Here is a 57,671-nt window from a genome sequence, read left to right on the forward strand (position 1 = left end):
TCACTAGGAGTCCTCTTATGCTCAAGCAAGCAACTCCAAAACTATTTTTCTCACTGCTGCTACTGTACTAGTTAGTCACGCAAAGTGCTGTATATCCAGAGTTTTTCTAAAAAGTCATCTAAAGCAGGCAACAAATGGACTCAATTTTTTATGATGCGCTTAAATAACATTAACTTGTTACAAAGACAGATAATTAGTCACAACGACACTAATTATCTATCAACGACGACAAATAATTAGTCACTGTACAAGAATGGACGTAACTGGATTCGAACCAGTGACCTCTACGATGTCAACGTAGCGCTCTAACCAACTGAGCTATACGTCCTTAACCACACGATTATAAATAATAGCATATACTTCTTGAATCGAGCAAGAAAAATACAAAAAGACCCAAATCAGGCGAAGTTTATTATCAAACAGAATTCAACAGTCAGTAGCCAGAATGGGCTAAACCCCCATTCTGAATTCTTTTTCAAGTGACCCTAGTGTACGATCGATAAGGTGATTCGGTTCTGGTGGGGAGCATCTACCAGAGGTAACGGGAAAGTTCGGTGCAAATCCGGCGCTTGGGAGCAACTGTGAACAAATTTGAGATGTAATCTAAAATTCCAAATTGAGTGAGTCAGGATGCCCGCCGAAATAGATTTAACAGTTCCACATCTCTGCGAGGTACAGATGACTACTACTGTAAATATTTCCCCAACGAATCCCTTGGGTGTTGCTGACCATACTTTATTTGTTTGCAAAACTTGTGCTAGCGTTTGGCAAGAGGGAAAACGCTTAGGTGAAAGTGGTGGTCAAAAACTTCTAAACCAACTTCAGCAGCTTGCACAAGATTGGAACTTACGAGATGAATTCCAAATTCAAGAAGTTGAATGCATGAGTGCTTGCAATCGTTCTTGTGTAGTTGCCTTTACTGCCAAAGGTAAATTAACATATTTGTTTGGCGATTTAGCCGTTGATGGTAGTGCATCTGCGGTACTAGAATGCGCTAGTCAATACTATGTCAAGGCAGATGGTTTACTGCCTTGGTCAGAACGCCCAGAAGCGCTGAAAAAGGGCATTTTGGCAAAGATTCCACCTTTATCTCAATGATGCGCCTTTTAATTCTGGGTGGAACGGGAGATGCCGCAGAACTAGCTGCTAAAGTGGCGACTATTCAAGGCTTAGAAGCAATCACGTCTCTAGCTGGTCGTACCCGTGAACCTTCAATTCCGTTGGGCGATTTCCGGGTTGGAGGCTTTGGTGGTGTGGCGGGATTGGCTAGCTATTTGCGTCAAATGCAAATCGACTTGTTAATTGATGCAACTCATCCTTTCGCGAGTCAGATTTCCTTCAATGCAGCAGATGCTGCAACTGAAGTCGGAATAGCCCATCTAATGTTAATTCGCCCGCCTTGGGAAAAAGAAAGTGGCGATCGCTGGATTGAAGTTGAGAGCGTTGAAGCCGCCGCCACATCTCTGCAAAACCAGGGACAGCGAGTATTTTTGACAGTTGGGAGGCAAGAACTAGCCGCCTTTGCTCACCTAGGGAAAATTTGGTTTCTGATGCGGATGATTGACCCTCCCATTGATGATGCTTTAGTACCCGCAGGAAGGATATTGTGCGATCGCGGGCCCTTTACCCTCAATAATGAAAGGCAAATCCTGATTGATAATAATATTGATACCATCGTGAGCAAAAATAGCGGTGGCTATGCAACAAAGCCCAAAATTGTTGCAGCGCGAGAACTGGGTGTGAAGGTTGTTATGGTAAAGCGTCCAGCTATACCGCCAGGGGAACAAGTTCCTGATGTTGATGGTGTTTTGGCATGGCTATTTGACAAGTTGCACGATTAGTCCAATCAGGCAAAAGCTTCGATCGGGAATTTTCTTTAGTCAACTTTAAGATAAACTGTGGCGTTGAAAAAAGTCCCAAATGGTCTGACTGGCATTCAAGCCAAGTTTAGCATTGAATTTATTTAGGTTCGGATCGGTTGAAGCACCACCAGGCCAAAAATGTCCCCCATCTACTACAGCTAACTGTAAGACCTCTGAGTTGCCACTACAATTTGAGTACTGAGTAGTTTTGACTTTTGAGCTTTTGCTAGAGTTTGTGTCAGAAAGCAGTGGCGATGCGGTGGGTGAAATACATCGATCGTGCGATCGCCAAAAGCTTACCATGTCTGAAATAGAAACAAGCGCTCCTCGTTGAGTGTGGTCATCACCTTCATAAAGAACATCTCGATCGTTTGTACCGTTAACGATCATCATTGAGATCGGAGTCTGAGGTTGGCAATTAGGTTTGAGCCGAACTGGAAGAGAGCCAGCTACTGATGCAAAAGCGGCTATTTTATCAGATAGCTTACATGCTAAAGCTTGGGTAAGTATTCCGCCTCTAGAAAAACCAGTGGCATAGATTTTATGACTATCAATATTTATTTCTTGCTTCAGATGATCGATTAAAGCACTGACGAATAAAACATCATCTATCTTTCCTTGAGAATTACCTCTAAGGCTCCATTTTTGATTAATTCCATCTGGATAAACAACAATAAATCCTTTTTGCTCTGCTAAATTATTAAAGCGCGTAACATCACTAATCGAATGACCACTACCAGCATCTCCATGAAATACTAAAACTAATGGCATTGGGTGGTTTGGATCGTAAGATTTTGGAGTGTAAAAATAGTAAGTGCGTAATCTTCCTTGATTATCTATCTGTCCATAATTATCACCACTCAATATTTTGGGTTGAGAGGTATCTATTTCATCCGCTTTGATTGAATTGCAGCCTGTTACTAAACTAATTACAAGCAAGAAAGTAATAATTTTCTTAAAGTATTGACAGCTATGATATATATTCATATTTGTTTAATAATTCGATAAGAATAGTTTTACTATAATTAGTGTATTTTGTCTATTATCTGAAGTAGGATAAAATTAAAACTAACACTCTTTCTAAAGTGTTAGTTTTAATCATGCTAATCAGCTAAAAGTAATCAAACTTATGCCGATTATTTGTGAGGCTGCATCGAACAATGTAATTTTACCCCAAGTTTGACCAAGGGGAGTTTAGTGCAGCTTCTTAGAGAATTGGTATTTTTGCAAGAAGTCGATTACAACATCACTACTAAATGCAGCAGATATATTAAACTCTTACGTAGTGAGCAGGAACCCAACGACGGCCGGATCTTGTTCTTTCCCAATGACCAGGAATTAACTTTTTGTGAACAACATAACGCCTAGCCACATTATGTCTCTGAACACCAGGTCTGACAATGATCTCTGCTGCCGATGCCTGTGATGGCAAGGAACCAATTATAAGTGGTAAAGCAAGTAAAGTACCAACAAAAATCCGCTTCATTATTTAATCTCCTATCAATTATTTTTGTTTACTTGACTACAACATTCCTAAATGATTTATGTTCTACCTTTTATCTAGACAAACAATATTTGAATATCCCTTTTTAATCAGGATTTTTCCATTAAGAAAAGTGATCCTCAATTCGGAGGGAATCTTATTTGTCTTACAACTCAATTAAGATTGATGTGTCACTTTGAGTTTAAAACACTAAATAGAAACATAAATGGTAATAAAGTCATAATTTAAGCATGACTAAAGTCATACTTACGTAATAGGCAATTTCTAAATTAGGATTTTGGAAAGTCTCAAATAACAGCAGAGTGACGTAAAAGTGCTACCTTTACCAACTTCATTGCCCCATGATCTTATTTCTTCCAAGGCAATTTAGTTCCCATTTCAGTCAATGCAGAAAAGATGAGATAGAGGACAAGTAATCCAGCACCCATCAAGAAAGCCAGTAAATCGTTATCCATAAATACTATTTGCTAAAATTTCGCTAATCATAGCGAAATCAACTAATCTTGAGCATTTTTTTGAGTCTGCAATCTTCGGTCTTCTGGATGCAAAGTGTACCACCCATACCAGTGACGAACTGCTAGCCAAACGGCTGAAAGTAAACCCGCTAGGCTAAGGGTGAGGCCGCTGTAGGGTACTAATAATCCAAAGACGGGTAATACTGCTCCAGCAATAGTGCAGATAATTGCAGCCAGAGAAGCACTGCGACTGGCTCCCAATCCCCATGTCAAAATTAGTAAGATGATGGAAATTAAAGTCCAAGCCAACTGAGCATTGATGACACGAGCCAGATAGGTCAAAATCAATAGACAAGCAAAGAAAATACTAGCAGCGATCGCCACATTTTTGAAACTCATTGGCAGTGACAAATATAACAACAATATCCACCACAAAAATATTGCTGGTGCTAGTAATAAAAGACGCGGAATTACCCCCGTATTCCGAATCGGTTCGGTGTTGGTAAACACTCCAAATGGATTTTTGACTGAAACATTCTCGTCAAATTTCCAAGTAAATTGCGTACTGCTTCCGTCAGATTTAATCTCATCAGGTTTAATACCACTGGCAAAATTAGCGGGAGCAAAGTTAGCAATTGCTGTAAGGCGGAAGTTAGATAAAATCTGTCCCCCTGCACTATAAACCCAGCGAGGCCCACCTCTAGCCTGATAGGTGACTCGAAAGGTGGTTTCCTCTCCTGGTTGCAGCCGGAAGGGAAAACCATAGTCTTCTGGATTGATTTGTTGTAATCTAGTCCCGTCACGCTCGATTCTGTAGCTCTTCAGCAGTATGTAGCCGTTGGGTGGTGGTGCTTCAAAGAAAAAATTATTAATATCCTTGAGTTGGTTAATTACTTTATAATCGGCAGTATAATCTGCCGAATAAATTGAGCTACGACCTGGAACATCTACACTTTGGTCAAGCTTGACTTGAATTTGCGAACCAGCCAACGTCAAGAAGCGGTTAATCTCTCGTGTCTCATTTACCTTAACTATTTTGCCACCGACTTGAGTGTTATATGAGTATGGCTCCTGGATAGTGTAGCGGACTTGGGGCGCAAGTTGTTCGAGCTTTTCACCTGCAACACTTTCAGTCACTTGAGCTACCCTTGCTTGTTCCCAGTAGTGGTAGCGATTGCTCAAAGTTGAACAGAGAAAAAATCCTGGTATTAACAGAACTAATACTAGAGTTAAATGCTGTAATCCTCGCAACAGTTGGGAATAACCAACAGCCCATTCGCCAATGAATATAAGTTGTTCTGGCTGATTGCGACGCAGCGAAAAACTTATTAGTGCGATCGCAATTCCTAAAGCTACGATCAAAAATACTAATAACAGTGAAGCTTTGAGCGCCTGGGTTCCAAATTGAACAAGCTCAATCGGATGCGTCAAATCGGGTAATCCGGGAATACCTTGAGCAGTAGATAACATTGGCTGATTTTTGCAGAATTTGGACAACCAGACCGATAAAATAACTTAAAAGTTTCTGAACAATAGTTTGATTTAATACGCAGACAGCCCGAGCAAGTGCTGCTAAATTGCTTGGCTACAACTGAGAAATTACGCAATCCCACTTGGCTGTTATCAATTCCTGAAAATTAGCTAAGAATTATTGAGTAGTCTTCCTTTATATCTCAAAATGTAGCAAGCCACTGGTCGCATCAGCGTGTAGGATTGAAAAATATTAATTTTCCGACTTTTGCTGATGAATAATGCATTCGGTAGCTGGCAAGAATGGCTAACAGTATTCGCCTATCTAGGTTTCACCGTCTTTATTATCTGGCGCGTATTTACTGCCGAGAAGAATTAAAAAAGCTACATATCATCTCACCAGGATCTTTTTGCTCAAAGGGCAAAATAGTCCCATTATCTTGAACCTTAACTCGTTCACGACAATTGTAAACCTCAGTCGGTCTTTTTACCCCATCGACACTAACGGTTGCTCTATATTGCCAGTAATTTTTAGCACTTCGGTTTATGCTGATAATGCAAATCTGGTGGTGTTGGTGTAGTCTGTCGTCAACCTCGTAATTGCGGCATACAGATGCAAAAGCCGGATATGTCACGGATAAATTAAGTATTAAAAGCGATATTAGTACTACTGATTTTACCCCGATCATAAAAAATTATTTAAGAAAAATTAGGGACTCACATAAAAATAAAATACCAGTTAGACACTTTAGTATTTAGCAGAAAAAAAGTCTCAAACTTGATTGTGTTCATGTACCATACGCTAATACCAATTCGTAATACCCTGCGGGAAGCCGCACTTCGTGCGTCTACGTAATTGAGAAAGTCAGATTACATCTGGCTGGGTTTCCACCATTTGTATCTGTAGTCTTATTTTGGAGAATTGATATAAATAACAATATTTGTAAAAAAAGCCAGTCTTAAGGACGATAAAATTGCGACCAAAAACAAATTTTGACCAATCTGAGATTGCACGCTGTTGTGCGGCAGTGCTGCTTTTCGGTCAAGTGTGGCTACATTTACTCCAGGGAAAAACTTACTACCGCAAAATTCTGCAACATCTAGTGACTGCTGGGCCCGGTTCTATCTCTCCAGTTCTCCTTGTTAGCGGTTTTGCAGGAATGATTTTTACTATTCAGACAGCGAGAGAATTAGTCCGATTTGGGGCTGAAAATGCTGTGGGAGGTGCTTTTGCCTTAGCTTTTTGTAGAGAATTGGCTCCAATTTTAACCGCTAGTATTATGGCGGGACAAGTCGGTTCTGCTTTTGCAGCAGAAATAGGTGCAATGCGGGTAACAGAGCAAATCGATGCACTTTATATGCTGAAAACCGATCCAATTGATTATCTAGTACTTCCTAGAGTAATTGCTTGTAGTTTGATGGTGCCTCTGATGACGATTTTGGCTTTAGTAACTGGTATCTTCGGCGGAATTTTTGCTGCATTCCAGTTTTACAAAATTGTTCCTGAAACATTTTTAGAATCAGTCAGAAATTTTTTACAACCATCAGATTTATTTATTATTTTGCTAAAAGGGTTTATTTTTGGAGTGCTGGTTGCTGTGATTGGTTGTAGTTGGGGTTTAACTACTAAGGGTGGAGCTAAGGAAGTAGGAGAATCGGCAACAAAAGCAGTTGTTACTAGTTGGGTATCCATTTTTGTCATGGATTTTTTCCTTTCTTTATTGCTATTTGAACAGCCTGCATTTTAAATCTAAGTAAGTATAAAAAAGGATTCCCAACCTCGTGAAAAAGTTGGGAATCTTAAGTATAAATAAATATTTAGGTAAGCAATTTTTAGTTGTTAAATGTTGGCGCAGCCCGCCGTAGGCATCACGAGCTTTTTTGGGTATACTTCATCATATTAGCGGAATTTGGGAATATATTAACTTGTAGATTAGCGCACCCAAAGCTAAACCTATCAATGAAAAGATAGATGTAGTCAAAAAGGCTAACCCTTGCCTAAGACCTGCTTTTTGAAAGTCTATTCTGACTAATATAGTTGCTGAAATGATGAGTAAAGTATCAAGAAATACCCCAAACCAGGCAATCATTATAAAAAATAAGAACGCTGCTAAAACGGCAACGCCGAAAGACCTAACATTTGATTTAAGCAAAGTATTGAGGTAATATGTCATTTTCGGCCAAGGAGTGGTCAACGTCACTATTAAAAGCAAAATACCAACCACAGTTTGCACCCACACAAATAGAGGCGCGTGTGTTTCAGATATTACCCAACCCAAGGTACTGTAACTAAGCAGTACTAGTGCCAGGGACACCCAAGGAACTCTTTTCAAAATTGACATGGGTTAATATTCCTAGTACAAGGTCTCTGAACTTACTTGGCTTAACAGTTGAAAGGCAACGGGAAAAAAGGCTCTTTGAGTTGTAATGAGTTTTTTCACGCAATCAAATACGAGTCCTATCGAAGGCAAATTATTATAACTATTGACTAATAGCTAAACAATCATTTTCTGCCCACCAAGCGTAGATAGGTGTATCGCGGTCTGGTAAAGCACCAAAAGTATTAGGTTGCAATACATTTATGCTAATACCATTTGTTAATTCCACAACATAATTAACGTGTGTGCCCAAATACATAACATTCACAAGCCTTCCTTCAAAAGAGTTAGCTGGCAAATTAGGTGGATAAAGGGAAAGCTGTATTTTTTCTGGGCGCACACTCACTACTACTCCTTGTGATAACTGAGATGGCGTATCTTCAGTGCGGCTAATGATAATTGAGAGTCCTGTTTTTGTTGAAATTTTAATATTAGAGGAATCTACCGCGACAATTTCACCACTGAATAAATTAGTATCGCCAATAAAATCAGCAACAAAAGATGTCTGGGGATGTTCGTAAATTTGACTAGGAGTGCCAACTTGTTCAATTTTGCCTTGGTTCATGACAGCAATGCGATCGCTCAAAGATAATGCTTCTTGTTGGTCATGTGTCACCATCACAAAGGTTACTCCTAAGTCTTTGTGTAAATTTGATAACTCAACCTGCATTTCTTTACGGAGTTTTAAATCTAACGCCCCTAAAGGTTCATCCAGTAGGACAACGGTGGGACGGTTGACTAAGGCCCTTGCTAAGGCGACTCGCTGCTGTTGTCCACCAGAAAGTTGACTAGGAAAACGCGATCGCAAACTTTCCATTTTCACTCTTCTTAAAGCTTCTTGAACTCTAATTTCAATTTCTGATTTGGGGATTTTTTTTAGCCGCAGTCCAAAGGCGATGTTATCCCAGACATTCAGGTGGTTGAATAGAGCGTAACTTTGAAATACAGTATTGACGGGTCGGCGGTAAGGCGGCACATTAGTCATAGACTGACCCTGAATCAATACTTTGCCAGCATCAGCGATTTCAAAGCCAGCAATTAAGCGCAGTGTTGTTGTTTTCCCACAACCGGAGGGGCCTAAAATACTAAAAAATTCTCCCTGTCTGACATCCAAATCTATTCCATGTACTGCTGGTTCTTGGTTAAAAAACTTGAACACATTACGCAGTTCAACATCAAGTGGCTGAAAAGTTGTTATCCCCCTCTGATTCTGGATGAAAATTTGAGCCATAATCCTTAGTAGAATGCCGTGATCTTACGTAATTTTGTCAGTAGTCTATTGGGCAGACTAGATTTGACACTTTGGTTTATTGTATCCGCCAAAAACAATTGTTCAAGAATATACTCGCCCGATTCTTTCATACCCATGACTGGGGATGAGTTTAGGGTAATTGTGTACAAATAATACCGCTCTTATAATCATTCTTTGTCTTATGTCTTTATTCCCATCAATTGGCAGCAAAAAAGATACACGTACAGTTGGACATGGTTTGCAATCAATATTTTTAATCGTATTTACCCTATTAATGATCGCTGGCATTGGGTCGCGTTTGGCATATTTGCAAATTGTTGAAGGGCCAAAACTCCGGGAAAGAGCCGAAGCGAACCGAATTCGGATGATTCTTAAACAACCAGAACGGGGAAATATTTTTGACCGCAACGGCAAACTTTTAGCCAGTACTCGCTATCCTAGCTCTGTATATTTGTGGCCGATGGCACATACTAAGCCTTCTTGGTCTGTAGTCGGCCCGCGTCTAGCGCAAATTCTCAACATTTCGCAAGATGAGATGGAAAAGAAATTAGAACAAGCAGGTGCTAATTCTTCTTCACTCATCCGAGTCGCCCGCGATCTCAATGAAGCAGAAATTACGGCACTAAAGGAGTATAAAAATGAACTCCCAGAAGTGGAAATTAATACAGATTCTGTCCGTTATTATCCTCACGGTAAAGAATTGGCGCACGTATTAGGTTATACGCGAGAGTTGACCGCCGACCAGTTAAAGGACAAGAAACAGGAAGGCTATCGACTAGGAGATGTCATCGGTCAGATGGGGGTGGAAAAAGCTTATGAGAAAGTGTTACGAGGCGAATGGGGCGGTCAGCAAGTGGAAGTAGATGGTGCAGGTAGACCAATCAGGGTTTTGGGCGAAAAACAGGCAAAAGCTGGTAATGATTTGCACTTGACCATAGATTTGGATGTGCAGAAGGCAGCAGAAAAAGCTTTGGGAAATCAACGAGGTGCGATCGTAGCACTAGACCCAAACAACGGTGCTGTTTTAGCATTGGTATCTTACCCCACCTTTGACCCGAATATTTTCTCCAAACAAAAACTCTCCCAGAAAGATTGGGAAAGCTTGCAAGGTAAAGATCATCCCTTAGTCAATCGGGCTTTGAGTGCTTTTCCACCCGCCAGTACATTCAAAATTGTGACTACAACAGCCGGACTCGAATCAGGTGAATTTTCTCCTGGCTCAATATTACAAACCTTTGGTTCCCTTACCGTTGGTGGGGTGACTTTTGGTGAGTGGAACCACGCCGGATTCGGGCCATTAGGATTTCCTAGAGCGCTAGCTATGAGTAGTGACACTTTCTTCTATCAAGTTGGTAGAAAAGTCGGTGGCCCAACTTTAATCAAATGGAGCCGCAAATATGGATTTGGTCAAAGAACTGGCATTGAATTTCCTAACGAAGAATCAATAGGCTTGGTTCCAGATGAAATATGGAAGCAGAAAGTTTTGAGGACACCTTGGACTGTAGGCGACACCATTAATATGTCAATTGGTCAAGGCGCTTTACAAGTGACACCGCTACAATCGGCGATTATGTTTTCTGTCCCTGCTAATGGCGGGTATCGAGTTCAGCCGCATTTGCTTAAAGACAACGAAGAAGCAAAAAATTGGCGAGAATCTTTAAACATGAAGCCAGAAACTATTAAAGTTCTCCGCGATGGACTGCGGAGGGTGGTGAGTGAGGGGACTGGCAAACACTTGGATGTGCCTACAATTGCCCCAGCCTCTGGAAAAAGTGGCACTGCTGAAGCTGGTGCCGGTCGCCCAAATCATACTTGGTTTGGTGCTTATGCCCCAAGTAATAAGCCGGAAATAGCAGTTGTGGCCTTTGGTGAAAACTCCGGCGAACATGGCGGTACTATTTGTGGGCCGATGGTTTTACAAGTGCTAGAAGCTTATTTTCAGCATAAGTATCCAGGTAAGTATAAAAAACCTCAGCCCGATCCATCAGAAGCTAAAACTCAGAATTCAGGACATGGCACTGGAGACTAGTAGCGCTTTGCGTAATTCGTAATGACGCTCTCTACGAGACGCTAAAAGCGAATAATGACTCGCTAACGTAATCCGTAATTTGTAATTACTATTGCATAAGGGTTTTAGACCTATGGGATCAATTGAAAATAATTAATCACTGCCGATTAGTTTGTGGTTAAATACTTGCTAAGAATTTAGCAGAGTTGTTTGCAGATAATCTTAATTTTGAAATCTTCTTTGTCTTATGGCTATATTGAAACCATCTCTACTTGGTGGAAAAAAAAATACACGTACAGTTGGACAGAGTTTCCAGCCAATATTTTTAATTATATTTACTCTATTGATGATGACGGGAATCAGCGCTCGTTTGGCATATTTGCAAATTACTGAAGGAACGAACCACCGAAAACGAGCCGAGTCAAATCGAATTCGGATGATTCCCAAACAACCAGAACGGGGCAATATTTTTGACCGCAATGGTAAACTTTTAGCTAGTACTCGCTATCCTCGTTCTATATATTTATGGCCGATGGCACATACAAAGCCTGCGTGGTCAGTCGTGGGGGCGCGTCTATCTGAAATTCTGGAAGTTTCTCAAGAAGAGATGGAAAAGAAATTAGAAGAAGCAGGCGCTAACTCTTCTTCACTGATCCGAATTGCCCGCGACTTGAATGAAGCGCAAATTACGGCATTGAAGGAGTATCAAACCGAACTTAAAGACGTAGAAATTCATACAGAAGCCGTTCGCTACTACCCCCACGGCAAGGAATTAGCACATGTATTGGGGTATACACGAGAACTGACTGCCAACCAGTTAAAAGAAAAGAAGCAGGAAGGCTACCGATTAGGTGATGTGATTGGTCAAATGGGAGTTGAAAAAGCTTATGAGAAAACTCTGCGGGGCGAATGGGGTGGTCAGCAGGTAGAAGTGGATGGTGCAGGTCGGCCGCTTAGGGTTTTAGGTGAGAAGCAGGCGAAAGCTGGTAAAGATTTGCACTTGACCATAGATTTAAATATGCAAAAGACAGCAAAAAAAGCTTTGAGCGATCGCGATGGTGCGATCGTGGCCCTTGACCCAAAGAGTGGTGCGGTTTTAGCAATGGTGTCTCACCCCACCTTTGACCCCAATCTTTTCTCGAAGCAGAAACTCACCCAAAAAGATTGGAAAATTGTGCAAGGTGCAGATCATCCCTTAGTAAATCGCGCCCTCAGCGCCTTTCCACCCGCTAGCACTTTCAAAATTGTCACCACCACAGCCGGTCTAGAATCGGGTAAATTTTCTCCTAGCACAGTCTTGCAAACCTACGGTTCCTTAAGTTTTGGCGGGACTCGATTTGGTGAATGGAATCACGCCGGATTCGGGCCGTTGGGTTTTGTCGGGGCATTACAGTGGAGTAGTGATACCTTCTTCTATCAAATTGGTCGCGGAGTCGGCGGCCCAACTTTAATTGAATGGACTCGCAAATATGGATTTGGTAAAAAAACCGGATTTGAGTTTGCCAACGAAGAAGCAACAGGTTTAGTACCAGATGAAGCATGGAAGCAGAAAGCTTGGAAAATACCTTGGACTGTAGGCGACAGTATTAATATGTCAATTGGTCAAGGTGCTTTACAAACAACACCTCTGCAAGTCGCCGTCATGTTTGCCGTACCCGCTAATGGTGGCTACCGAATCCAGCCGCATTTGCTTAAAGACAACGAAGAAGCAAAAAGCTGGCGAGAATCTTTAAATATAAAACCAACAACCATAAGTATTCTCCGTCAGGGACTGCGGAAAGTAGTAGCTGAAGGGACTGGCAAAGTTTTGAAGCAGCCAACAGTTCCTCCAGTCGCTGGTAAGAGTGGTACTGCTGAAGCCTGGAAAGGTCGTGTTAAGCAAAATCACGCTTGGTTTGGTGCTTATGCACCTGCTGAACAACCAGAAATTGCGATCGTGGCTTTTGCTGAACATTCTGGTGGTGGTGGTGGGAGCATTGCTGCGCCAATGATTTTACAAATTATGGAAGAATATTTTCAGCGCAAGTATCCAGGTAAGTATCAGAAACCAGCGCCTAAGAAAGCATGAAATTGGGGAATGGGGAATTTATTATTCTCTTCTCTACCTCATTTGTGATTGAAGACTTGTTGCTTTGGGAAGAAATACAACCATTCAGAAGTAGTAAAACCGGAGACACTTCGCTGAGATTTACGTTTATAGAGAGATGTATGGCCGTTTATAATTCGCTACAACTTTAGAGAGGCTCTAGAAGATGGTGTCAATTCATGGCAGACCAACCCCAACAAGAAATAGTAGTGAATAAATCAACTAATTCACCCGAAGAAACTTCAGAAATAAAAATCCAGGCTCAATCATCAGTAGAAAATGAACCGTCTGTATTAGAGTCTTTTGTTACAACTGTTGCTCAGACTGGCAAAGCAGTTTTAGACACAGCAATAGAAGTGGGAGAAGCAACAGCAAAACAAACACATAAATTCATTGAGGAAACAACTAAAACCAGTGGTCAGGTGGTGGATAGCCTCAGCGAAAACTGGTTGATTAGAAAACTCTCTGGAGTGTTTAATCTAAATTGGCTGATTGCTGATAATAACCTTGTTGATTTGGAAAAAGCAGAAGCGGAGGTAAACAAGCTTAAGAAAAACTATCCTAATGAATTACCTAGCCAGATTGCTCACCGAATCATGGTGGAAAAAGCGACTCAAGCAGGTACAGTTGGACTAGCAACTAGTATTTTGCCAGGAATAGCAGTTGCCTTGTTAGCAATTGATTTAACAGCGACAACCAAATTGCAGTCAGAAATGCTTTATCAAATTGCATCAGTCTACGGGCTAGATTTAAAAGATCCTGCCCGTAAAGGTGAAATTTTGGCAATTTTTGGTCTGGCTTTGGGTGGAGGTCGTCTTTTGAAAGCTGCAGGATTAGGCTTGTTACGAAATGTCCCCTTGGCGGGTGCTGCGATCGCAGCTAGTTCAAATGCGACGATGATCTATTCATTGGGCTATGCTGCTTGTCGATTTTACGAAGCCAAGCTAAATGAATCAATTTCCCTCGCATCCCCACAGACTCTAAAAACATTAAAAGCAGAAAGTGAAAAGTATTTAGAAAGTGCGATCGCTCAAGAAGCCGTTATGGATCAAATTTTAGTTCACATGATCCTTGCTAGCCATCCAGACAAGACTTTGGAAGAAATTTTGCCGGAATTACAAGCTGTAAAACTCAGTCCTACCTCGTTGGATGCCATTGCCCAAAATATCAAATCACCAAAGTCTTTAGATATACTGCTTAATCAGCTGAATCGCGATTTCGCCATACCTTTGCTGGCTCAGTGTCACAAAATTGCCCAGCTTGACAATCAGACTACACCACTTGAGCAAGAAATAATCGCAGCGATCGCGAGGAAATTTGATATTGATGTTCTCACTTTCCAGTCTCAACCTATTTAATTCACATTAGGCGTAACTCCTCACTCATAACTCCTCACTGCTGATTCAGTAAGCCGATTTAAGTATCTTTCGATTAAGAGGATGGCAACAATGTCATCTATCGGTCTTGGTGGTTGTCGCAGACCTTGTGGCAATAGCTTTATTAGCCCTTTTGGGGGGAACATTTGCCAATAGCGATCGCGTGCTTCTAAGGTTGTATAGCGCTCATCGACTAAAATAATACTCAGAGGTTCTGCCAATTCCTGATACAATTTCTGTCTCCACTCTTTGGCTGTAGTTTGATCTCCCATCACCATTAAGGAGATCGGAAACCTTTGACGCAGGGTCTCAATGGTAGCGATCGCTTCTTTTGCTAATGCGACCTGATGATAATACAATTGCCGATCCAGTCCCATCACCGCTAAACCACACTTATCTCGACCTGGATCAAAGCCCAATATGACTGGTTGCGTTGGTGAAAATTCGCGGAAAGTCATAAGAAATTCAAAATTCAAAATTAAGAAATACAATAACAGTGAGCATTTTAGCTGCTGTTCAAATATGTTTAAATCTTAGTGTACAAATAATGTTTTAAGTACTAAAAATTATTTGTCCGTTGACTATTGCCACTAATTTTACTCTCAATGGCCCGGCTGTATAAGTGTCCTCTGCTGCGATCGCTTTGATCTCCAAGGGTTGATTGTACTGTCTTAGTTGGGCGACAAAGCGCAGAAAAGTCCCTTCTACTTGCACATTTTCGATAATTCCGGCATTACGGGCCCGAAATTGGGAAGCAGAAATTAGTATTTCCAGCCGTTGCTGTAACTGATAGGATGTCATAGTTTTGGAATCGGCAGTAGTTGTTGCTAGCACTGCACCTCCCGAAAAAACTAATTGATTTCGGGCTGTATCAGCGAAAAACTCTATCTGCTTTTCTCCCCTGACGTAGTTCCCAGCCGAGAAAATTCGTACCACATATTCTTGACCATCGCTAATCTGCTTGCTCAATTGGTCAACTCTATCCTGAGTCACGCGCAGTAGCTCTACATTTGCAGGATTTGCCCCAGGCTCACTTAATTCGAGGTTGGCGTTGCGATTAGCTTCTTGTAAAAGTTGTACCACAGCCTGACGAGCAGCAGCAGGTTGGGTAACACGAATTACAGCAGCAGATAGAACTTGACCGCGAACTAAGGCCAGCTTACCTAGACGCAGGTCGCGGTAAGACTGATAATATTTTTCTAACCTTGCAACTTCCAGTTCTAGTTGCTCTTGTTGTGCTTCCAATTCTTTCAGGCGCGATTCCCGTTTGGCGATCACTTCCTCTCGGGCTGCAACTTCTACATTCCGCTTTTGAATCAATTGATCGAGTTGGCCAATTTTTTGATCGCGCACTTCTATAGCTTCTTGACGGTTAGCAAGTTCGCGATCGCGTTTGTCAATAGCTGTTTTGGCTTCGTCAATGGCTTTTTTCGCTTCAGCGTACAGTCGTTGTCGTTCTGTCTTTAGTAGTTCAACTGCCGCCTGTAGCTCTTTTCTCTGAGTGGAAACGCTTTGCAACTCAGCTATAGCTTTTTGGTATTGAGTTACAACTTGTCCTAGCTGACCTTGAGTGCGTTGCAGTTGAGTTTGAGTTTGGGCTTGTTGACTAATGGTGCGGTTCAACTGAGCTTGTGTTTGGAGTTGTTTGGCATTAGCCGCCTGTAAAGATTTATTAATTGCTTGTAAGTCTTGTTGTGCTTTTGTTTGGGCAACTCTGGCTTGATTTAGCTCACTTTCTACCTGACTTTTCTGAGTTTCTGCGGTTTTTAGCTGTTCCCGCTTCTGTCTGAGGTCTGTTTGAATATCTTCTAATTCAAAGACTCCCTTTCGCAAGCCTTCATCAGCAGCGAATAAAATCCCTAAAGTTGATGCTGAAATCAAACCGCCCGTAAAAATAGTTACTACTACAGCAGTATTTTTGGGACGAAGCTTAAAAAGTGAGAGGCGGGCTTTGCCAACTCGTGTGCCGATGCGATCGCCCACGGTGGCAATTACGCCTCCCAAGATTAAAATTGCTGCGATGAGGATGTATCCGGTGGTCATCTTTAGCTACCGAAATCCTTCCAGATACAGCCTACTACTTTTAAGCATTGTCTGGAAAGAAGTGGAAATTGGCAATAGCTGAAATTATTCAATTTTAGATTTACCTCTAGCTATTAGTGTCATTTTTCAAAATAGAACACGCGCCGATTCCCCTTTCTCCCATTGATTTTATGTGAATTGCCTACTTAAGGTAACAGGTTTATGCACAGTAATCTTCTTTTTGTGGATCGAAATCATCTTCTTTTCACGCAAATCCCCTAATAGCCTAGTAACGGTAACACGAGTTGAACCAATTGCTTCTGCGATCGCTTGATGAGATAACTTCAGATCGATAGTGATCCCATCAGCACAAGGAACGCCAAAATCCCGACAAAGAATTAACAAAAAACTCACCAATCTGGAACCCATATCTCGGTGAGCGAGAGTTTCAATCATCATCTCTGTTTGTAAAATGCGCGAAGACAGACCCCGCAGCATTAACATTGATAATTCTGGATTTTCCTTGAGTGCTTGCTCTACTTGTTCAATTGGGGCTGACAGTAATTCCACAGGCGTAAATGCAACCGAATGGTAAAACCTATCCGACTTATTTCCTGTCAGCAATGACAAAACACCAAAAACACTATTTTCCCGAAGCAATGCTACTGTTATTTCCTCTCCTGCCTCGTACACCCTAGAAAGCTTAACAGCACCTTTCAAAAGAAAATAAACTCGTTCGGCAGGATCGCCAGGAAAAAAGATCGTTTTATTGCGTTCAAACGTTTCCACAACTGGCGGAAACGCCCCGGTCGCCATCTGACGAAATACATTTGCTAGGGCTTTATCTTGTGTCACGATCATCTCCCTTCCCCTACCCAATGCCGGAAAAACAAAAACTGATTACCTAAGAATACACCTGAAAAATGAATAAAGCACCGTCAACCTTTCTGTACTTTCCTATACTCAAACAAATCACTTCATAACTCTTTGTTTATAATGATACATAATTGTTGATCCTTTCAGCTACTAATTGTTGATAAGTAGTTCCAATAGCTGTATTCAAAAGGGTTTTTTAAAGAACAAATAAAGATATCTTGAGAAAATCTTTAGGAAAAATCAAGATTTTTGTCACAGCAAACACCCTTCTCAATATTCATTTTTGCAAATCCTGTATAAAAGAAAGACAAAAGGTGCCTCAGATTCTAGTATGCTCCTAATGATCGATCGCATTAATAATTTCTATGCTGAATCTGACTGGAAAAAATGCTCTTGTTACAGGTATTGCCAATAACCGCTCGATCGCTTGGGGCATCGCCCAACAGCTGCATAAAGCCGGAGCAAACCTCGGTATTACCTATCTGCCGGATGAACGCGGCAAAATGGAGAAAAAAGTCGCGGAATTGGTAGAACCTCTAAACCCAAGCTTATTTCTTCCCTGTAATGTCCAAGATGAGGAACAGATTCAATCTACCTTTAAAACAATCCGTGAACAGTGGGGGAAGTTAGACATCCTCATCCATTGTTTGGCCTTTGCCAGCAAAGACGATTTGACTGGAGATTTTAGCCAAACCTCTCGTTCTGGCTTCAACACCGCCTTAGAAATCAGTACCTACTCGCTGGTGCAGTTAAGTGGTGCAGCTAAACCTTTGATGACAGAGGGAGGAAGTATCGTTACCTTGACATATTTAGGTGGTGTTAGAGCAATCCCCAACTACAACGTTATGGGAGTTGCCAAGGCAGGATTAGAAATGAGTGTGCGCTACCTAGCTGCTGAACTAGGGCCGCAAAATATCCGCGTCAATGCCATCTCCGCAGGCCCCATCCGCACCTTAGCATCTTCAGCAGTAGGCGGGATTTTGGATATGATTCATCATGTAGAAGAAGTGGCTCCCCTACGCCGTACCGTCACTCAGCTAGAAGTGGGGAATACTGCCGCTTTCTTGTGTAGTGATTTGTCCAGTGGTATTACCGGACAAGTTCTATATGTAGATGCAGGATATGAAATTATGGGAATGTAAGATAATTTGGGCATGGGGCATTAAGAATTGGGCATTGGGTATTGAGTATTAGTAAAATTATTGCCCATGCCCAATGCCCCATGCCCCATGCCCCATTCCCAATTCCCAATTCCCAATGCAAATTAGCAAACTTAATTCAAATTACGACCAGTTAACAAAAACCCCTCGGATTGCCACTGTTCACCGTACCACTGGTGAAACTGATGTGGAAGTTACCATCAACCTCGATGGTAGAGGAACTTGCACAGCAGCAACAGGCATTCCGTTTTTGGATCACATGTTGCATCAAATTGCCTCCCACGGGCTGATTGATATAGATGTCCAAGCCAAGGGAGACTTGGAAATTGATGACCATCATACCAATGAAGATGTAGGCATTACCTTGGGTCAAGCTTTCAACCAAGCACTAGGCGACAGAAAAGGTATTGTCCGCTTTGGTAATTTTCTTGCACCATTGGATGAAGCCTTAGTTCAGGTAGCGCTAGACTTTTCTGGACGGCCTCACCTCAGCTACGGCTTGCAAATTCCTACCCAGCGTGTAGGAACTTATGACACCCAACTTGTGCGCGAGTTCTTTGTGGCGATCGCGAACCATAGCCAGATGACACTACACATTCGACAATTGGATGGCATTAATTCCCATCACATCATTGAGGCGACATTTAAAGCCTTTGCAAGAGCAACACGGCTAGCGGTAGAAATTGACCCCCGTCGTGCTGGCTTAATTCCCAGTTCTAAAGGCGTTCTATAAAACGAGTCAAATGGGGCATTTGTTATTCCCCCAGTACCCAATCCCCAATAATTGACACACCGCTCGGTGATGGTTATTATCAGGCTACTGGGTAACTTGTAATTAATCCTAAGCTGGTAATTAGTGGTTGAACCGAGATGAAGTCTGTTGCAGATGACCCTGATTCTCAACTTAATACGACAGAAACTCCGCCAGTAGTCCTAACTTCTGAGTTGCGAAAAGTCTATCGCACTGGTTTTTGGCTAAATCAAAAAGTCGTATCTCTCAAAAACTGTTCTTTAACAGTTTACAAAGGCGAAACCTTTGGTTTGCTAGGGCCAAACGGTGCTGGTAAAACCACCCTTTTAAAATTGTTGCTGGGAATTATTAATCCCACCTCTGGGCGGGGATTATTATTAGATAAGCCAATAGGCGATCGCAGTGTTAAGCAACATATCGGCTATCTGCCAGAAAATCCCTATTTGTATGACTATCTCACTGGCTGGGAATTTTTGCAGCTAGCTGCTGGACTATTTCAAATTCCCCAAAGTGTCCAACGCCAACGTATTCCCCAACTGCTGGAATTAGTGGGTTTATCCCAAGCCGATGCCCGCAAAAAGCTTTTACGCCGCTACTCAAAAGGAATGCTACAGCGTGTTGGCATGGCACAGGCGCTAATTAACGAGCCAGATTTGGTTTTTCTCGATGAACCAATGTCTGGTCTAGATCCGGTGGGACGTTACCAAATGCGAGAAATTATTCTGGCGCTCAAAGCTGCTGGGAAGACGATTTTTTTTAATAGCCACGTTCTTAGTGAAGTAGAACAGATTTGCGATCGCATTGCCATCCTCGCCCAAGGTGAATTAATTTGCTCTGGTTCCCTAAATGAACTTTTAGGCGTAAATAACACATATTACGTAAAGGGTCAAGGTGGTGACTGGGAAATTCTCAAAAAATGGATACCCACTCTCAGATTTGAACCTGATGGTTCCTGGCAAGGTACACTACAAGACGATTACTATGATTTCCTCGCTAGTGTTCGTCTTATGGAAGGTAAAATTATTGCCATGAACTTGTCGCGCTACTCTCTAGAAGAGTTTTTTATTCAACAAATCGAAAGAAAAAATAACAACAACTTAGTTAATTAATTTCGTTGCCAAGTGGTAAGTTTTAGGCTTGTTTGAGCAAAGAAATCCAAACTTTTGGCATTTTTGAGTTTACTTGACAAAGTAAACCTACAAAAAACCAAATTCCGATATCTTTTTAAAGTTATTTGTATTTATTTAATGAACTTACTCATGATTTTGATATTAGTAGCAAATTCTAATCTATAGTTCAAATGTCATCAAATTGACATTGACAAGCAAATTTTATTAGTTAACGGAGAATTTATTGTATAAACTACATTTATTTGCGTAATTACTAATATTTTGTAATAACTCCTATATTCAAGTTTGCTTAACTTTAAATTAACTTCACTAAAAATTCAAATTATATAAACAAATTTCCTCCGGAAAATTACACTTTTCGAGGAAAATAAGAGTGTCGGGGAACTTGAATACTTAGGTATAGTCAAAATAAAAATGTTTAGACAGTACTTTATTGATCGTAGTTTCAAAATATCAGGTAAATATGCTTAACACAAGTTTGTTTAAATTTTTAACTCAGCCAGTTGTGGGTGTAGCTTTCTTAAGTGCTGTCAATGTCGTTGTGCCATTTGTAAGTCTAGCTCAGGGACAACCACTACCACCAACTACACAATCACTAAGCACACAAACACAATTAAATACTAATTATTTATTAGGAGGCGGCGATCTCATCCGTGTAAATGTATTTGAAGTACCCGAATATACAGGTGAATATCAAGTTCCTCCAGGTGGAGCAATAAACCTACCTTTAATTGGCAGTGTATCAGTTCTAGGACTAACAACTGAACAGGCATCCGATGAAGTTGCCAGAAGATATGCTCGCTTCCTTAAACGTCCCTTAATCTCAGTCAATTTGTTATCGCCTCGTCCCATCAACATATTCGTTGCTGGAGAGGTGACACGTCCAGGAGCTTACACCCTGAACTTGAGCGGAGGAGCAGGGAATAATCCAGGTGTACAATACCCGACTGTATTAGCCGCATTGACAACAGCGCAGGGAGTAACCCTAGCCGCGGATGTTACCCAAGTTCAATTACGGCGTAAAATAGGACCTTCTTCAGAGCAAACCGTTACTGTTAATTTGAAGGAACTCATCCAAACAGGCAGGTTAACACAAGATATTACCTTGCGCGATGGAGACACCATAGTTGTGCCAACTGCAACCAACTTCAACATCGCAGAATCCCGAAATCTATTTGCATCTAACTTTGCCGCCAGCCAAACCACACCCCGCACAGTAACAATTATTGGTGAAGTTAACCGTCCTGGTTCGTATCTTGTCACCCCAGGTAACACAGATACCCAGGGGGGCGCAAATAGTGGCACTTCCACTCCCACTGGTCTGCCAAATGTGACGCGGGTAATTCAACTAGCTGGGGGAATTACAGCACAGGCAGATGTTCGTAACCTTAAGTTACGCCGACCTACAAGAACTGGCTCAGAACAATCTATAGATATTAACCTTTGGCAATTATTGCAGAGTGGTGATGCTAATCAAGACATCATCGTGCAAGATGGAGATACGATTGTTATTCCGACGGCAACTGAAATTAACCCCGCAGAAGCTACTCAATTAGCTACTACCACTTTGTCTCCTACACGCATTCAAGTTGGCGTGGTAGGTGAAGTTAAAAAACCAGGGTTAACAGACGTTCAGCCGAATAGCTCTTTAAATCAAGCTATACTCGCTGCTGGCGGATTTAATGATGCCAGAGCTAGTAGTAAGGCTGTTGATTTGATTCGCCTCAACCCTAACGGTTCTGTCACTAAACGTATAGTAAAAATAGATTTCTCGGCTGGGATTAATGAGCAAACTAATCCTATACTTCGTAATAATGATGTTGTGGTAGTCAACCGCTCTGGTGCTGCTCAAACTGGTGATACCGTCAACACTATAACTGGGCCTCTAGGGATTATCCTTAATCTTCTGAACTTGTTCGGACTCTAGTTTAAGATACAGATGTGAATAAATATTGGGGGCGTGGATAAACTCTTCCCGTCCCCAAAATTACACTATCTATGAGTCAAAGCTTAATAGTCAAGATTTAATAAGCAAAGACACATTTAATTTTTCAAGCTTAAAACCTTACTGTAAGGTTTTAAAACTCCAAAAAGTATAATTTAGATACCCGACAGCTTACAGCGCTTCCGGCAGCTATGAGGTACACCTTAAAGCTGAAAACCTTGACAGAACAGGGGAAAGGAGAAAAGTTGTATTGCATAATAGCCGGAAGCGCTGTATAGCCCTATTTAATTATTGATTAGAAATAAAAAAGCTGAAAAACTTATAAATATGTACTTTTGCTCTCTGCATCTCCTCACAATTTAATTCGGATTGCTATAAGAAACAACTATAGATAATGGGAAATGGGACTATTAAATTCACTCTTGTACTGCCTTTTGAGGGCAAGAATAAATAATTATGCGTTTATAAATGTGTAGGGGACTTCCAAATAAAAAAATACCCAAAACTGGTGAAAAAACTCTCTTCTCCTCATTTCTCTGTGTTCTCTGTGTCTCTGTGGTTCGTTTATTTGATTAAGGTGATTTCTAGGAAGTCCCTAGAGTCATATAAGACTAGTATTTGATTTTGAAAAGATGCGTAGGGAAGCCAGTCGTTTCCCGACTTGGGCGGTAGCGACTGTGCGTAGTGTTACTGGCGTTGTGTTAGCACGGAGAGTACAGCACCAAACCCTTGATGATGGTGCGTTACGAACTGCGTTCTAACACACCCTAAAATATCTAATTTTGTTCAAAAATCAAATATGATTCCTATATTTTTACAGAGAAGCAAGCTAGACGAAGCCGTCTCTTAATTCCAAAAAAAAATTCTAAGCAGTTCTCGTACTCTTACGGACAAGCAAGCTAGACATCGCTTGACCACACTATAAAACAATATTAGCGTAGAAAACTACATAAGTGGCTTAGTTTGGACGCTCACTTACTTAAAATTGTCTTTTTTGTACTCATTTTATGATGCTTGTAAGTAATATTACTAATTAAAAAGTGCTACAAACATAATAATTTTACTGGAAATTCTTAATCTGCTATTGAGAGGCTTTTTCAAACTTTGTTTTGGCTACTCTGATTATTGTGATAATGAGAATAGTTTAGAAACTATAGGTGATACATTATTCTCTGTACCTCACTCTTGCTCATTTTATGATTCTTATTATCATAAGAATTATTTAAGTAAATTAACTAATTGATGACAGATATACTATCTTAACCGCAGATACTGCGTATACACAGTAGAATGATGTCGAATTGGAAATAATGCCATTTGTACGGTTGCTTGGTGTCCATTAATGGAGTAACTCTGGATACTGATAATTTTTCTTCAGTACTTTTACTAGATATATGCACATTTTTGGAACACAAGCTCAAAATGCGTTTCCGCCATATTTACGTGGAAATTCTCAGGTGTAAACCTGGGAAACCGTGTATAAACTTACAAATGGCAGTTATACGACTGTCTCCAATACTGAGTTACTTACTAAGGCTAGAGCTACTGACCGTTGACGATTCAGTTTTTGCAACATACCCTATTTTTCCCTATGATGATTCATGGTTTCGGTTTTCTCAGTTTGAGCGCATCTCTTGTACTTCCCTGGGCCTTAACAGGTCTGGCTCAAGGAGAGAAGATAACAGAGTATTTATTTAAAGACGTTCGTCAGTCATCGCCTGTTCCAGAAACATCACTGCCCAGCCGCAAGTTAATCAGCGCGGCTCCTGCGACAACATACTATGTTAGCGGTACCGGAAACGACAAAAATAGCGGACTCACTACCTCATCCGCGTTTAGGACGATTCAAAGGGCAGCAAACCTAACTGACCCTGGCGACACAGTATTAATTATGAATGGAGTGTACACAAATGCAGGACAAGCGGGGAGTGCCTTAAGTATTAAACGTTCTGGAACTGCTAATGCCTGGATTACGTATAAAGCATATCCTGGACATTTTCCAAAGATTCAACATAACACATGGAGTGGTATCGGTTTTTCAAATGGAGTTTCGTATATTGAGATCGACGGTCTAGAGATCGTCGGAAACAATGCCAATATCACCCTTGCTTATGCGTTAAGTCAGAAGACTAACACATCAAATCGCCTTACAAATGGAACCTGCATAAGTATTGAGGGACGCAGTAGTAATGTTCATCACATAAATATTTTGAACAACAAAGTGCATGACTGTGGAGGAGGAGGTATCTCAGTAATCGCGGCTGATTATGTGAAAGTGGATAATAACACTGTGTATAATAACGCCTGGTATGGTATCTATGGTGGCAGTGGCATTTCGTTCTTGAAGAATCGGAATACTGACAATAACCAAGGATACAAAATGTTTGCGACCAACAACAAGGTCTACAACAATCGTATGTACGTTCCCTGGATTCAAGTCGGCAGGATCACAGACGGGAATGGCATTATTATGGATGAGTTAAAAAGTGGTCCTAATGGTGCATATAAAGGACGGACTTTAATTGCAAACAATATCTCATACAAAAATGGTGGTTCGGGTATTCATGCTCATGAGAGTGAGCATATCGATATTGTCAACAACACGGTTTATTTAAATCAGCAAAGCCCAGAGCTATCAAAGAAAGGGCAACTCTATGCTGGGTATGCATCGGATGTCAAGATTTTCAATAACATTATTTATGGTGTTGCTGGAAAAAATGCTAACAGCAGCTACATGAATACCAATGTTACCTATAACTATAATCTGTACACTAACGGTGCAGTGGTTGGTGCGATGGGGCCTAACGATGTTATAGGAGACCCACAGTTTGTAGATGCTTCAAGTGGTGACTTTAGACTCAAAGCAACGAGTCCAGCGATCAACAGGGGTTACTATTGGAATGGTTTAAAAACTGATTATACAGGCAAACCCCGTCCTGCTGGTGGTAGATATGATATTGGAGCATACGAATATCAGTAAGCATAATATCTATTGCTACCTGCTCATACTTCCGTCAGACTGAAGTTAGGGTTACACAAAATAATAAGCCTGCTAAGGCAGGCTTATTATTTTGTAGCTAATTAAACAGACATGATATAGCAGTTATGATGTTAAGTTAACTTGTGAGACAAAACTCTAATTTATACAGAGCTTTTGTCAGGAATACGTTTTTGTGGCTTTACCTCTTTTGTCAAATCTTGATGAGTAAAGTATTCTTTAGCATAGTTGAAATAACTACTAGATTCATTTTTATCAATGATACCATTCACAACTAAACCTAAGACGTTGTAACTGGATCTCTCTAGCATTTCTTGGGCAGCAGCAGCACTGTTAGAGTCAATCACTCCAGGTCTGGCTACTAATAAAATCCCATCAGTCATTTGACTTAAAGTCAAAGCATCGGCTGCCAAAAGGAGTGGAGGAGCATCAATAATTACAACATCATAGTTATGTTGAGATAAAGAGTTTTCAATTAGTGATGCCATCCGTTTCGAGTCAAGCAAAGCAAGTGGGTTGGCAGGTCTGACTCCAGCAGTTAAAACATCAAGGTTATCCATTACCTTAGATATAGCCATATTAAATTCAACTTGACCTCCAAGAACCTCGCTTAAACCGACTGCATTGCTTAGTTGCCAGAAATGATGTTGAGAAGGAACTCGCATATCTGCATCAATTAGTAAAACTTGACGTCCTAGTTGAGCGATCGCAGCAGCCAAATTAGCTGAAACTGTAGACTTGCCTTCTTTAGGAACTGCGCTAGTTACCACGATAGTTTTGAGTGCTTTCTCTGAACTCAGAAATTTCAGATTGGCTTGAATCATTCGGTACATTTCGCTCGTTAAAGAGTAGGGCGTATCTCTGACGGCAACTGTTTGAGTTGGTAATTCTAAATTTGAGTAACGGGAGCGAACCTTTTTAACAGACAAAGGAACAATTCCCAGCAAAGTATATCCAAATACATCTCTAACTTCTCTAAGTGTTTTTAGAGATTTATCTCTCATAGCTAGAAATAGCACAATTGTGGTGGCAAAAAACAAACCGAACATCACTCCTAGCACCAAGACAATCATTTTCTTGACTAGTATCGGATTTTTAGGCACTAAAGCCTGAGCAATAATCCGAGAACTGGCTGTATTTGTGTTTTCAACTAATTGTAATTCTTGAACCTTTTTCAACAGAGTTTGATAGGTTGACTCTGCGACTTCTACTTTCCGTTCTAACTCCCTCTGATTTTGTGCCAACTGGGGTATGAGTTTCACCCTCTGTTCGTAGCTAGAACGAGAATTATATAGAGAGGAGAGTCTTTTTGTTAACCCAAATCGCTGTATTTCTGACTGTAAAAAGTTTTGTATCAGACCTTGCCTAAGTTCTCCAATCTGCAATAAGTTCTGGGGAACTTGTGTTTGATTGCCAATAGTCTGACTAATTTGCTGTTGCAAGAGAGATTTTAAATTAGCTTTTTTTGCTTCTAGGTTAATAACTATAGGATTGTCATCTAGGAAACGGCTGCGCTCAATCGCTAACTGCCGATCGGTTTCTTGAAGTTGTACAAGAACTCCCTGTACAGCAGGTGACTGACTTAAGGCACTGACTGCGATCGCTTGCTGAGAATTTAGCTCTACTTTTTGGCGCAGTTCATTCGTTTGGGCGTTTACCTCATCCAGTTGAGCCTTGACAGTATTCATTTCATTGTCTAGATTTCCAATAGTTGCAACAGCTGATTTTGTCTCCTCTGATAAATCTGCAATCTGATTCTTTTGTTTAAATATACGTAGGGCTACTTCCGCATTATTAACAGCAGCTTGAGTTTTCGGAAGCTGCTTGGCCATGAATTGACGAGTTGCTGCTGCCTCAGAGCGATTTGTCAGAATATCATTTTCTAAATACAAATTCATCACTGTGTTGACCACTGCTGCTGCTTCTTCTGGGTCATGGCTGCTATAGGTAATTCGCAATACATCTGTCCCACCAACAATTTTTAGAGTTAGGGATTTTTGTAGCGCTTGTACTTCCAGAGGTTTATCTTCTTTATCTTTGAGTTTTAGTTTGTCTATTGCCCGCTGCAATAAACTAGGAGAAGTAATAACTTCTATCTGAGTGCTTACAGGATTTTGAGTTGCGACCAAAGCTTTTAAATCTCCTGAGTCTCCTCCTTCAGAGGAACCAGGGGAAAGATTACTTCCTGCTACTTTAAAAGAGGGAACTCTGAATAAAAGTTTTCCTTCGGCTTCATAAGACGGCTTCATAAATGTTGTGGATATAGCACTCAGCATAACTGTACCCACAAAGATACCGACAGCAGGTATCCACCATCGTTTCAAGATCAATAGGTAACGATTAAGGTCTAAATCAATAGATTCTCTAGATTCCATAGATTTTTCGGAGATAAATCTTCAAAAGTACAGGTTTTAAGCAAGAAACTCAATATTGCTCTACTTAGAGTAGCGACAAAGCACACCTATTAACTAAGAGTGATACTATTTTACAATATGACATATAGTATAGACTATTTAACTCTAAAAACCTGAAATCGTTTCCAGGCTTCGGTTTCGGGAATCTAATAGCTAATACTTAGGAACCTTGAGGAGCATAATTAAAAGTACATACAATACTAGTTAATACTGATTTTTGCTTCCATTAACTCTCTTTTATGAAAGTATAGTCAGATATTGAGTCTTCTTAACTGTATTCTCAAAATTCTTGTTTGGAATCAAGCATAGATAAACAAGGCTTTCAAGATTATCTAACGAGAGTAATAAAAGAGTGCCAATCCAAACAAATTTCAGGAAAAAACCTGTTCTCTAAGTAAGTTGGCACAATATGAAATTATATGAAGAAAGATAAACTTGGCTAAAATCCTCTTTCTTCCTTATTGCAACTACAAATATTTACGCCGATATACTTAGTGGTCTTGTATTACTATCGTCAGATAAATATCTGAAACCTTGTTCCAAATGTATTTTCACGATATTTCCATCTGCCGTGTTGCTACTTATGTTGCCAGACTTTCTCATAAGCCTCTAACAGCTTAGGTACTTGATGTCGCCACTCTAGTTTATCCTCCATTCTTTGTCTACCTAGCTCTCCCATTTTTTGTCGGCGTTCAGTATCCTCTAGAAGTTCAAGAATATTCTCGGCAAAATCCACCACATCGTTGCCTTTAGCATAAACAGATGCTCCTTCCGCCGATCGCCTTCCTTCCAAAAGATCAAACTGAACAATGGGTTTTCCCATTGCCATGTACTCCATGATCTTGTTCATAGTCGAGCGATCGTTGTAGGGCATTTTTTTATCTGGATTGGCACATATATCACAGCTAGAAAGTCGTGCCAAAAGTTCGTTATCAGGAATACGCCCGGTAAATTCTACAAACTCCTTAACTTCTAACTCTTCAGATAGGGTCTGAAGCTTCTCAAACATCGGTCCACTACCGATGAGCATAAAGTGAATATCCTGGCGTTTCTTTTCATAGACAATGTAGCGTACCGATTGCAGCAGATAATCGATTCCCTCTGGTTCTCCCATAACACCAACATAGCCGACCAGATACTTTCGACCTTTACGGTAGTCTGGGTTGGGTGGTACAGGTTGAAAACGGGAAAGGTCGGGCCCACTACGAACAACAAAAACATCCTCTGGACTCTTGCCTCCACGGGTAAGTGCAACTGAGAGGTAAGATTCATTAGTTGAGATAACTACGTCTGCTGTGGCAAAGGTCAATCGCTCAACTAATGAGAGTCCATAATAAAAAATGTCTCGCCTTCCATACTTAGCTTCGTACATCTCCAGATTAATATCATGGTGGTCAAATATGACTCTTACACCCTTGAAAAACTTGAACCATCCTGCCACCAAAAACAGTAAATCTGGAGGATTGCAAATGTGGACAATATCAAAACCCCGCTCTTGCCACACCCGATGAGCAAGGCGAAACTCCCAAAAAACGGCTGTAGCATACTCCCGTAAATATCCTGAAACCGAACTGATATCTGGTGGCATGTCGTGGCGATAAAGATGAACCCCATCGATTACCTCGTATTCTTGTTCAAAGCCTTTACCTTTAGGACAAATCACCGAAACTTCATATCCAGCTTTTATTAGGGTGGTGGCTTCCATCCATACACGTCTATCAAAGGGAAGTGGGAGGTTCTCAACAATAATCAGTACCCTACTACCATGCGATGCCATGATAACCTAACTCCTTAGATGTTTGATTAAAGACCCCGGCTAGATCCAAAATTTGCATTTCTTTCGGGGCATCAAGTAGTACTTGGTGAAATTCTGGTGTAGCATGGGTAACTACCGCAAGCTCTGCTCCCTCCAAAGCTTGCTGGGAATTTGGCACTAGCAAACCTTCAAAATGAGGGAGATTACTCTGTATATAAGCAAGGTTGGTTCCCATTAATCGAGCTTCATACACAGCCGGGTCATAGATTTTTACCTGGCAGCCTTCTCCAATCAACCGTTTGACTAGCAGTACTGCGGGACTTTCTCTTAAATCATCTGTACCTGGTTTGAATGCCAATCCCAAAACAGCAATCTGTCTTACTCCCAGGCGTAATACCTGCTGGGCAGCCAAATCGACTTGAACGCTGTTAGTGGTTGGGAGGGCATTTAATAGAGGGACTGGTACATCCATATTTCGTGCGTGGTAAAGCAAAGCACTCAAATCTTTGGGCAGACAAGAACCACCGTAGGCAAAGCCAGGACGCATGTACACAGGGGAAATATTTAACTTTGTATCCTGTACAATGATGTTCATTACTTCCCGTCCATCTACACCAAAGGCTTTGGCTACTCGTCCGATTTCATTAGCAAAGCCTACTTTGGCTGCGTGCCAGCAATTGGCTACATATTTAACCATTTCAGCCACAGATGGTTTGACTACAGTGAAGGGTGCATCTACTGTCGCATACATCTGTCGGACTGCTGCTTCTGCCACAGGAGATTCAGTACCAATAATAGTGTAAGGTGGTTGATCGTAATCTTTGATAGCCGAACCTTCGCGTAAAAACTCTGGGTTAAATGCTAGATGTATAGAGTTATTACCTGTAATAGTATCTATAAGATTCTGACACTTTTCTAAAGTTCCTGGGGGAACAGTGCTACGCAAAACAACTACATGGCTTTCAGTCTTATGGCTAGCTGCTTTGGCAATTTGTTTGCACACATTCCAAACATAACTAAGATCGGGTTCTCCTCTCTCTATTGGAGGTGTACCAACACTAATCAGAGAAACATTTGATGCTAGCACTGCCGCTTCAGTATCTGTAGTAGCTGTGATTAATTTAGCTGCAACTCCATCAATCAGCAATTGACTCAACCCTGGCTCTACAATGGGCGACTCTCCTTTGGCGATCAAATCTACTTTATCGGGATTTACATCTACGCCAATTACTTCATGTCCATCTCGTGCCAAACAAGCTGCTGTTACTGCACCAACATATCCCAAACCAAAAATGCTAATTTTCATATCTATCCAGTTCTATCCAGTTGTTATTCTTTAACATGAATTACAAAACAAGCAAGCCCATAAGACGCTTTTCTTCTAGCCCATTCAATTTAATACTGAGTAATATAAATTCATACAATCAACCCAATGTTTTTTTATATCTAGAGGAATAACACTTGTTCTCGCCTTCGTTCCTAAAGAAAGTCTCAAAGACTCATTTTCAATTAAATACTTCATAGCATCTGATAATTCCTCAATATTTCCTGGATTAACTATTAATCCATTTTCAAATTGACTAACTATCTCAGGGATACCTCCCACTGGTGTAACTATGACTGGTAATTCCCAAGCCATTGCTTCAAGCATTGCTAGTGGGAGACCCTCATTGTAAGAAGGCAAGACAAAAACATCTGCTTGAGTTAACAGAATATCACGTTTATCTGACGCTATCCACCCAGGTAGTTTTATATAATTTTCTAGATTTAGAGTTTTAACTAAATTGCCTGCTTGTTCTATTTCTCCATCCCCCGCCATAATCAGACTCGATCTTGTTTTATATTCAATAGGCAAAAGAGAAAAGGCTTTTATTAAATCAAATGCTCCTTTCCGTTGACCAATTCTTCCTAAAAAAAGTAAGTTTATTTTTCCAGATAATTCAGATAATGAGCGTTGTGGTACTTCATCAGGAACTTTGACTGGATTATAAAAAACCACAACTTGCTCGGGTCTAAAACCAAGATTTTCTATGTAAAAAGTTTTCCAACTTTCTGATAAAACAATTAAGCGTTGACACTTGCAAAATACCCAACTTAGCAATTGCTGCATCCATTTCGCCAATCCAGCATAAAAAACATGAAATTGACTACCATGAGCATGTAAGATTATAGGCTTGTGAAAGACCCAAGCTAAAAATGTCATAATTCCTTGTCGTAAAATACTGCCGCGCTGCGAAATTTCAAGTTGAACAATATCAACTTCTTCTCTTTGTAAGATCCACAGAAATTTCCATACAGCTTTTAAAAAAACTATGACTTTAATTGCTATATTTCCTTCTTCATGAGTGACAATATGACATATATCGACTTCGGAAGGAGCATACTCCAAAAAAAGCTTTTCGTAATTGGAAATGCCACCCTGCTGGAGTAAGCTAGGGCCTAACAGGATAATATTGAGACTTTTAGAGGGAGAAATAGGCTGTATTTTTTCAAGAACCGGCCTATCCTTAGTTAATATATCAACCAAAGAATTAAAGTTGCTCATTTTTATCTTCTTCCATAATTAAAATAATCCCATGAAATCTTATCAAAATATGATTATTTTTACATCTCCTGATGTTGAACTATTGTTGTCAGATAATACCTTTGCACCGCTCATAAACCTGTGATACCAAAATTGGTAGATTCTGAATAACTACCACAAAAACAATGGCTTTAGAGCATTTTGGTAAGTTCTATGCTCTCAATGCATTTTTTAATGATTTTATTTTTATTTTATGCGTCGTTCTCACTGATAAACATGCCGCCACATAGAGCATCCAAGTCAAACTATTAGATTCCAGTAAAGAAGATTCTGTAAGGCTAGCTAAAGCTATGTATGTCATGTGTATAACAGGCCACATATCTAGTGCTGTTTTACTACTGCGTACCCAAGCTAATCCTTGCAGATAACTGCGCCAAAACCCTAAAAAGAATAACCCTAACCCTAAAAGCCCTAAATCAAGCCAAAGAGCTAGATAACCGTTGTGTGGATGGCCTGGCATCCATCCAACTATACGCCAAATATAGGCAGATTCACCATCCCATCCTTGCCAGAATCCGCCATAACCATAACCTAGCCAAGGATGTTTCCAAATCATATCCATTACTAATGGCCATAAGTCTGTTCGACCAGTCAGTGTTGCATCTTTACCAATCGAGCTAAATAGGACATCAGCATCATTAGACAACCAAAAATATAAACTTTGGCTGATAGTTGCCATGAGTATTAGAGTTGGTATCATGATTCTATATGACCAACGCCAAATTTGAAAAGCAAAAAATGCCAATATTATTATTAATAAATTAACTAGAGATGAGGTAGAAGCGGCAAGTATTAAAAGTAATATTGATAAGCTAAACCCACCCCAGAAAAGCCAACTACGTCTTTGAGTTTGGTAGCCAAGCATAAAAAATATTATACTACTGGTCACCATCCTAGCTCCAAGTCCGTTTTTGTGTGTGAATACTCCACGCCACTTTGGGCTACCAAGATCGCTTTGTATCCCGTATTTAGGCAGGGCTAAAGCAAAAACAAAACTCAGTACTATAACAATTCCAAAAGTTAAAGCAAGTAAATTTAATTGTTGTTTTAAACTATATCGAGAAGCAAAATAAACACCAAATAAACTTGAATTAATCAGGGTAAAACTATTTTTTAATGTTGTTGACGGTGCAAAAGACCAAGTAATAGAAACAGCTGTCAATATTATTAAAGAATAAAGAAGAAGGTCTTTTTGTAAGACTAGGAAATAAAGAGTTTTCTTCCAACGTAAAACTAGTAGTAAGAAGGTAACTGCGTATAATAAGAAAAAAATAATCCGAATCAGGGAGCCATCATATTCTATCGATTCATTCTGTCCTGCTCCTCCTGACAGCAGGACTGCAAAGATTGCCCCTGAATACATCAGCAAGGCTGCAACTGTGAATCCCTGTTCGGCAAAAATTAGTAGTTTTTTCATAAATTAACTAATATTTATTTTGCATATTTATTTCTCTTTGATAAATTTGGGCTGTTTGAGCGGCAATATTTGACCAATTTAAATCTTGCTGGCAACGAGCAAGTGCCGCAGCTTGCATCTGTTTTTGCAAGTCGCGATCGTTTAGCAAACAAATTATCGCATCAGCTAGTGAGCGAGCATCACACTGTGGAACTAAAAGCCCATCTTTTTTATGCTGAACTATCTCACTCAATCCCCCCACATCAGAAGCTACAACCAGGGTTCCCATTCCATAAGATAAAGCTGCTACACCACTTTGAGATGCTTCAATGTATGGCAGAACTGTTACTGTGCTGCGTTGAAATAGATTACCTACTTCTTCAAGGGGGATAAAATCATTGATAATCTCATAGCGTTTTTCATCATAACCATTAGGGAAATAGTGCCTTATGTTTTCTCCTCTTCCAGCAATAATCAGTTTGACTTCAGGTATGGATTCAGCAATTAATGGCATAGCCTCAAGCAAATATTTCAATCCCTTATAAGGCAATATACGGCCAAAGAATAGCAAAGTATATGGTTCACGGACTTGAATATTTTGACTACCGCGACGCTGATACAAACTACCAAGTTCTCCATGAGGTAGAACATTGACTCGCTCTTGAGGTATACGAAATTGTTCAATGAGAATTTTTTTGAGTTGATGAGTATGAACAATCAATTGTTGGGAACGGTAGAAGCCAATACGTCTGCTATACTCGGAACCAAATGCAGTTACATTATCTCCTGGGTGACGGAATATGTCATGGATAGTTGTCACCAATGGTGGCATTTTGTTGAGCAACAAAGTCCAATCGTACCAAGGATCGTTAGTTTCTTGTACATGCAAAATATCTGGCTCTATGTCTTTAATAATCCGCATCATACTGCTCATAGACAATAAGTTACGCGGGTCACGAATCCGTGGTTTCTGAAAGCTAATGACACGAATATTGGAATCAAGAACATTGCTACAGACTTTGGAGACTTTTTCTGGATGAATTAGCGTTAAATCAACATATTTAACTAGATTATTTGCTAATTCTATTGTGTAATCTTCAAAGCAAAAATGTAATAGGGCAACTTTAATCATAAATTAAAATTATATTATTATCTTACGTCAATTTTTTACTCAAAAAATTTGCATGAATTATTGGTAAAATCTCAAATTAAAACAATTACGATTCTCTTAAGAATTTCATCCACAAAAAACGAAAACCACCAAATGCACGAATACCTAGATAAATCATAAATAAACTATATACACCAGTTGCTACAAGTAAAGTGAATATAAAATTTAAGCTAAATTTTTGCAACAATATGAATATAGGTACCATTAAAAGGCTTATGAGTAAGGGTCGACATATAATTCGCCATAAATTTAATGAGAATAAGCGAGTATAAGTGAAGTAAATATACTGGATAAAACCAATAATAGTCATTAATAATGCCATGAAAGCTGCACCTAGTAACTGATATTGTGAAACTAATGCCACACCAATTAAACTTCCTAATGTAGTGGTAATAACTACTTCACGCAGGTTCACTATCTCGAAACCATTAGCTACAAGTAGATAGGATAATGAGCGTATAAAGGGCAATAAAATTAATGATGCAGCACTTAAGCTAAGAGCTAAATTCGCCTGAGCAAAGCTAGGATCGTAAACAAAAACTAGTAAATCTTTGCCAAAAAATAACAGCCCAATAAATAATGGTAATGCCATCATTAATAGGATTTCAATCATGTTCTCAGTGATCCGCCTCTGCTGATCGCGTCCTTGAGCTACGGCTTTTGAAAGTCTAGGGAAAATTGCTAAAGTTGTACTATTAGCAATAATTAAAAATGGTTGTAGCAATTGTGCTATCCCACCAAATAGCCCTACTAAAAACTCATTTCCTAATAAGGAAAGAATCAAAATTTGAATTCTACCACTAACTACAGCTATTGCTTCAATAGCAAAAAATGTACGTGCGATTTTGATTGTATTAAATATAAAATTACCATCAACCTGCCATTGTATTTTGACGAAACGTGTTACAAGAATCCATTCAATGACCAAAATTAGTGTTTCTGAAAAACACAAAATCCACCCCAGATATTCAATTCCGTATTTTAGTCGCATCGCCCAGATCATTATTATGATGCGTAGGATATACACCGGGACTGTAGCGATGGCAATTAAATGCATCTTTTCTTGGGCTTGAAAAACCGCCTCCGTAATGTTAGAAAGTGCAAAAGGAATTATCGTCAGGCCCATAATGTAGCAAATAGTCGATGTTTTGGAACTATAGGGAAGCAGAAAAACTACAATCACCAACGCCCCATAACTGAAGAAACTAAATATTAATTGCAGCCAGGTACCACTCATTAAATAAACTGGTGTTCTTTCTGGCTCACGGGCTAGTTCTCTAGTAAACAATGTCTTTAGACCTTGTGAAGCAATGCCCACAAATATGAAGTAGTAACTATACGCTAGTAAATACTGTCCTAAGGCTTCAGCTCCCAGAGTACGAGCAATGGCAGAGGTTAGTACGAAAGCTGTAATGCTTTGTGCTAATCGATTAACTATCATTGAGATAGAATTACTTATAAATTTATACTTTTCTACCATTCTAAAATTTTTAATTAAGCTTAATTATTTCATTTTGAATCACCAAAAGGAAATTCTGTCATTGCCATTTAACTAATCACTACAGTAAAGTAGAAAGTTATAAATTTAACTAGATAAAAATTATAGTGTGAATTGTAATATTTGAATCTATACATAAACACTACAATTATCTAGTTTCCACTATCATTTTGTTTTTATGACCTTAGTAAGCACCTTCTTTTTTCAAAACCACCATAACTGTTTTGAGCAGAATTTCAAAGTCTAAACCGAGCGACCAATTTTCAATGTAGTTCAGATCAAGATTTATAACTTGTTCAAAATCTACAATGTCTGAGCGACCTGAGACTTGCCAAAGACCTGTAATTCCAGGTAAAACTTCATGCCGAATAAAATGATGTTCAGAAAACTTATCTACGTCTCTAGTAGGTAAAGGGCGAGGACCGACTATGCTCATTTCTCCAAGGATAACGTTAAAAAGTTGGGGTAATTCGTCTAAGCTGTAACGACGGAGAAATTTTCCAACACGGGTAATCCGAGGGTCATCTTTAATTTTAAAGATAATTCCATCTTTCGTTTCATTTAAAGCTTCTAGTTCTTTCTGCAATTTTTCTGCATCAGACCTCATAGTTCGAAATTTCCATACTTTAAACTGTTGCCCATGTAAGCCTATACGAGTTTGCCTATAAAATACTGTGCCAGGAGAGTCCAGTTTGATAGCTATAGCTATAGCTAAATAAATAGGGAATGAAAACATTACAAACAAAGTTGCAAAACAGAAATCACAACTACGCTTTATCCAAAAATCTTTACCTGTAATTATCGGGCAATCTAAATTTAGACAAGGCATTCCTCCTATTTTACTAAATTCTACATTTCTATAAATTGGTTTTAATTCCATCGGTAAAATATGTACTTGGATGCCAGATGCTTGAAATAACCAGCATAAAAACATTCTATTTTTGAGAGCATCCCAAGAGATAAAAACTTCTGTTACACCCAATTCATTAAGTTGACTCAATGTTTTTTGACGTTGGTATCTGTCTAATGAGCTAGCATTAGCTGTTCCAGATACAATATAATGTTTCTCTTTTTTTATAAAGCTAGCAATTTGCTCATGATCTTGAGAATCACAAATAATGAAAACAGAAGAACGAACTATTTTTTTCTGCTTCCGCAGATATTCGAGAGTAAGGTTAACAGCATATCTACCGCTACAAATAAAAAATATGCTTAGAAACCAAGAGAATAATATTAATTTTGGACGTGTAATATCAACTACTGGTTTATACAAAAAACAAACTAGGAGGATTAATCCATGAGCAAAAGTCAGTGATTTTATAATATTAAAATAGTCATAACGTTTTTGCCCTTCTCGATAAATACCTTCGACAGCTAACGATCCTATTTGAATGCCAATAGTTATTAAAATAGGTAAATAATTACTCGGTATATACCAAGTAAAATTATTATAAGAAGACTGATATCCGGCTAAAATCCATGCTATGGATAAAAGAGTATAGTCTACTAAAAATAATGTTGTTAATCTCAACCACCAGGAACCCTTGCGGACTCTGACAAATGAAGATGCGCGTAAATCCAAAGGTACTTCACTGAATTTATTTGTTGTAATGCTTTGATTACTCATAGTTAGCAACACTTGGTGTAGTTAAAGATTGATTGAATTTTATATAAAAAAAGTTGGGTATCTCATATCTTTGCTATGCAAGGATTTTGTCCTTCGGAGTAACTTTACAGTTCTGGATCAAAAACATTTTCTCGGAGTTGGCTTGAGTGCTGTTTACTACCCAGGTACTTAGTTTTTGTTACATGGGATAATTCGGTTTAGTCTGGAAATTTTGAGCTTTAGGTAGGTGCTAATGAAAGACTTGTTGGTGAGTTTACTTATGGTTGAATAGAATTCCTGACGTTAATAAGCAAGTAGCTCAGGTAAAAATATTGAGATTTTTAAGTTACTGTACGTAATAATTAAACCGAACTACTACACTTCTATTGCAGAGTTATACTTTATTATTGGCTAGGATAGCACTTTTTCTGAACTTACTGTAGCATGTTTAACTATACCAACTCAGTTGTGCTTAGAAATTATCTGTTTGTTTACGCATAATTACTGATTAGCCAAACTCCCATACATAACTTATAACAAAACGCATCAAAAATTTGTCTATTGTTACAAAACTTTACACGAGTTGATGTCATGGTTGAACTTCGTTCGTTTTATGAGTATTTTTAGAGAATTGGTTACAGATTAATGAGAAATAAATTCTAAGGTATCAAAGTAATATCAACAATGTTTGATATTTGGAGATTTCTGTCATGTCTGCATTGTAGACATTTTTACCATCCGAGAAAGTCATTTTTTTTGATGAAATTTTCTGTGTTTAAATCACTCACATTTTAGGCAACTTTAATTTTGTTTCTCAAAAGCTGAAGACTTTGAGCTTGTTTAAAAGTCTAATTTCATACCAAACCCGACAATTAAAAGTCGCGGCTACCAGGACAAACCCTCTTGTATGGGGTTTAAATCCTTGATTATCCTGCTTTTCGTGTAAGTAGACTTCGTTTGCGTAGTAGCAATTATTTTTGCAACTTACTTAATTGTTTAAGCAAATCATAATTATGACTTTATACTATTTTTATATATAAACAAACACCATGAAGATTCGGTAATAATTATTTTTCTATCCAGTAAATTTTAAGAAAAAAGGATAAATTCTTTTCAGTATGATGTTTAAATTAACTAACATAATTATGTATGTAAAACAAAAATAAAGAAATCTGTCAACTAAAGTCAAACTGTAAATACAGATGCTTCTCTATGGGCGTAACTCAGCAGTGCGGTAATATTTTTTTTGATTTTAAGGTCTTAGTAGAAAAATAAATTACGTAAACATATTGTATTTATTTATATTAAGCATAAAACGATCTAATAGATTAGTGACAACTCTATAAATACCAACTATTTTTGAAAATGTATGTATTATCCTGGGTACTGTAAAGCAGAAGCCGTTCGCTTCCCATCACGCTCTTAAGAAAGACCAGCTAGGCTTTGTTTATGTAGCCTCAAGCTTCTATACTGAGAAAGTTAATGTACAGTTTCGCGTATTACGATAGTAAATAAATTAATAAAATCCTATTTCCTGATGGAGCTGATAGATAAAAAATGCAGATAAATAGCGAGACTTCAGAGTATAAGCAAAATACTCAGTTAAATAGCTTCACTCACATTATCAGCACTCAAGTTTTACAGGAATGGAAGAATACCCAAGCAGCCGATCGTCAAGATCAGTGCATCCATCAGATATTTGAGATGCAAGTTGAGCGATCGCCTGAATCCATTGCTGTAGTATTTGAAGATACACAACTTACTTATCAGCAGTTAAACAAACAGGCGAATCAACTAGCACACTACCTACGTGCTTTAGGCGTTGGGCCTGAAGTACTTGTGGGGATTTGCCTGGAACGCTCCTTGGAGATGATCGTAGGAATACTGGGTATTCTCAAAGCTGGGGGCGCTTATGTGCCTTTAGATCCCGCATATCCTCCAGAGCGTTTAGCCTTCATCTTAGAAGATACCCAGACACCAGTATTATTAACCCAAGAAAAATTGGTCAAGAACCTTCCACCCCATCAAGCACAGGTGGTTTGTCTAGACTCAGACTGGCAAGGAAATATCCAAAACAGTCTAGAAAATCTTGTAAATGAAACGACGGCTGATAATCTTATATATGTAATCTACACATCCGGTTCTACAGGACAGCCCAAAGGTGTAACGATCCCTCACCGTGGGATCTGCAATCAACTCTACTGGAAGCAAACAACCTTTGGATTAACTCAGGCAGACAAAGTTTTACTGACCATTTCTTTTAGCTTCGACCCTTCAGTATGGCAGATATTCTGGCCATTGTGTTTTGGGGGACAATTGATCGTAGCTCGCCCTGGTGGACATCAAGACACAGCCTATCTTGTGAAGGTGATTACTGAGCGGCAAATCACTGTCCTGGCCTTAGTGCCTTCCATACTGCGTGTCTTACTGCAAGAGAAAGGTATTGATAATTGTCGATTCATTAGGCATATTACCTGCGGTGGTGAGGCTTTACCTACCGAACTTATAGAACGCTTTTTTGCTCAACTGAATTTGGATAATGTTCTCCATAATTGCTATGGCCCGACAGAAGCTTCTATTGATAGCACTTTCTGGACTTGCCAACGCGGCACTAATTATACTATTGCTCCCATTGGTCGCCCCATCACCAATGCAGAGATTCACATCCTTGATGAAAATTTGCAACCCGTACCTGTTGGTGAATCAGGTGAACTACACATTGGTGGTATTGGTCTAGCGCGAGGCTATCTTAACCGTCCTGAATTAACCGCAGAGAAGTTCATTTTCGACCCTTTTAGCTTAGAAATTGGCGCACGTTTATACAAAACTGGGGACTTAGCCCGTTGCCTACCAGATGGTAATATCGAGTTTCTCGGTCGTATTGACTACCAAGTGAAGATTCGTGGCTTCCGAATTGAATTAGGAGAAATTGAAGCGATATTAAGCCAACATCCAGCCCTGACAGAGACTCTAGTCATAGCTAGAGAGGATGTTCCTGGTGACAAGCAACTCGTAGCATATATTATTGCCAAACCAGAGCAAATTACTAGCCAGGTTGAATTGCGTCGCTTTTTACAAGGTCGGTTGCCTGAATATATGGTGCCGGCCTCGTTTGTTTTTTTGGACACCTTGCCATTAAACCCTAATGGCAAAATAGACCGCCGCGCTTTACCTGCACCGCATACATCTGATTTTGGTCTGTCAACTAACTTTTTTCCACCCCAGAATGCTACAGAAGAGGTGTTAGCTAGCATCTGGGCGAAAGTTTTGCGTTTGGAACAAGTAGGTATTCACGACAATTTTTTTGAATTGGGAGGTCATTCACTGCTAGCAACTCAAGTGATGTCTCGGGTTCGCCAAGCTTTTCAGAGAGAAATACCCTTACAACTCTTATTTGAGAATCCAACGATCGCTACTTTAGCTCAAGGGTTTACCAAAAACGAGAGTCAAGAAAACGATCCCCAAAATCAAAATATTCCCCAAATAGCCAACCGGGAATCAGCGCCTTTATCCTTTGCCCAGCAGCGAGTGTGGTTTTTGCAGCAGTTGCAACCAGACAGTCGAGCATATATCCTCTCGAATGCACAGCGCTTAAGGGGCAAGTTAAACGTCAGTGTATTACAACAGTCACTAGATGCGATCGTTGTCCATCATGAAGCACTCCGAACAAACTTTATTACATCACTTGATGGTAGCCCCATCCAAGTAATTGGCACGCCTCGACCAGTGGAACTCAAAATAATTGAGGTGAAACAGGAGCAAGTGGAATGTCTCCTAAGTGAAGAGGCGCAACACCCCTTTAACTTAGAATCTGACTTGATGCTGCGAGCTACCTTGCTCCAAATAGACCAACAGGAGCATATACTCTTGTTGGTCATGCACCATATCGCCTCAGATGGCTGGTCAATAAACATTTTCTGGCAGCAATTAGCAGCCGTTTATGAAGCGTTTTTGAGCGGTAAGCCTTCTCCATTGTCAAAATTGCCCATTCAATATAGCGATTTTGCTGTCTGGCAACACCAATGGCTATCGGGTGAAAAACTCTCCAGCCAAATCAACTATTGGAAAACCCAGTTAGCAGGTGCTAATACTGTACTAGAATTACCAACCGACCGACCACGGCCACCAGTCCAAACTTACCAGGGAGCAGTGCAATCCCTGATATTACCCCAGTATCTGAGTGCATCGCTCAAAGAATTCTCCCATCAGCAAGGTGTCACCCTTTTCATGACATTGCTGGCGGCTTTTGGGACAGTCCTGCACCGCTATACTGGGCAAAAAGACATTCTCATTGGTTCTCCCATTGCTGGCCGCAACCAAGTTGAAACCGAAGAGTTGATTGGTTTCTTTGTCAATACCCTGGCCATCCGAACTAACCTGGCAGACAACCCAAGTTTCCGGCAGTTACTTAGTCAAGTTCGAGAAGTAACACTAGGAGCTTATGCCCACCAAGACCTGCCCTTCGAGAAGCTAGTAGAAGAACTACAGCCAGAGCGAGACATGAGCCACTCGCCACTGTTTCAGGTAATGTTTGCCTTTCACAATACCCCAAAGGAACTCTGGGAACTTCCGGGATTGACCATTACCCCTCTAGAAGTTCATAACGGTGCTGCCAAGTTTGAGCTTACCCTCGATTTGACAGAAACTTCACAGGGGATCAAAGGTGGAATTGAATACAACACAGATTTATTCGATGCAACAACGATCGCTCGAATGCTAGGGCATTTCCAAACTTTACTTGAGGGGATCGTCGCTAATCCAGAACAGCATATTTGCGATTTACCTCTGTTAACAGCGCCCGAACAGCATCAGCTACTAGTTGGGTGGAATAATACTCAAATTGACTATGATTTATCTCAATGTCTACATCAGTTGTTTGAAGCGCAGGTAGAGAAAACACCAGATGCGATCGCTGTAAAATTTGCAGACAAGCACTTTACCTATGGCGAGCTAAATAATCGCGCCAATCAACTAGCACACTACTTGCAGACTTGTGGAGTCCAGCCCAATGGACTCGTAGCCATTTGTATTGAGCGTTCCTTAGAAATGGTCATCGGACTGTTAGGGATTCTGAAAGCTGGCGGTGCTTATGTACCTATCGATCCCGAATATCCTCAAGACCGCATATCATATATGCTAGGCGATTGTCAAGCACCAGTGCTGTTAACCCAAAGGGATTTAATCGATCGCCTCCCTACAAGTAGCCAAAAAGTTTGTCTAGATACTGACTGGGAAATGATTAGCCAACAAAGGAGTCACAATCCCAATTCAAGGGTCAAGCCTCTGGATTTAGCTTATGTAATTTACACCTCTGGTTCCACCGGTAAACCAAAGGGCGCGATGAATAGCCATCAGGGAATTTGTAATCGCTTACTGTGGATGCAAGATGCTTATAAGTTAACTGGAATCGATCGGGTTCTTCAGAAAACGCCCTTTAGTTTCGACGTTTCAGTTTGGGAGTTTTTCTGGCCGCTATTGACAGGGGCGCGTTTAGTGATGGCTCAACCAGGCGGACAGCGAGATGCAACTTACTTAGTCAAAACCATCATCCAAGAGGAAATTACAACACTGCACTTTGTCCCCTCGATGTTGCAGATATTTCTAGAAACCAAAGGGCTAGAACGTTGTCAGCCTTTAAAACGGGTATTTTGTAGTGGAGAAGCCTTACCTGTTGAACTCCAGGAGCGGTTTTTTGACCGGATGGAATGCGAACTACACAACCTCTATGGCCCTACCGAAGCGGCAATTGATGTCACCTTTTGGCAGTGTCAAAGCGAGAGTAACTTAAAAAGTGTACCAATTGGTAGAGCGATCGCTAACACTCAACTTTATATTCTCGACTCCCATCTGCAAGCAGTTCCCTTGGGTGCAAACGGCGAACTTTATATTGGTGGTATTGGAGTTGCTAAAGGCTATCTCAACCGTCCCGACTTAACAGCCGAGCGATTTATATCCCATCCTTTTAAGGAAGGCGAAAAACTTTATAAAACTGGAGATTTAGTTCGCTATCTTCCCGATGGAAATATTGAATACATCGGTAGAATCGATCATCAGGTAAAAATTCGTGGTTTCCGCATTGAACTTGGAGAAATTGAAGCTTTAATAGCGCAACATCCCACCATACAGCAAACTGTCGTTACAGCTAAAGTTGATAATCCAGAAAACCAACGACTAGTTGCCTACATTGTTCCTCACCCAGAACAGACACCAAACACAGACGAACTGCGTCACTTTCTCAAACAGCAACTGCCAGAATATATGGTGCCTAGTGCTTTCGTTTTACTAGACACCCTACCCCTAACCCCTAACGGCAAAATCGACCGCCGTGCTTTACCAACACCAGACTCAACAAGGCTTGATTTAGAAAAAACATATCTTGCTCCCCGCGATGAATTAGAATTGCAACTAACCAAAATTTGGGAACAAATTTTAGGTGTCCAGCCCATCGGTGTCAGAGATAACTTCTTTGAGTTAGGAGGACACTCGATATTAGCAGTAAAACTGTTTTGGCAAATTGAAAAGACATTTAATAAAAATCTGCCTCTTGCCATTCTGTTTCAGTCAGGGACTATAGAGGCACTAGCCAAAATAATCTCTCAAGAAGAAGGTGTGGTAACAAACAAGGCTTTAGTAAATACCTTAGACGAATCAAAATCTAGCTGGTCATCACTGGTAGAAATTCAAGCCAACGGTTCCAAGCCTCCTTTTTTCTGCATTCACGGACTGGGTGGAGAAGTCTTGTGTTTTCGTGAATTAGCGCTGCATCTGGGTTCAGATCGACCATTCTACGGACTACAGCCACAAGGACTAGATGAAAAACAACCTTTCCATAGGCGGGTTGAAGATATGGCAGCCCATTATATTCAAGAAATTCAAACCCTTCAGCCTAACGGCCCTTATTTTCTGGGAGGTTATTCTTTTGGAGGTGTAGTTGCTTTTGAGATGGCTCGGCAACTCCAAAAGCAAGGCAAACAAGTTGGTATGCTAGTGATGCTTGATACCTGTCTTCCAGGTTATAGTTGGCGAGCACCATTTAGCAAGAGACTTTTTTTGCATTTAAATAAAATAGTTCAACAAGGGCCTGCCTATCTTTTGCAACAGGTTGTGAAATGGAGCTATTGGCGTAAGCAGCATCTCCAAAACAGATATAAGCGTTACCTAGAAAACGCACTTTATTTACCTCAAACTGACAAGCACTTAAAGATTATAGATACTAACATTCAAGCCATGAGTGAATATATCCTTTCACCCTACCTGGGTCGCGCTATTCTCTTGCGGACAAAAGATGAAAATCGGGACGAAGCTGTAGGCACACAATACGATCCTCAATTCGGCTGGAGCAACTTAGTGCTTGGGGGATTAGATGTCCATTACGTTCCCGGATCTCATCTTGAGATACTTAAGGAACCCCATGTACAAGTGTTAGCCGAAACATTGAGAAGTTGCTTAATTCAGGCGCAGTCTCTAGACAATTAATTTTAATTCCTTCAGTTCACATTCACACAACTCAGCACTGCTGGGTCGTTTTGTCGTTTATTAGTCTAAAAATTAATTAGTAAGCAATCCACAATCTACTGATGCTATATAGACGATTTGGACGCACAGAATTACAAATGCCAGTGTTTTCCTGCGGTGGCATGAGATATCAGTTTAAATGGGAAGATGTTCCCAATAATGAAATTCCTGCTGATAGTCAGGCGAATCTGGAAGCGACGATTAGAAGGGCAGTCGAGGTTGGAATTAATCACATTGAAACTGCTCGTGGTTATGGAACTTCCGAAATGCAATTGGGAAGAATATTACCCAAGTTTGCCCGTGAAAAGTTAATTGTTCAAACAAAAGTTGGCCCAAAGGCAGATGCGAAAGAATTCCGCGAGACATTTGAACAATCATTACAAAATCTCCAGCTAGATTATGTTGACCTTTTAGGGTTGCACGGGATCAACGATACTGAGTCATTAGACTATAGCATTCGTCCGGGTGGCTGTTTAGAAGTAGCCCAGCAATTGCAAGCAGAGGGAAAAGTTAGATTTATTGGCTTTTCTACCCACGGTTCAACAGATATAATTGTGCAGACAATTAATACCAATCTATTTGATTACGTAAACCTGCACTGGTACTACATTAATCAATGGAATTGGGCAGCAATTGAAGCAGCTAAACGCCACGATATGGGGGTGTTTATTATTAGTCCATCTAATAAAGGAGGTTTGTTATATGAACCTCCAAAAAAATTAGTGAATCTTTGCGCCCCATTGAGTCCAATGGTATTTAATGATTTGTTTTGTTTGAGTCATCAAGAAGTGCATACTCTGAGTGTAGGAGCAGCAAAACCAGAAGATTTTGATGAACACCTGAAGACTTTAGAGTTAGTAGATCGGGCATCAGAAATTTTGCCGCCAATTTTAGCAAGGTTAGAGTCAGAAGCGATCGCTACTTTGGGAGAAGATTGGGTAAAATCCTGGGAAACAAATCTACCTACTTTTGATGAAACCCCTGGTGAGGTAAACATTCGGGTGATTTTGTGGCTGCGGAATTTAGCGATCGCCTACGATCTAGTAGATTATGCAAAAATGCGCTACAACTTGCTTGGTAATGGTGGTCATTGGTTTCCTGGTAATAAAGCCGATCGGGTAAACGAATTAAACTTGCAGCAATGTCTCACCCACAATCCCCACGCGGATAAAATCCCGCAATTTCTGGAGCAAGCGCATCAGATATTAGCAGGTGAGGAGGTCAAACGTCTATCTAAGACTTGATGAATTGGGGATTGGGAATTGGGCAAGAAATAACTCCAAACTCCTGTACAGACGAGATTAATCGCGTCTGTACAAACTCCTCAGCGATCGCTAGTCAGATTTTTTCGGATCTACTGATTTCGCTGCTTTTGGTACGACTAGCACCTTATCAACACGGTTCCCATCCATATCCATTACTTCAATCCGCATACTTTGCCATTCAAAATGATCTGCTGCGGCAGGAATACGACCTAGATGGGTAATCACAAAACCGCCTAAAGTTTGATAACTGCCGCGTTCCTCAGATTCCCACTCTTCCATACCAAAAAGTTCTAAAAACTCCTCTACAGGTAACATCCCATCCAAAAGCCAGGAACCATCTTCGCGTTGTACTGCTTGGGGTTGATCCTGTCCATCCGTTGAAGGAACATCACCCACGATTTCGCTCATGATGTCGTTGAGAGTAACTAATCCCTGAATTACGCCGTATTCATCCACTACTAATGCCATGTGAGTGATGGTTTGCTTGAACAATTCTAAAACTTTCAAACCACGGGTGCTTTCTGGCACGAATACGGGCTGTCGCAACCCCACTGTCAAGTCTAGCGGTTCTCCTCGGAAACTCCTGGCTAATAAGTCGGTGACGGGGATCACACCCAGCACATTATCAAGTCCCGCCTGACAAACTGGATATCGAGAATAGGCACTATCAACCATTTTTTGGCGATTTTCTTCGGGAGAGTCGTCTAAGTCTAACCAGACAATATCGGGACGAGGTGTCATTAAGTAGCTGACGGGGCGATCGCCTAAACGAAAAACTCGCTCCACCATATCCTGTTCGGCTTCCTCAAAGGTTCCCGCCTCAGTGCCTTGCTCAATTAAGATTTTAATTTCTTCTTCGGTAACTTGCGGCTCAGTAGAAGCTGTAATTCCCAGCACTCGCAGGATCAAATCTGTAGAAGCGCTTAATAGAAAGACTACTGGAGAAGCGATCGCTGCCAAGGCTTGCATCGGAATAGCTACAATCGAGGCAATCTTTTCTGGATTATTTAATGCCAGACGTTTCGGTACCAATTCGCCAACAATTAGTGAGAAATAGGTAATCAGCAAAACCACTATTCCGAAGGAGAGCGGTTCACTATAAGGTGCTAACAAAGGGACAAGTTTTACATAAACTGCCAACCGACTGGCAATTGTTGCTCCTCCAAAAGCACCAGTCAGGATACCGATTAGGGAAATACCTACTTGAACGGTTGACAGGAAATGATTTGGAGACTCAGCGAGTTTCAATGCTACCCTTGCCTTGGCATCTCCTTGATTGGCAAGCTGTTGTAGCCTGACTTTCCGGGCTGAGACAATCGCCATCTCAGACATAGAAAACACGCCGTTGGCAATAATTAGCACCAAAATGATTAAAATTTCAAAAGTGATGGGGGACATGTTTAAAATTGCCGCTTCTCAGAGCGAATGTAGCTCAATACCTAGTATCTAGTATTAAAGGTGCTTCTATAAATGCTTTGACTGTACACAAAGTAGTAGTTATAGTTCTTAAGTCTATTAGTTGATGTGCATTATGCTTCCATCGAAATAAGAAGAAGGCTGTCAACACTTTTAAAATAGTTGACATAAACTGCCTCAAGATTTTCTGGCTCACAAAGACTCCCACCGCTAGTAGTACTTATGTCATTTTCTTCTATTGTGCGTGCCTTAGCGCGATCGCCGCTCACCACTGAATTTATTTCTAAGCTAAACCGACAACAAGAATTGCGGTTAAATGGCATTTCTCGATTACCCAAGGGTTTGGTAGCTTCAGCGTTAGCACAGGCTCAGGGTAAGGATTTATTTGTAGTTTGCGCCACTCTGGAAGAAGCTGGACGCGTTTATGCACAATTAGAGGCAATGGGATGGCAAACAGTACATTTTTACCCAACCTCCGAGGCTTCTCCCTACGAACCTTTTGACCCGGAAACTGAGATGAGTTGGGGACAAATGCAGGTACTAGCAGATTTGCGTAAAAATCAAGAGTCATTGGTCATTAGTCAGTTGTCATTAGAAACAAACCAAGGACAAAGGACAAATGACATAGACGCGCCAGCTGCTTCCCGCAGGGTAGGACAAATGACAAATTTAGCGATTGTGGCTACTCAAGGGGCGCTGCAACCACATTTACCACCACCAGAGGCTTTTGGGCAATTCTGTCTTACCCTGAAGCGAGGGATGGAATTAGATTTGAATGTCTTCAGTGAGAAAATCACTATTCTGGGGTACGAACGAGTACCTCTGGTGGAAACGGAAGGACAATGGAGCCGACGGGGTGATATTGTTGATGTTTTCCCAGTTTCATCTGAATTTCCAGTAAGGTTGGAATGGTTTGGCGATGAAATCGAGCAAATACGAGAATTTGACCCAGCAACCCAACGTTCTGCTCTCGATAAAGTTGAGCAGTTAATTCTTACCCCTACTAGCTTTGCTCCTATTGTGATGGCAGCACTTAAGAATAATTCTGAGTTAAGAGTTAAGAGTTATGAGTTAGATTCTGACTCAGAACTTAGCACTGAGAACTCATCATTATTGGAAGGTAGTCGTCGCTTTTTGGGATTGGCTTTTGAGCAACCAGCATCTCTGCTAAATTACTTATCAGAAAATACCTTGATTGCCATTGATGAGCCAGAACAGTGCCATGCTCATAGCGATCGCTGGGTAGAAAATGCTGAGGAACAATGGAAAATGGGTCATGGGGAAGAATCTAATCCCCTAATATTGCCGAAAATTCATCGGTCTTTTGATGAGTGTTTGGCTGATATTGCCAAATTCAAAACACTATATTTATCGGAACTGTCAGAGGAAAATAGCGGGATCAACCTTTCTAGCCGATCGCTTCCAGTTACGCCGCACCAGTTTGCGAAACTAGCTGAAACTATCCGCCAAGAACGCGATCGCAATTTCTCGATCTGGCTACTTTCTGCTCAACCTTCGCGTTCTGTCTCGCTGTTGCAAGAACATGATTGTCCGGCTCAGTTTATCCCCAATCCCCGCGACTACCAAGCGATCGATAAGCTGCAAATTAACCATATTCCCATAGCCTTAAAATATTCTGGTCTTGCGGAATTAGAAGGTTTTATCCTGCCGACATACCGAATAGTAATCGTTACAGATCGGGAATTTTTTGGACAGCATTCTTTGGCGACTCCTGGCTATATCCGCAAGCGCCATAAAGCTACTTCTAAACAAGTCGATCCCAATAAACTGCGTCCAGGCGATTATGTAGTTCACAGAAATCATGGTGTTGGTAAATTTGTCAAGCTGGAAAGTTTGACAATTAATAATGAAATCCGTGATTATTTAGTGGTGCAGTATGCTGATGGGTTATTAAGAGTTGTCGCCGATCAAGTGGGTGCTTTATCTCGGTTCCGCGCCGGAGGTGATAAAGCACCGGAACTCAACCGGATGACCGGTAAAGCCTGGGAAAATACCAAGAATAAAGTCCGCAAAGCCATCAGAAAATTGGCGGTGGACTTGTTGAAACTGTATGCAGCGCGATCGCAACAACAAGGTTTTAGCTATCCAGGTGATATGCCTTGGCAGGAAGAATTGGAAGATTCTTTCCCCTACCAACCCACAACGGATCAGCTTAAAGCAGTACAAGATGTAAAACGTGACATGGAAAGCGATCGCCCAATGGATCGCTTAGTTTGTGGCGATGTCGGTTTCGGAAAGACGGAAGTGGCGATTCGTGCTATTTTCAAAGCAGTCATCGCCGGTAAACAAGTGGCACTCCTTGCGCCAACGACTATTTTAACACAGCAGCATTACCACACACTCAAAGAACGTTTTGCACCTTACCCCGTGAATGTCGGTTTGCTCAACCGTTTTCGGTCTGCTGAAGAACGCCGCGATATTCAAAAACGATTAGCAACGGGTGAATTAGATGTAGTTGTTGGTACACAGCAACTTTTGGGTAAAGGTGTGATGTTCCGCGATTTAGGACTGTTGGTGGTGGATGAAGAACAGCGATTTGGAGTTAACCAGAAAGAGAAAATTAAAAGCTTGAAAACTCAAGTGGACGTGCTTACCCTCTCCGCTACTCCCATTCCCCGGACTTTGTATATGTCCTTGTCGGGAATTCGGGAAATGAGTTTGATTACCACACCACCCCCAAGTAGACGAGCGATTAAAACCCATCTTTCACCGATTAATTCCGAAAGTATCCGCAGTGCAATTCGTCAAGAATTAGACAGAGGCGGGCAGGTTTTTTATGTAGTTCCACGAGTAGATGGCATTGAAGAGACAACAGCAAATTTACGAGAAGTGTTACCAGGGGCTAGGATTGCGATCGCTCACGGTCAAATGGATGAAAGCGAGTTAGAATCAACCATGCTCACTTTCAGTAATGGCGATGCAGATATCCTTGTTTGCACGACAATTATTGAATCTGGCTTAGATATTCCGCGAGTTAACACCATTTTGATTGAAGATGCTCACCGCTTTGGATTAGCACAACTGTATCAGTTACGCGGTCGTGTGGGACGTGCAGGTATTCAAGCCCATGCTTGGTTATTTTATCCCAAGCAACGGACATTATCTGATGCGGCGCGGCAACGATTACGAGCAATTCAGGAATTTACTCAGCTAGGTTCTGGATATCAACTAGCGATGCGCGACATGGAAATCAGAGGCGTGGGTAACTTGCTAGGTGCTGAACAATCCGGTCAAATGGATGCTATCGGCTTTGATTTATATATGGAAATGCTGGAAGAAGCAATTCGGGAAATCCGAGGACAAGAAATTCCGAAAGTGGAGGATACCCAGATTGACCTTAATCTCACAGCATTTATCCCAGCAGATTACATTACCGATTTGGATCAAAAGATGAGTGCTTACCGGGCGGTAGCTACAGCCAAATCTAAATCAGAATTAAAGCTAATTGCAGCCGAGTGGAGCGATCGCTATGGTACTTTACCAGTGTCGGCAAATCAACTTTTGCGAGTCATGGAACTCAAACAGCTAGCGAAAAAACTCGGATTTAGCCGGATTAAACCAGAACAAAAGCAGCACGTCGTTTTAGAAACTCCAATGGAAGAACCCGCTTGGAATTTGCTGGCGGCGAATTTACCAGAAAATCTCAAGACGCGGTTTGTGTATTCTCCTGGTAAAGTGACGGTGCGCGGGTTAGGAGTTTTTAAAGCAGATCAACAATTGCAGAATTTGATTGATGCTTTTGGGAGAATGCAGGGTGCGATTCCAGAGGCGGCTGTTGTTTGATCCGTTTTGCTCAAGTTTCTCCTTTTTCTGAATACAAAAACAACACTGAGGCAATAAACGAAGCAAGCATAGCTATTAAGTATAAAAATGTTAAGAGTTTATCATTATGCTTGCCAAAGCGACTTTAAATAATTGACAGCCCAGCAGCAAAAATATGTTATGACCATAGACAACTTCATCCTTCGCCCAATGAACAGATCGGAAGTGGATTTGGCGATTACTTGGGCAGCAGCCGAAGGCTGGAATCCAGGCAGGTATGATGCTGAATCTTTTTATCAAACTGACGATCGCGGTTTTTTCTTGGGTGAGTTGAACGGTGAGCCTGTGGGATGTATTTCTGCTGTAGCTTACGATCGCTATTTCGGCTTTCTTGGTTTTTACATTGTGAAGCCGCAGTTTCGTGGGCTTGGATTGGGTATGAAAATTTGGAATCAGGCAATGGCTTATCTGTCTACTGACCGTAACATCGGTTTAGATGGCGTAATAGCTCAACAAGATAATTACAAAAAGTCTGGTTTCAAAATTGCTTACAACCATATTCGTTATGAAGGAGTTGGCGGCGGTGTTATGCCTCCTGGTATCGTTGAACTAAGAACAGTACCTTTTGAGAAATTGCTGGCTTACGATTGCCAACTTTTTCCCTCTCAGCGATCGCTGTTTCTGCAACATTGGATTGAGCAACCAGGAAGTGCTGCATTAGGGGTTCTCAAAGATGGGTATCTTACTGGTTATGGAGTTATCCGCCCTGCTCATACAGGTTTAAGAATTGGGCCGTTATTTGCCAATGATGAGAAAATTGCTGAAGCCCTATTTATTGCCTTGCTTGCACAAAATCCTGATGTTCCAGTATTTATTGATGTGCCAGATATCAACTTACAAGCGATCGCTTTAGTTCAATATTGTGGGTTACAGCCAATGTTTCAAACTGCTCGGATGTATACCAAAGGAATGCCTAGCTTACCTATTAATCGTGTATTTGCTGTGACAAGTTTGGAACTCGGTTAGAAACAGTTGGTGAAAAAAACTATCGAAGGCTTTTATCAATATGAGTAAATCCCGGATTTCTCACCACATCTCTCAAAGCCTGCGCTTGTGCAGGGGAGCAGGGGAGCAGAGGTGAGATATTGTATAATTTCTTTCCCCTCTGCTCCTCCGCCCCTCTGCCACTTCTTCGCTTAAAGCTTGTGAGAAATGCGGGTAAATTCACCTCACCCAGTTACAACAAGATGTTAGCGATCGCTCTGATTTAAATCATTGAAAAGTAGCAGATTGCCGCAAAGCTTTTGAGCAGGTGGGAATTTCAAACCCAACCCTTTGAATCTAGTTAGTAGAATTAAAGGAAATACCAAGCCGACTTCAACTTATGATAAAAACTATCGAGGGCATTTATCAGGATGGACAAATTCATCTTACCCACCTACCGCAAGATGTTAGCGATCGCTCCCAAGTTCTCGTCACCTTTCTAGACCCTGCCCAAATCGACCCCAACAAATTACGCCAACTGATCGATCAGTTAGAGACAATTGCTGGAATTGGACAAGGTTTCGAGGAACTTAACGCTGGTAACACTCGCCCCATTGAAAATTTCGTTCAAGAAATGCAGCAAAAGTATGGCATTTCAGGTTGAGATTACCCCAATCGCGGAAACTCAGATTGAGCAAGCTTATCGCTGGTATCGAGAGCGTAATCCTGAATTTACCGATCGTTGGTTTCGAAAATTGATGAATGCTATTGCTACCCTACAAGAGAAGCCCCAACGTTGTGCCTTAGCAGTCGAGCCTGAAATTTTTCCAGAAGAAGTACGCCAACTTCTTTATGGAAAAGCCAAAAACGTATACCGAGTAATTTTTACAATTCGAGGTACTACAGTTAATGTGTTGTATGTGCGTCACAGTGGCCAAGCACCACTAACAGTAGATGACTTAGAGGAGTTAGAAGGTGGAGTTTAGGATTTAAAGGCGATCGCTCTGATTTAATCAGCCACAGTTAAGAGCAAACAAATATGGTTTTCAGCATATTCTCACAAACTAACTCAACAGGTTTATGAAAATTAGAGCAATTATTCATCCAGCAGAAGAAGGCGGCTATTGGGCAGACGTTCCCGCGCTTCCCGGTTGTATTACCGAAGGCGACACCATAGAAGAAGTGATGGCTAATTTAAAAGATGCTATTGAAGGTTGGCTTGAAGTTGCCAACAGTCGTAATGCAATTGAGTCAACAGATCAAATTGTCGAAATTGCTGTATGAAATCGATTTCTGGCAAGCAACTTTGTAAGATTGTGGAACAAAAAGGTTGGGTTTTGCAAAGAACCACTGGCAGTCATCATATTTATGAAAACCCTGAAGTACAAAAAATCCTGTCAATTCCTGTTCACCGCAATCAAGATTTGAAAGTTGGAACCTTGAAAGCCTTGATGAAAATAGCCCAGCTATCTGAAGAAGATTTACTTTAATTTCAAATTACTGCTCTGATTCATCTAGTAACTTGCTTGGTTCACCGGGGTAGAAATCATAGTCCATAATCTCTACCAAACTGTAAGGACACTCTACCGGAAAAGTACGCTTGGGCAAATCTGTTTCTCCAACAGCTAATTCGACACCTTTAAGGTAGGCTTTGCGAAGTGCTTCTTCAAGGTAAGGCTTTAGGCTAGGATTGTCTTCGAGCAGTTCAGCAATATCTAAGCGTTGAATCCGAAGTGTTGCTAACCAGCTACGGCTACGGCGTTGAGACTGGTACTGCCATTTTAGTAAATGTCCAATCAACACACTCAGACGGTTTCGCAGTTCTTGACGTTGCTGTTTACCCAAAGATTGAATCTCCTCAATCAGATTTTGCAGATCAATCTGACTCCACTGCTCATTGCGAAGTAAAGTTACTTGTTCCTCTGTCCAAGCGTAAAAATCAGTTTCGTAGAGACTTGGTGAAGGCATTGGTATCTGTGGGTTAGTTTCAGGTATACGCATTAGGTTAGTTCAACCTCAACGTCTTTGCATTTATTGTAGAACTGTCTCAAACTCCAGTAATTCTGCTATGGAGAGCGATCAGCGATCGCAGCTACACCATTATTCGCACAGATGACATACCCGACTTGGATCAAAAGTTGATTTTACCTACGTTAGATAGCTTGAGAATCTTGGGAATACTGATCAAAGAACTCAATTGTCTAAACCACAGAAAATTTAGAGGATCTTATGAGTCAATCATGGTATCCGGCTCACACATTCAATGGTGATTCTAGTTGGTTAGGTGGTGTGCGCTCCCTATCCATAAACCCAAGCCGCCAAATTATTGCTTGTGGCAGCGATGACAAGACAATCAAATTATGGGATCTCAATAGTGGTCAACTTTTGACCCATCCGTTTGAACATACAAAATCTGTTCGTTCCATTACCTTTACTCCAAAAGGTAATGGCTTGATTAGCGGTGGCGATGATGCCACCATTAGAGTTTGGGATTTGAGAACATCTCAGGAATTATTAACTTTTACCACTCACTCTCAACCTGTGACGGCAGTAGCTGTGGTTCCAATTTATGACTTTATAGTAAGTGGAAGTGATGACCATACAGTTAAAATTTTTAGTTTGAAAGAAAGGAAGGAGATTCAAACCCTTCGAGGACATTCAAGTTATGTGCAGTCTGTTTCTGTGAGTCCTGATGGTTCATTGATTGCGAGTGGTGGTTGCGATCATAAAGTCAAGATTTGGAGAACTAACATACACGATGAGATTTTCTCATTTTCAACCCATTCAAAAGATGTACGTGTAGTTGCATTCAGCCCTGATGGGAAAATTCTTGCAAGCAGTGATGATGATGGGGATATCATTCTGTGGGATATGCAAACTGGATTATCTAAATGCTATATTCAAGGGCATTCAGGTAGTGTACGTAGTCTAAGTTTCAGTTCTAATGGTCAGTTTCTCGTAAGCGGTGGCGATGATGGCTACGTCAAGATTTGGAATCTGACAACAGGTACTCTAGATTCCTCTTTCCCTGCTCACTCAGCAGGAGTTAGCTCAGTCGCTTTTTGTTTTAATAATCAGGTACTTGTAAGTAGTAGCTGGGATAAGACAGTCAAACTTTGGGTTCTTGAAAGCGCAATTCCTAAACCTTCAAAAGTTGGTTTTTTTGAAGGACTTTTTGGAAAAAAGCAGCCTGAACATAGTCTTGTTCCATCGTTGCCAAATTTTATTCTTCAACAAGTTCAAGGAAATAGTGAAAAGCTAAATCAATCTATGTTTAGTTCCGTTGGCGCTAACTTTGAAACTGAGGCTTATAGCTTTTGTTGGGAAACATCTCAGCCTCCAATCAGGAATCCTCAGTTAGGTTTGGAGGATTGGGAGCGATTGTTGAGAGACTGGAAACGCCAAGAAGAACAGCGCAAGAAAGAGCAACGTGCAAAAGAGAGACTTCGCGTGCGAGAGCAACGTTTGAGATTAGAGAAACAGAAAGAAGAACGTCTCAATAGAGAGCAGCAACTACAGGCAGAGAAACTAAGACAAGAACATCGGCAGCAAGAGGAAAAACTCAAACAAGTAAATCAACAGCGAACTACTAATAATTCTTGGGATAACAATACATCCAACCAGCAACGGGCTACGACTAACTTTTGGGGCAGTAATTCATCAAGTAATTCAAGTGGAAAAGTCCATGTTCAAGGTTATCGTCGTAAGGATGGAACTGATGTTGAAGGATATTGGCGTAAAAAATAGCTCTGTTATCGACTAACCAACTTCATCTATCCTGGCTGGCAATATAAAGTGATCGCACTCTAACAACCCCAACAGAGTGCAAGTAGGGATAATTTATCGTATGACTTTCATATAACAGCCATGACAGAGCTAGTTGAACAAGCGATCGCTAAACTCAAAAATTTGCCTACCAATGAACAAGATGCGATCGCGGCGATGATTTTGGAATAACTAGAAGATGAACGCTCTTGGGATGAAGCTTTTGCCCGTTCTCCAGAAGTACTTGCCAAACTTGCAGCCGAGCCAATGGCTGAATACCGTGCGGGTAAAACTAATTTATAAATATTCAAAAAACACTTCAGGTACTAATTTGAATTCTCCTGATTTCAAACGAGAAATATCTATCCATAATGCTTTATGTTTATGATGTTGTGATTCTGAAAAAATTAAACTTTCCAGTTTATAAAATTTTGAGTCAGCAAAGTCACATTGATAAAGCTGAATAATTTCATGACCTTGCCTACCATTAAATGTAAACAGGTTCTCTATACAACCTAGATATTTAATATTCGTTAACTCTGCCTGAATTTCCTCTTGAAACTCCCGTTCTAAGGCAGCGTGGCTGGTTTCACCAAAATCGACACCACCGCCCAAAGCCCGATAAAATGTTTCTTGCTTGACGGGATCGTAGCCTTCAGAAAGAAATATGCGTTCGCCATTCCGAATTAGCCCCAAGGCTATTACCCGAATTTCGCCAGCTTTATTCATTTTTGTAACTAATTATCATAAATAGACTGAGGACGACTTTCGCTATCCTCAATAGGCCAATCTGGATTTTCACCACCGATGTACAATTCTTCAATGGTGACATATTCCTGACTTAGCTGGGTGAGGGCGTTGAGTAAAATATCCAATGCGATCGCATCACTGGTTCCTAAATCAAACCAACAACGTCCCCACTGTCCCTCATATTCAAACTCACCGATGTTGTGCATCAGTGCTAGTAAGCTTTTGTCATAGCCTTGCTCATCATAATTCATGTAGCTGATATCGAGTCCAGTGTCCTGCACCTGGAGATTTTCTGCATTAAATGCACCTAATTTACCTAAATAAAACCAGGAATTGAAAACTTCTTCTACATACTGCTTTTCACGCGCAGAAGGATTTGTGCTGAATTTCAGCCAAATCCACATATCAAAAGGATTAATTTCGCGGAACTGAATCTCCATTTTGGTCTAATATCTCAATTATTCTTCTGCAAATAAGCATATCAAAGTAGGGAGT

General features: G+C 40.7%; 41 protein-coding genes, 1 tRNA gene, 1 pseudogene and 1 riboswitch. Of the genes and pseudogenes, 22 read left to right on the forward strand and 21 right to left on the reverse strand.

Annotated elements, in window-relative coordinates; genetic code table 11:
- Window positions 1-254: 254 nt before the first annotated feature.
- Window positions 255-328: transfer RNA gene (locus V7K55_RS18800), tRNA-Val, on the reverse strand.
- Window positions 329-493: 165 nt separating this feature from the next.
- Window positions 494-656, forward strand: a riboswitch (cobalamin riboswitch).
- A 22-nt stretch (window positions 657-678) separates the two neighbouring features.
- On the opposite strand from V7K55_RS18800, the gene V7K55_RS18805 reads away from it, so the two are divergent.
- Both V7K55_RS18805 and V7K55_RS18810 read left to right on the forward strand, forming a co-directional pair.
- Window positions 679-1,098, forward strand: coding sequence for a DUF1636 family protein (locus V7K55_RS18805; protein ID WP_334834108.1), 420 nt, complete (start codon window positions 679-681; stop codon window positions 1,096-1,098).
- Complete coding sequence (locus tag V7K55_RS18810; protein ID WP_334834110.1) at window positions 1,098-1,841, forward strand: cobalt-precorrin-6A reductase; 744 nt, start codon at window positions 1,098-1,100, stop codon at window positions 1,839-1,841. Before V7K55_RS18805 ends, V7K55_RS18810 begins: the two co-directional genes overlap by 1 nt.
- A gap of 45 nt (window positions 1,842-1,886) precedes the next feature.
- Here the strand turns inward: V7K55_RS18810 and V7K55_RS18815 are convergent, their stop codons facing one another.
- The 3 genes from V7K55_RS18815 to V7K55_RS18825 all read right to left on the reverse strand — a co-directional run bounded on the left by V7K55_RS18815 (window position 1,887) and on the right by V7K55_RS18825 (window position 5,291).
- Entirely contained in the window at window positions 1,887-2,849 is a 963-nt protein-coding gene (locus V7K55_RS18815; RefSeq protein WP_334833991.1) for an extracellular catalytic domain type 1 short-chain-length polyhydroxyalkanoate depolymerase, read from the reverse strand.
- Between the two features lie 283 nt (window positions 2,850-3,132).
- A complete protein-coding gene (locus tag V7K55_RS18820) occupies window positions 3,133-3,348 on the reverse strand; it encodes a hypothetical protein (protein ID WP_334833993.1) in 216 nt (71 codons plus the stop codon).
- A 515-nt stretch (window positions 3,349-3,863) separates the two neighbouring features.
- Window positions 3,864-5,291, reverse strand: coding sequence for a hypothetical protein (locus V7K55_RS18825; protein ID WP_334833995.1), 1,428 nt, complete (start codon window positions 5,289-5,291; stop codon window positions 3,864-3,866).
- Window positions 5,292-6,265: 974 nt separating this feature from the next.
- On the opposite strand from V7K55_RS18825, the gene V7K55_RS18830 reads away from it, so the two are divergent.
- Window positions 6,266-7,039 carry an MlaE family ABC transporter permease gene (locus V7K55_RS18830; RefSeq protein ID WP_334833997.1) on the forward strand — a complete coding sequence of 258 codons (774 nt, stop codon included), beginning with the start codon at window positions 6,266-6,268 and terminating at the stop codon, window positions 7,037-7,039.
- A 147-nt stretch (window positions 7,040-7,186) separates the two neighbouring features.
- On the opposite strand, the gene V7K55_RS18835 is transcribed toward V7K55_RS18830, so the two are convergent.
- The gene (locus tag V7K55_RS18835) at window positions 7,187-7,633 is read right to left on the reverse strand and encodes a hypothetical protein (RefSeq protein WP_334833999.1); all 447 of its coding nucleotides are present in this window, start codon (window positions 7,631-7,633) and stop codon (window positions 7,187-7,189) included.
- A 139-nt stretch (window positions 7,634-7,772) separates the two neighbouring features.
- The gene (locus V7K55_RS18840; protein ID WP_334834001.1) at window positions 7,773-8,900 is read right to left on the reverse strand and encodes an ABC transporter ATP-binding protein; all 1,128 of its coding nucleotides are present in this window, start codon (window positions 8,898-8,900) and stop codon (window positions 7,773-7,775) included.
- A gap of 202 nt (window positions 8,901-9,102) precedes the next feature.
- On the opposite strand from V7K55_RS18840, the gene mrdA (V7K55_RS18845) reads away from it, so the two are divergent.
- The 3 genes from mrdA (V7K55_RS18845) (at window position 9,103) to V7K55_RS18855 (ending at window position 14,373) form a co-directional block, all read left to right on the forward strand.
- A complete protein-coding gene (gene mrdA, locus V7K55_RS18845; RefSeq protein ID WP_334834003.1) occupies window positions 9,103-10,950 on the forward strand; it encodes a penicillin-binding protein 2 in 1,848 nt (615 codons plus the stop codon).
- A 226-nt stretch (window positions 10,951-11,176) separates the two neighbouring features.
- On the forward strand, window positions 11,177-12,997 hold the full coding sequence (mrdA, locus tag V7K55_RS18850; protein ID WP_334834005.1) for a penicillin-binding protein 2: 1,821 nt from the start codon (window positions 11,177-11,179) through the stop codon (window positions 12,995-12,997).
- 197 nt (window positions 12,998-13,194) lie between these two features.
- Window positions 13,195-14,373 (forward strand): EcsC family protein, encoded by a 1,179-nt coding sequence (locus V7K55_RS18855; protein WP_334834007.1) that lies wholly within the window; start codon window positions 13,195-13,197, stop codon window positions 14,371-14,373.
- A gap of 20 nt (window positions 14,374-14,393) precedes the next feature.
- Here the strand turns inward: V7K55_RS18855 and V7K55_RS18860 are convergent, their stop codons facing one another.
- The 3 genes from V7K55_RS18860 to ntcA all read right to left on the reverse strand — a co-directional run bounded on the left by V7K55_RS18860 (window position 14,394) and on the right by ntcA (window position 17,274).
- Window positions 14,394-14,849 carry a resolvase gene (locus tag V7K55_RS18860; RefSeq protein WP_334834009.1) on the reverse strand — a complete coding sequence of 152 codons (456 nt, stop codon included), beginning with the start codon at window positions 14,847-14,849 and terminating at the stop codon, window positions 14,394-14,396.
- 94 nt (window positions 14,850-14,943) lie between these two features.
- Window positions 14,944-16,434 (reverse strand): DUF3084 domain-containing protein, encoded by a 1,491-nt coding sequence (locus tag V7K55_RS18865; RefSeq protein WP_334834011.1) that lies wholly within the window; start codon window positions 16,432-16,434, stop codon window positions 14,944-14,946.
- Window positions 16,435-16,602: 168 nt separating this feature from the next.
- Window positions 16,603-17,274: a global nitrogen regulator NtcA gene (gene ntcA / locus V7K55_RS18870; RefSeq protein WP_008233817.1), complete on the reverse strand. Its 672-nt coding sequence runs from the start codon at window positions 17,272-17,274 to the stop codon at window positions 16,603-16,605.
- A 380-nt stretch (window positions 17,275-17,654) separates the two neighbouring features.
- Here ntcA and fabI point away from each other — a divergent pair, with 380 nt between their 5' ends.
- From fabI to V7K55_RS18900, 6 genes are all read left to right on the forward strand, one after another.
- Window positions 17,655-18,431, forward strand: coding sequence for an enoyl-ACP reductase FabI (gene fabI / locus V7K55_RS18875; RefSeq protein WP_334834013.1), 777 nt, complete (start codon window positions 17,655-17,657; stop codon window positions 18,429-18,431).
- A gap of 115 nt (window positions 18,432-18,546) precedes the next feature.
- Window positions 18,547-19,182, forward strand: a complete 636-nt coding sequence (gene hisB, locus V7K55_RS18880; protein ID WP_334834015.1) for an imidazoleglycerol-phosphate dehydratase HisB — start codon at window positions 18,547-18,549, stop codon at window positions 19,180-19,182.
- Window positions 19,183-19,319: 137 nt separating this feature from the next.
- Complete coding sequence (locus V7K55_RS18885) at window positions 19,320-20,309, forward strand: ABC transporter ATP-binding protein (protein WP_334834017.1); 990 nt, start codon at window positions 19,320-19,322, stop codon at window positions 20,307-20,309.
- 484 nt (window positions 20,310-20,793) lie between these two features.
- Window positions 20,794-22,257 (forward strand): SLBB domain-containing protein, encoded by a 1,464-nt coding sequence (locus V7K55_RS18890; protein ID WP_334834019.1) that lies wholly within the window; start codon window positions 20,794-20,796, stop codon window positions 22,255-22,257.
- Between the two features lie 650 nt (window positions 22,258-22,907).
- A complete protein-coding gene (locus V7K55_RS18895; RefSeq protein ID WP_334834021.1) occupies window positions 22,908-23,036 on the forward strand; it encodes a hypothetical protein in 129 nt (42 codons plus the stop codon).
- Window positions 23,037-23,827: 791 nt separating this feature from the next.
- On the forward strand, window positions 23,828-25,255 hold the full coding sequence (locus V7K55_RS18900) for a right-handed parallel beta-helix repeat-containing protein (RefSeq protein WP_334834023.1): 1,428 nt from the start codon (window positions 23,828-23,830) through the stop codon (window positions 25,253-25,255).
- Between the two features lie 161 nt (window positions 25,256-25,416).
- On the opposite strand, the gene V7K55_RS18905 is transcribed toward V7K55_RS18900, so the two are convergent.
- From V7K55_RS18905 to V7K55_RS18940, 8 genes are all read right to left on the reverse strand, one after another.
- Window positions 25,417-27,648 carry a GumC family protein gene (locus V7K55_RS18905; protein WP_334834025.1) on the reverse strand — a complete coding sequence of 744 codons (2,232 nt, stop codon included), beginning with the start codon at window positions 27,646-27,648 and terminating at the stop codon, window positions 25,417-25,419.
- Between the two features lie 616 nt (window positions 27,649-28,264).
- On the reverse strand, window positions 28,265-29,464 hold the full coding sequence (locus tag V7K55_RS18910; RefSeq protein WP_334834027.1) for a glycosyltransferase family 4 protein: 1,200 nt from the start codon (window positions 29,462-29,464) through the stop codon (window positions 28,265-28,267).
- On the reverse strand, window positions 29,448-30,749 hold the full coding sequence (locus V7K55_RS18915; protein WP_334834030.1) for a UDP-glucose/GDP-mannose dehydrogenase family protein: 1,302 nt from the start codon (window positions 30,747-30,749) through the stop codon (window positions 29,448-29,450). The genes V7K55_RS18910 and V7K55_RS18915 overlap by 17 nt, the downstream gene beginning before the upstream one ends.
- An 84-nt stretch (window positions 30,750-30,833) precedes the next feature.
- Complete coding sequence (locus tag V7K55_RS18920) at window positions 30,834-31,988, reverse strand: glycosyltransferase family 4 protein (protein WP_334834032.1); 1,155 nt, start codon at window positions 31,986-31,988, stop codon at window positions 30,834-30,836.
- Window positions 31,989-32,178: 190 nt separating this feature from the next.
- Window positions 32,179-33,444 carry an O-antigen ligase family protein gene (locus V7K55_RS18925; RefSeq protein ID WP_334834034.1) on the reverse strand — a complete coding sequence of 422 codons (1,266 nt, stop codon included), beginning with the start codon at window positions 33,442-33,444 and terminating at the stop codon, window positions 32,179-32,181.
- A 7-nt stretch (window positions 33,445-33,451) separates the two neighbouring features.
- A complete protein-coding gene (locus V7K55_RS18930) occupies window positions 33,452-34,555 on the reverse strand; it encodes a glycosyltransferase family 4 protein (protein WP_334834036.1) in 1,104 nt (367 codons plus the stop codon).
- Between the two features lie 85 nt (window positions 34,556-34,640).
- Window positions 34,641-36,074 (reverse strand): oligosaccharide flippase family protein, encoded by a 1,434-nt coding sequence (locus tag V7K55_RS18935; protein WP_334834038.1) that lies wholly within the window; start codon window positions 36,072-36,074, stop codon window positions 34,641-34,643.
- Between the two features lie 202 nt (window positions 36,075-36,276).
- A complete protein-coding gene (locus V7K55_RS18940; RefSeq protein WP_334834040.1) occupies window positions 36,277-37,719 on the reverse strand; it encodes a sugar transferase in 1,443 nt (480 codons plus the stop codon).
- A 1,536-nt stretch (window positions 37,720-39,255) separates the two neighbouring features.
- Between V7K55_RS18940 and V7K55_RS18945 the strand changes: the two genes are divergently transcribed.
- Together V7K55_RS18945 and V7K55_RS18950 are read left to right on the forward strand one after the other, a co-directional pair.
- On the forward strand, window positions 39,256-45,174 hold the full coding sequence (locus V7K55_RS18945; protein WP_334834042.1) for an amino acid adenylation domain-containing protein: 5,919 nt from the start codon (window positions 39,256-39,258) through the stop codon (window positions 45,172-45,174).
- A 101-nt stretch (window positions 45,175-45,275) separates the two neighbouring features.
- Window positions 45,276-46,457 (forward strand): aldo/keto reductase, encoded by a 1,182-nt coding sequence (locus tag V7K55_RS18950; RefSeq protein WP_334834044.1) that lies wholly within the window; start codon window positions 45,276-45,278, stop codon window positions 46,455-46,457.
- A 90-nt stretch (window positions 46,458-46,547) separates the two neighbouring features.
- Here the strand turns inward: V7K55_RS18950 and V7K55_RS18955 are convergent, their stop codons facing one another.
- Entirely contained in the window at window positions 46,548-47,876 is a 1,329-nt protein-coding gene (locus V7K55_RS18955; protein ID WP_334834046.1) for a hemolysin family protein, read from the reverse strand.
- A gap of 240 nt (window positions 47,877-48,116) precedes the next feature.
- Between V7K55_RS18955 and mfd the strand changes: the two genes are divergently transcribed.
- The 6 genes from mfd to V7K55_RS18985 all read left to right on the forward strand — a co-directional run bounded on the left by mfd (window position 48,117) and on the right by V7K55_RS18985 (window position 54,151).
- Window positions 48,117-51,698 (forward strand): transcription-repair coupling factor, encoded by a 3,582-nt coding sequence (gene mfd / locus V7K55_RS18960; protein ID WP_334834048.1) that lies wholly within the window; start codon window positions 48,117-48,119, stop codon window positions 51,696-51,698.
- 189 nt (window positions 51,699-51,887) lie between these two features.
- Window positions 51,888-52,703 carry a GNAT family N-acetyltransferase gene (locus tag V7K55_RS18965; protein WP_334834050.1) on the forward strand — a complete coding sequence of 272 codons (816 nt, stop codon included), beginning with the start codon at window positions 51,888-51,890 and terminating at the stop codon, window positions 52,701-52,703.
- Window positions 52,704-53,061: 358 nt separating this feature from the next.
- The gene (locus tag V7K55_RS18970) at window positions 53,062-53,325 is read left to right on the forward strand and encodes a hypothetical protein (protein WP_334834052.1); all 264 of its coding nucleotides are present in this window, start codon (window positions 53,062-53,064) and stop codon (window positions 53,323-53,325) included.
- On the forward strand, window positions 53,309-53,647 hold the full coding sequence (locus V7K55_RS18975; RefSeq protein ID WP_334834054.1) for a type II toxin-antitoxin system RelE/ParE family toxin: 339 nt from the start codon (window positions 53,309-53,311) through the stop codon (window positions 53,645-53,647). Before V7K55_RS18970 ends, V7K55_RS18975 begins: the two co-directional genes overlap by 17 nt.
- 94 nt (window positions 53,648-53,741) lie before the next feature.
- Window positions 53,742-53,945: a type II toxin-antitoxin system HicB family antitoxin gene (locus V7K55_RS18980; protein WP_334834056.1), complete on the forward strand. Its 204-nt coding sequence runs from the start codon at window positions 53,742-53,744 to the stop codon at window positions 53,943-53,945.
- Entirely contained in the window at window positions 53,942-54,151 is a 210-nt protein-coding gene (locus V7K55_RS18985; protein ID WP_334834058.1) for a type II toxin-antitoxin system HicA family toxin, read from the forward strand. Before V7K55_RS18980 ends, V7K55_RS18985 begins: the two co-directional genes overlap by 4 nt.
- Before the next feature lie 7 nt (window positions 54,152-54,158).
- Here the strand turns inward: V7K55_RS18985 and V7K55_RS18990 are convergent, their stop codons facing one another.
- Window positions 54,159-54,662, reverse strand: a complete 504-nt coding sequence (locus tag V7K55_RS18990) for a DUF29 domain-containing protein (protein ID WP_334834060.1) — start codon at window positions 54,660-54,662, stop codon at window positions 54,159-54,161.
- 228 nt (window positions 54,663-54,890) lie between these two features.
- Between V7K55_RS18990 and V7K55_RS18995 the strand changes: the two genes are divergently transcribed.
- Together V7K55_RS18995 and V7K55_RS19000 are read left to right on the forward strand one after the other, a co-directional pair.
- The gene (locus tag V7K55_RS18995) at window positions 54,891-56,408 is read left to right on the forward strand and encodes a hypothetical protein (RefSeq protein WP_334834063.1); all 1,518 of its coding nucleotides are present in this window, start codon (window positions 54,891-54,893) and stop codon (window positions 56,406-56,408) included.
- 120 nt (window positions 56,409-56,528) lie between these two features.
- Window positions 56,529-56,729: pseudogene (locus V7K55_RS19000) on the forward strand (hypothetical protein).
- Here the strand turns inward: V7K55_RS19000 and V7K55_RS19005 are convergent.
- A complete protein-coding gene (locus V7K55_RS19005) occupies window positions 56,724-57,155 on the reverse strand; it encodes an NUDIX hydrolase (RefSeq protein WP_334834065.1) in 432 nt (143 codons plus the stop codon). The pseudogene V7K55_RS19000 and the gene V7K55_RS19005 sit on opposite strands and share 6 nt — an antisense overlap.
- An 8-nt stretch (window positions 57,156-57,163) precedes the next feature.
- Window positions 57,164-57,616, reverse strand: a complete 453-nt coding sequence (locus V7K55_RS19010) for a DUF3531 family protein (RefSeq protein ID WP_094333058.1) — start codon at window positions 57,614-57,616, stop codon at window positions 57,164-57,166.
- Window positions 57,617-57,671 lie beyond the last annotated feature (55 nt).

Origin of the sequence: Nostoc sp. (assembly GCF_036919895.1) — a bacterium.
Classification (GTDB): domain Bacteria; phylum Cyanobacteriota; class Cyanobacteriia; order Cyanobacteriales; family Nostocaceae; genus Nostoc.

Bases quoted from the DNA above. Each gene is read 5' to 3' on its own strand.
- V7K55_RS18805 (WP_334834108.1), top strand. From the start codon at position 679: ATGACTACTACTGTAAATATTTCCCCAACGAATCCCTTGGGTGTTGCT.
- V7K55_RS18810 (WP_334834110.1), top strand. From the start codon at position 1,098: ATGCGCCTTTTAATTCTGGGTGGAACGGGAGATGCCGCAGAACTAGCT.
- V7K55_RS18815 (WP_334833991.1), bottom strand. From the start codon at position 2,849: ATGAATATATATCATAGCTGTCAATACTTTAAGAAAATTATTACTTTC.
- V7K55_RS18820 (WP_334833993.1), bottom strand. From the start codon at position 3,348: ATGAAGCGGATTTTTGTTGGTACTTTACTTGCTTTACCACTTATAATT.
- V7K55_RS18825 (WP_334833995.1), bottom strand. From the start codon at position 5,291: ATGTTATCTACTGCTCAAGGTATTCCCGGATTACCCGATTTGACGCAT.
- V7K55_RS18835 (WP_334833999.1), bottom strand. From the start codon at position 7,633: ATGTCAATTTTGAAAAGAGTTCCTTGGGTGTCCCTGGCACTAGTACTG.
- V7K55_RS18840 (WP_334834001.1), bottom strand. From the start codon at position 8,900: ATGGCTCAAATTTTCATCCAGAATCAGAGGGGGATAACAACTTTTCAG.
- mrdA (WP_334834003.1), top strand. From the start codon at position 9,103: ATGTCTTTATTCCCATCAATTGGCAGCAAAAAAGATACACGTACAGTT.
- mrdA (WP_334834005.1), top strand. From the start codon at position 11,177: ATGGCTATATTGAAACCATCTCTACTTGGTGGAAAAAAAAATACACGT.
- V7K55_RS18855 (WP_334834007.1), top strand. From the start codon at position 13,195: ATGGCAGACCAACCCCAACAAGAAATAGTAGTGAATAAATCAACTAAT.
- V7K55_RS18860 (WP_334834009.1), bottom strand. From the start codon at position 14,849: ATGACTTTCCGCGAATTTTCACCAACGCAACCAGTCATATTGGGCTTT.
- V7K55_RS18865 (WP_334834011.1), bottom strand. From the start codon at position 16,434: ATGACCACCGGATACATCCTCATCGCAGCAATTTTAATCTTGGGAGGC.
- ntcA (WP_008233817.1), bottom strand. From the start codon at position 17,274: ATGATCGTGACACAAGATAAAGCCCTAGCAAATGTATTTCGTCAGATG.
- fabI (WP_334834013.1), top strand. From the start codon at position 17,655: ATGCTGAATCTGACTGGAAAAAATGCTCTTGTTACAGGTATTGCCAAT.
- hisB (WP_334834015.1), top strand. From the start codon at position 18,547: ATGCAAATTAGCAAACTTAATTCAAATTACGACCAGTTAACAAAAACC.
- V7K55_RS18885 (WP_334834017.1), top strand. From the start codon at position 19,320: ATGAAGTCTGTTGCAGATGACCCTGATTCTCAACTTAATACGACAGAA.
- V7K55_RS18890 (WP_334834019.1), top strand. From the start codon at position 20,794: ATGCTTAACACAAGTTTGTTTAAATTTTTAACTCAGCCAGTTGTGGGT.
- V7K55_RS18895 (WP_334834021.1), top strand. From the start codon at position 22,908: ATGCGTAGGGAAGCCAGTCGTTTCCCGACTTGGGCGGTAGCGACTGTG.
- V7K55_RS18905 (WP_334834025.1), bottom strand. From the start codon at position 27,648: ATGGAATCTAGAGAATCTATTGATTTAGACCTTAATCGTTACCTATTG.
- V7K55_RS18910 (WP_334834027.1), bottom strand. From the start codon at position 29,464: ATGGCATCGCATGGTAGTAGGGTACTGATTATTGTTGAGAACCTCCCA.
- V7K55_RS18915 (WP_334834030.1), bottom strand. From the start codon at position 30,749: ATGAAAATTAGCATTTTTGGTTTGGGATATGTTGGTGCAGTAACAGCA.
- V7K55_RS18920 (WP_334834032.1), bottom strand. From the start codon at position 31,988: ATGAGCAACTTTAATTCTTTGGTTGATATATTAACTAAGGATAGGCCG.
- V7K55_RS18925 (WP_334834034.1), bottom strand. From the start codon at position 33,444: ATGAAAAAACTACTAATTTTTGCCGAACAGGGATTCACAGTTGCAGCC.
- V7K55_RS18930 (WP_334834036.1), bottom strand. From the start codon at position 34,555: ATGATTAAAGTTGCCCTATTACATTTTTGCTTTGAAGATTACACAATA.
- V7K55_RS18935 (WP_334834038.1), bottom strand. From the start codon at position 36,074: ATGGTAGAAAAGTATAAATTTATAAGTAATTCTATCTCAATGATAGTT.
- V7K55_RS18940 (WP_334834040.1), bottom strand. From the start codon at position 37,719: ATGAGTAATCAAAGCATTACAACAAATAAATTCAGTGAAGTACCTTTG.
- V7K55_RS18945 (WP_334834042.1), top strand. From the start codon at position 39,256: ATGCAGATAAATAGCGAGACTTCAGAGTATAAGCAAAATACTCAGTTA.
- V7K55_RS18950 (WP_334834044.1), top strand. From the start codon at position 45,276: ATGCTATATAGACGATTTGGACGCACAGAATTACAAATGCCAGTGTTT.
- V7K55_RS18955 (WP_334834046.1), bottom strand. From the start codon at position 47,876: ATGTCCCCCATCACTTTTGAAATTTTAATCATTTTGGTGCTAATTATT.
- mfd (WP_334834048.1), top strand. From the start codon at position 48,117: ATGTCATTTTCTTCTATTGTGCGTGCCTTAGCGCGATCGCCGCTCACC.
- V7K55_RS18965 (WP_334834050.1), top strand. From the start codon at position 51,888: ATGAACAGATCGGAAGTGGATTTGGCGATTACTTGGGCAGCAGCCGAA.
- V7K55_RS18970 (WP_334834052.1), top strand. From the start codon at position 53,062: ATGATAAAAACTATCGAGGGCATTTATCAGGATGGACAAATTCATCTT.
- V7K55_RS18975 (WP_334834054.1), top strand. From the start codon at position 53,309: ATGGCATTTCAGGTTGAGATTACCCCAATCGCGGAAACTCAGATTGAG.
- V7K55_RS18980 (WP_334834056.1), top strand. From the start codon at position 53,742: ATGAAAATTAGAGCAATTATTCATCCAGCAGAAGAAGGCGGCTATTGG.
- V7K55_RS18985 (WP_334834058.1), top strand. From the start codon at position 53,942: ATGAAATCGATTTCTGGCAAGCAACTTTGTAAGATTGTGGAACAAAAA.
- V7K55_RS18990 (WP_334834060.1), bottom strand. From the start codon at position 54,662: ATGCGTATACCTGAAACTAACCCACAGATACCAATGCCTTCACCAAGT.
- V7K55_RS18995 (WP_334834063.1), top strand. From the start codon at position 54,891: ATGAGTCAATCATGGTATCCGGCTCACACATTCAATGGTGATTCTAGT.
- V7K55_RS19005 (WP_334834065.1), bottom strand. From the start codon at position 57,155: ATGAATAAAGCTGGCGAAATTCGGGTAATAGCCTTGGGGCTAATTCGG.
- V7K55_RS19010 (WP_094333058.1), bottom strand. From the start codon at position 57,616: ATGGAGATTCAGTTCCGCGAAATTAATCCTTTTGATATGTGGATTTGG.